General features: G+C 71.2%; 49 protein-coding genes (2 of these 49 running past the window's edge). 28 read left to right on the top strand and 21 right to left on the bottom strand.

Features of this window, described 5'->3' with window-relative positions; all coding sequences use genetic code 11:
- Positions 1–395, bottom strand: the beginning of a protein-coding gene (locus tag ACLLJJ_RS15005) for an AMP-binding protein (RefSeq protein WP_434591067.1). 1,168 nt of this gene lie to the left of the window's left edge; only the first 395 of its 1,563 coding nucleotides appear in the window; it begins with the start codon at positions 393–395; the stop codon falls past the left edge of the window.
- Positions 396–539: 144 nt separating this feature from the next.
- On the opposite strand from ACLLJJ_RS15005, the gene ACLLJJ_RS15000 reads away from it, so the two are divergent.
- From ACLLJJ_RS15000 to ACLLJJ_RS14985, 4 genes are all read left to right on the top strand, one after another.
- Positions 540–1,757, top strand: coding sequence for an amidohydrolase family protein (locus ACLLJJ_RS15000; RefSeq protein ID WP_434591064.1), 1,218 nt, complete (start codon positions 540–542; stop codon positions 1,755–1,757).
- Positions 1,757–2,911: an acyl-CoA dehydrogenase gene (locus tag ACLLJJ_RS14995; protein ID WP_434591061.1), complete on the top strand. Its 1,155-nt coding sequence runs from the start codon at positions 1,757–1,759 to the stop codon at positions 2,909–2,911. The genes ACLLJJ_RS15000 and ACLLJJ_RS14995 overlap by 1 nt, the downstream gene beginning before the upstream one ends.
- Positions 2,911–3,792, top strand: coding sequence for an acyl-CoA dehydrogenase family protein (locus ACLLJJ_RS14990; RefSeq protein WP_434591058.1), 882 nt, complete (start codon positions 2,911–2,913; stop codon positions 3,790–3,792). The genes ACLLJJ_RS14995 and ACLLJJ_RS14990 overlap by 1 nt, the downstream gene beginning before the upstream one ends.
- A 489-nt stretch (positions 3,793–4,281) precedes the next feature.
- Positions 4,282–4,791: an ATP-binding protein gene (locus ACLLJJ_RS14985; RefSeq protein ID WP_434591056.1), complete on the top strand. Its 510-nt coding sequence runs from the start codon at positions 4,282–4,284 to the stop codon at positions 4,789–4,791.
- A gap of 262 nt (positions 4,792–5,053) precedes the next feature.
- Here ACLLJJ_RS14985 and ACLLJJ_RS14980 read toward each other — a convergent pair whose 3' ends face one another.
- Positions 5,054–5,983: a cyclase family protein gene (locus ACLLJJ_RS14980; protein ID WP_434591054.1), complete on the bottom strand. Its 930-nt coding sequence runs from the start codon at positions 5,981–5,983 to the stop codon at positions 5,054–5,056.
- 84 nt (positions 5,984–6,067) lie between these two features.
- Here ACLLJJ_RS14980 and ACLLJJ_RS14975 point away from each other — a divergent pair, with 84 nt between their 5' ends.
- The 3 genes from ACLLJJ_RS14975 to ACLLJJ_RS14965 all read left to right on the top strand — a co-directional run bounded on the left by ACLLJJ_RS14975 (position 6,068) and on the right by ACLLJJ_RS14965 (position 9,885).
- Entirely contained in the window at positions 6,068–6,982 is a 915-nt protein-coding gene (locus ACLLJJ_RS14975; RefSeq protein ID WP_434591052.1) for an SDR family oxidoreductase, read from the top strand.
- Positions 6,983–7,459: 477 nt separating this feature from the next.
- Complete coding sequence (locus tag ACLLJJ_RS14970; RefSeq protein WP_434591050.1) at positions 7,460–8,839, top strand: acyl-CoA dehydrogenase family protein; 1,380 nt, start codon at positions 7,460–7,462, stop codon at positions 8,837–8,839.
- The gene (locus ACLLJJ_RS14965) at positions 8,836–9,885 is read left to right on the top strand and encodes a Zn-dependent alcohol dehydrogenase (protein WP_434591047.1); all 1,050 of its coding nucleotides are present in this window, start codon (positions 8,836–8,838) and stop codon (positions 9,883–9,885) included. Before ACLLJJ_RS14970 ends, ACLLJJ_RS14965 begins: the two co-directional genes overlap by 4 nt.
- Positions 9,886–9,951: 66 nt before the next feature.
- Here the strand turns inward: ACLLJJ_RS14965 and ACLLJJ_RS14960 are convergent, their stop codons facing one another.
- A complete protein-coding gene (locus ACLLJJ_RS14960; protein WP_434591044.1) occupies positions 9,952–10,977 on the bottom strand; it encodes a GlxA family transcriptional regulator in 1,026 nt (341 codons plus the stop codon).
- A 123-nt stretch (positions 10,978–11,100) separates the two neighbouring features.
- Between ACLLJJ_RS14960 and ACLLJJ_RS14955 the strand changes: the two genes are divergently transcribed.
- Positions 11,101–12,306 (top strand): MFS transporter, encoded by a 1,206-nt coding sequence (locus ACLLJJ_RS14955; RefSeq protein ID WP_434600426.1) that lies wholly within the window; start codon positions 11,101–11,103, stop codon positions 12,304–12,306.
- Positions 12,307–12,550: 244 nt separating this feature from the next.
- Positions 12,551–13,819 (top strand): MFS transporter, encoded by a 1,269-nt coding sequence (locus ACLLJJ_RS14950; protein ID WP_434600425.1) that lies wholly within the window; start codon positions 12,551–12,553, stop codon positions 13,817–13,819.
- Positions 13,820–13,830: 11 nt separating this feature from the next.
- Here the strand turns inward: ACLLJJ_RS14950 and ACLLJJ_RS14945 are convergent, their stop codons facing one another.
- The 4 genes from ACLLJJ_RS14945 to ACLLJJ_RS14930 all read right to left on the bottom strand — a co-directional run bounded on the left by ACLLJJ_RS14945 (position 13,831) and on the right by ACLLJJ_RS14930 (position 19,612).
- Positions 13,831–14,445, bottom strand: a complete 615-nt coding sequence (locus tag ACLLJJ_RS14945) for a flavin reductase family protein (protein ID WP_434600424.1) — start codon at positions 14,443–14,445, stop codon at positions 13,831–13,833.
- A gap of 69 nt (positions 14,446–14,514) precedes the next feature.
- Entirely contained in the window at positions 14,515–15,351 is an 837-nt protein-coding gene (locus tag ACLLJJ_RS14940) for an enoyl-CoA hydratase/isomerase family protein (protein ID WP_434591041.1), read from the bottom strand.
- Positions 15,352–15,622: 271 nt separating this feature from the next.
- Positions 15,623–17,863 (bottom strand): acetate--CoA ligase family protein, encoded by a 2,241-nt coding sequence (locus ACLLJJ_RS14935; protein ID WP_434591038.1) that lies wholly within the window; start codon positions 17,861–17,863, stop codon positions 15,623–15,625.
- A gap of 570 nt (positions 17,864–18,433) precedes the next feature.
- Positions 18,434–19,612 (bottom strand): flavin-containing monooxygenase, encoded by a 1,179-nt coding sequence (locus tag ACLLJJ_RS14930; protein WP_434600423.1) that lies wholly within the window; start codon positions 19,610–19,612, stop codon positions 18,434–18,436.
- A 178-nt stretch (positions 19,613–19,790) separates the two neighbouring features.
- Here ACLLJJ_RS14930 and ACLLJJ_RS14925 point away from each other — a divergent pair, with 178 nt between their 5' ends.
- Both ACLLJJ_RS14925 and ACLLJJ_RS14920 read left to right on the top strand, forming a co-directional pair.
- Positions 19,791–20,240 carry a DoxX family protein gene (locus ACLLJJ_RS14925; RefSeq protein WP_434591035.1) on the top strand — a complete coding sequence of 150 codons (450 nt, stop codon included), beginning with the start codon at positions 19,791–19,793 and terminating at the stop codon, positions 20,238–20,240.
- On the top strand, positions 20,240–20,764 hold the full coding sequence (locus ACLLJJ_RS14920; protein WP_434591032.1) for a Zn-ribbon domain-containing OB-fold protein: 525 nt from the start codon (positions 20,240–20,242) through the stop codon (positions 20,762–20,764). Before ACLLJJ_RS14925 ends, ACLLJJ_RS14920 begins: the two co-directional genes overlap by 1 nt.
- 160 nt (positions 20,765–20,924) lie before the next feature.
- On the opposite strand, the gene ACLLJJ_RS14915 is transcribed toward ACLLJJ_RS14920, so the two are convergent.
- Both ACLLJJ_RS14915 and ACLLJJ_RS14910 read right to left on the bottom strand, forming a co-directional pair.
- Positions 20,925–21,635, bottom strand: a complete 711-nt coding sequence (locus tag ACLLJJ_RS14915) for a pyridoxine/pyridoxamine 5'-phosphate oxidase (RefSeq protein WP_434591030.1) — start codon at positions 21,633–21,635, stop codon at positions 20,925–20,927.
- Positions 21,636–21,717: 82 nt separating this feature from the next.
- Positions 21,718–22,896 (bottom strand): thiolase C-terminal domain-containing protein, encoded by a 1,179-nt coding sequence (locus ACLLJJ_RS14910; RefSeq protein WP_434591027.1) that lies wholly within the window; start codon positions 22,894–22,896, stop codon positions 21,718–21,720.
- 132 nt (positions 22,897–23,028) lie between these two features.
- Between ACLLJJ_RS14910 and ACLLJJ_RS14905 the strand changes: the two genes are divergently transcribed.
- Positions 23,029–24,216 carry an acyl-CoA dehydrogenase family protein gene (locus tag ACLLJJ_RS14905; RefSeq protein WP_434591024.1) on the top strand — a complete coding sequence of 396 codons (1,188 nt, stop codon included), beginning with the start codon at positions 23,029–23,031 and terminating at the stop codon, positions 24,214–24,216.
- Positions 24,216–24,701 carry a nitroreductase family deazaflavin-dependent oxidoreductase gene (locus tag ACLLJJ_RS14900; RefSeq protein ID WP_434591021.1) on the top strand — a complete coding sequence of 162 codons (486 nt, stop codon included), beginning with the start codon at positions 24,216–24,218 and terminating at the stop codon, positions 24,699–24,701. The genes ACLLJJ_RS14905 and ACLLJJ_RS14900 overlap by 1 nt, the downstream gene beginning before the upstream one ends.
- A gap of 405 nt (positions 24,702–25,106) precedes the next feature.
- Here ACLLJJ_RS14900 and ACLLJJ_RS14895 read toward each other — a convergent pair whose 3' ends face one another.
- The gene (locus ACLLJJ_RS14895; protein WP_434591019.1) at positions 25,107–25,754 is read right to left on the bottom strand and encodes a TetR family transcriptional regulator; all 648 of its coding nucleotides are present in this window, start codon (positions 25,752–25,754) and stop codon (positions 25,107–25,109) included.
- 380 nt (positions 25,755–26,134) lie between these two features.
- Here ACLLJJ_RS14895 and ACLLJJ_RS14890 point away from each other — a divergent pair, with 380 nt between their 5' ends.
- Both ACLLJJ_RS14890 and ACLLJJ_RS14885 read left to right on the top strand, forming a co-directional pair.
- Complete coding sequence (locus ACLLJJ_RS14890; protein WP_434591016.1) at positions 26,135–26,920, top strand: VOC family protein; 786 nt, start codon at positions 26,135–26,137, stop codon at positions 26,918–26,920.
- Between the two features lie 268 nt (positions 26,921–27,188).
- Positions 27,189–29,714, top strand: coding sequence for a PQQ-binding-like beta-propeller repeat protein (locus ACLLJJ_RS14885; RefSeq protein ID WP_434591013.1), 2,526 nt, complete (start codon positions 27,189–27,191; stop codon positions 29,712–29,714).
- Between the two features lie 12 nt (positions 29,715–29,726).
- Here ACLLJJ_RS14885 and ACLLJJ_RS14880 read toward each other — a convergent pair whose 3' ends face one another.
- The gene (locus tag ACLLJJ_RS14880) at positions 29,727–30,239 is read right to left on the bottom strand and encodes a hypothetical protein (RefSeq protein ID WP_434591010.1); all 513 of its coding nucleotides are present in this window, start codon (positions 30,237–30,239) and stop codon (positions 29,727–29,729) included.
- 187 nt (positions 30,240–30,426) lie between these two features.
- On the opposite strand from ACLLJJ_RS14880, the gene ACLLJJ_RS14875 reads away from it, so the two are divergent.
- A complete protein-coding gene (locus ACLLJJ_RS14875; protein ID WP_434591008.1) occupies positions 30,427–30,984 on the top strand; it encodes a hypothetical protein in 558 nt (185 codons plus the stop codon).
- Between the two features lie 252 nt (positions 30,985–31,236).
- Here the strand turns inward: ACLLJJ_RS14875 and ACLLJJ_RS14870 are convergent, their stop codons facing one another.
- The 4 genes from ACLLJJ_RS14870 to ACLLJJ_RS14855 all read right to left on the bottom strand — a co-directional run bounded on the left by ACLLJJ_RS14870 (position 31,237) and on the right by ACLLJJ_RS14855 (position 34,108).
- On the bottom strand, positions 31,237–31,599 hold the full coding sequence (locus ACLLJJ_RS14870) for a cupin domain-containing protein (RefSeq protein WP_434591005.1): 363 nt from the start codon (positions 31,597–31,599) through the stop codon (positions 31,237–31,239).
- 131 nt (positions 31,600–31,730) lie between these two features.
- Positions 31,731–32,501 carry an enoyl-CoA hydratase/isomerase family protein gene (locus ACLLJJ_RS14865; protein ID WP_434591003.1) on the bottom strand — a complete coding sequence of 257 codons (771 nt, stop codon included), beginning with the start codon at positions 32,499–32,501 and terminating at the stop codon, positions 31,731–31,733.
- Positions 32,498–32,953, bottom strand: coding sequence for a Zn-ribbon domain-containing OB-fold protein (locus tag ACLLJJ_RS14860; protein ID WP_434591000.1), 456 nt, complete (start codon positions 32,951–32,953; stop codon positions 32,498–32,500). The genes ACLLJJ_RS14865 and ACLLJJ_RS14860 overlap by 4 nt, the downstream gene beginning before the upstream one ends.
- A 6-nt stretch (positions 32,954–32,959) precedes the next feature.
- A complete protein-coding gene (locus ACLLJJ_RS14855) occupies positions 32,960–34,108 on the bottom strand; it encodes a lipid-transfer protein (RefSeq protein ID WP_434590997.1) in 1,149 nt (382 codons plus the stop codon).
- Between the two features lie 90 nt (positions 34,109–34,198).
- Here ACLLJJ_RS14855 and ACLLJJ_RS14850 point away from each other — a divergent pair, with 90 nt between their 5' ends.
- A complete protein-coding gene (locus ACLLJJ_RS14850) occupies positions 34,199–35,785 on the top strand; it encodes a FadD3 family acyl-CoA ligase (RefSeq protein ID WP_434590995.1) in 1,587 nt (528 codons plus the stop codon).
- A 210-nt stretch (positions 35,786–35,995) separates the two neighbouring features.
- On the opposite strand, the gene ACLLJJ_RS14845 is transcribed toward ACLLJJ_RS14850, so the two are convergent.
- Complete coding sequence (locus ACLLJJ_RS14845) at positions 35,996–36,160, bottom strand: sigma-like protein (protein WP_434590992.1); 165 nt, start codon at positions 36,158–36,160, stop codon at positions 35,996–35,998.
- A 202-nt stretch (positions 36,161–36,362) separates the two neighbouring features.
- Positions 36,363–39,332: a BTAD domain-containing putative transcriptional regulator gene (locus tag ACLLJJ_RS14840; protein WP_434590989.1), complete on the bottom strand. Its 2,970-nt coding sequence runs from the start codon at positions 39,330–39,332 to the stop codon at positions 36,363–36,365.
- Between the two features lie 135 nt (positions 39,333–39,467).
- Here ACLLJJ_RS14840 and ACLLJJ_RS14835 point away from each other — a divergent pair, with 135 nt between their 5' ends.
- From ACLLJJ_RS14835 to ACLLJJ_RS14805, 7 genes are all read left to right on the top strand, one after another.
- The gene (locus ACLLJJ_RS14835) at positions 39,468–40,694 is read left to right on the top strand and encodes an amidohydrolase family protein (RefSeq protein WP_434590987.1); all 1,227 of its coding nucleotides are present in this window, start codon (positions 39,468–39,470) and stop codon (positions 40,692–40,694) included.
- Positions 40,695–40,859: 165 nt separating this feature from the next.
- Positions 40,860–41,768, top strand: a complete 909-nt coding sequence (locus ACLLJJ_RS14830; RefSeq protein WP_434600422.1) for a TIGR03619 family F420-dependent LLM class oxidoreductase — start codon at positions 40,860–40,862, stop codon at positions 41,766–41,768.
- A 10-nt stretch (positions 41,769–41,778) separates the two neighbouring features.
- Complete coding sequence (locus tag ACLLJJ_RS14825; protein WP_434590985.1) at positions 41,779–42,564, top strand: SDR family NAD(P)-dependent oxidoreductase; 786 nt, start codon at positions 41,779–41,781, stop codon at positions 42,562–42,564.
- Positions 42,565–42,698: 134 nt separating this feature from the next.
- Entirely contained in the window at positions 42,699–43,826 is a 1,128-nt protein-coding gene (locus ACLLJJ_RS14820; protein WP_434590982.1) for an LLM class flavin-dependent oxidoreductase, read from the top strand.
- A gap of 323 nt (positions 43,827–44,149) precedes the next feature.
- Positions 44,150–45,889 (top strand): N-acyl-D-amino-acid deacylase family protein, encoded by a 1,740-nt coding sequence (locus tag ACLLJJ_RS14815; protein WP_434590981.1) that lies wholly within the window; start codon positions 44,150–44,152, stop codon positions 45,887–45,889.
- 23 nt (positions 45,890–45,912) lie between these two features.
- Positions 45,913–47,370, top strand: a complete 1,458-nt coding sequence (locus ACLLJJ_RS14810; RefSeq protein WP_434590979.1) for an aldehyde dehydrogenase family protein — start codon at positions 45,913–45,915, stop codon at positions 47,368–47,370.
- Between the two features lie 224 nt (positions 47,371–47,594).
- Entirely contained in the window at positions 47,595–49,169 is a 1,575-nt protein-coding gene (locus tag ACLLJJ_RS14805; protein ID WP_434590976.1) for an APC family permease, read from the top strand.
- A 22-nt stretch (positions 49,170–49,191) separates the two neighbouring features.
- On the opposite strand, the gene ACLLJJ_RS14800 is transcribed toward ACLLJJ_RS14805, so the two are convergent.
- Positions 49,192–49,605 (bottom strand): ATP-binding protein, encoded by a 414-nt coding sequence (locus ACLLJJ_RS14800; protein ID WP_434590973.1) that lies wholly within the window; start codon positions 49,603–49,605, stop codon positions 49,192–49,194.
- Between the two features lie 737 nt (positions 49,606–50,342).
- Here ACLLJJ_RS14800 and ACLLJJ_RS14795 point away from each other — a divergent pair.
- Entirely contained in the window at positions 50,343–50,753 is a 411-nt protein-coding gene (locus tag ACLLJJ_RS14795) for a MerR family transcriptional regulator (RefSeq protein WP_434590969.1), read from the top strand.
- Between the two features lie 15 nt (positions 50,754–50,768).
- On the opposite strand, the gene ACLLJJ_RS14790 is transcribed toward ACLLJJ_RS14795, so the two are convergent.
- The 3 genes from ACLLJJ_RS14790 to ACLLJJ_RS14780 form a co-directional block, all read right to left on the bottom strand.
- Complete coding sequence (locus ACLLJJ_RS14790; RefSeq protein WP_434600421.1) at positions 50,769–51,104, bottom strand: putative quinol monooxygenase; 336 nt, start codon at positions 51,102–51,104, stop codon at positions 50,769–50,771.
- Between the two features lie 136 nt (positions 51,105–51,240).
- Complete coding sequence (locus ACLLJJ_RS14785; RefSeq protein WP_434590967.1) at positions 51,241–52,773, bottom strand: CehA/McbA family metallohydrolase; 1,533 nt, start codon at positions 52,771–52,773, stop codon at positions 51,241–51,243.
- A gap of 144 nt (positions 52,774–52,917) precedes the next feature.
- Entirely contained in the window at positions 52,918–53,244 is a 327-nt protein-coding gene (locus ACLLJJ_RS14780; RefSeq protein ID WP_434590965.1) for a hypothetical protein, read from the bottom strand.
- Positions 53,245–53,350: 106 nt separating this feature from the next.
- Here ACLLJJ_RS14780 and ACLLJJ_RS14775 point away from each other — a divergent pair, with 106 nt between their 5' ends.
- From ACLLJJ_RS14775 to ACLLJJ_RS14765, 3 genes are all read left to right on the top strand, one after another.
- Positions 53,351–54,196: an LLM class F420-dependent oxidoreductase gene (locus tag ACLLJJ_RS14775; RefSeq protein ID WP_434590964.1), complete on the top strand. Its 846-nt coding sequence runs from the start codon at positions 53,351–53,353 to the stop codon at positions 54,194–54,196.
- Positions 54,197–54,328: 132 nt separating this feature from the next.
- Positions 54,329–54,532, top strand: coding sequence for a hypothetical protein (locus ACLLJJ_RS14770; protein WP_434590962.1), 204 nt, complete (start codon positions 54,329–54,331; stop codon positions 54,530–54,532).
- A 153-nt stretch (positions 54,533–54,685) separates the two neighbouring features.
- Positions 54,686–55,956, top strand: the beginning of a protein-coding gene (locus tag ACLLJJ_RS14765) for a bifunctional FO biosynthesis protein CofGH (protein WP_434590957.1). Its footprint extends 1,345 nt past the window's final position; the window shows 1,271 of its 2,616 coding nt (coding positions 1–1,271); it begins with the start codon at positions 54,686–54,688; the stop codon falls past the right edge of the window.

Raw genomic sequence — 55,956 nt, 5'->3', positions numbered from 1 at the left:
GCGAGCCGGTGGGCCATCGCCGCGTGGTCGAAGCCGCGCCACTCGCCGGGGACTGCGAAGAACTCCGCCTTCGACGCGCGCAGCGCGAAGCCGACCTCGCGGTCGCGGTAGAACGGGATGACCGGTGACTGTACGGCGCCGAGCCTGGCCAGGGCCACCGAGAGCAGCACCGTCTCGATCCGGGTCGGCAGCTGCCAGGCGACGACGCTGCCGGGGCGCACGCCGAGTCCGTACAGCCCGGCCGCGACCCGTTCGGCGCGCTCGCGCAGTGCGCCGAAGGTGAGGGTGCGGTCGTCCTGGAGCAGCGCGGCCCTGTCCCCGCTGAGCGCCGCGCGTCGGGTGACGAGTTCCCACAGGGTGCGCGAGGCGCCCAGCTGGTACGGCGTATCGGTCATGGTCCGGGCTCCCTGGCGACTTTGGGCAACTGACGGACAGTCAGATCGTGCCGAGAGTGTAGGGCTCAGCGCCTTGTCGGTCCAGAGGCGCGGGGCTAGCCTGATATCTGACGGGTCATCAGAAACGCCGAAGGGGACACACCCATGGAACTGCCTCGGATCATCAGCGTCGACGACCATGTGATCGAACCGGCGCACCTCTTCGACACCTGGCTGCCCGCGAAGTACCGCGAACGCGGGCCGCAGCCGCTGACCGCCGGGATCGGTGAACTGGCCTACGTCGCGGGCAAGTACCGCATTACCATGGACCCGGACGGGCCGCCGACCGACTGGTGGATCTACGAGGACCTCAAGTTCCCGTACAAGCGCAATATCGCCGCCGTCGGCTTCGACCGCGACGACATGACCCTGGAGGGCATCACCCGCGCGGAGATGCGGCGCGGCTGCTGGGACCCCAAGGCCAGGCTCGCGGACATGGACATCAACCATGTCGAGGCGTCGCTCTGCTTCCCCACCTTCCCGCGCTTCTGCGGGCAGACCTTCGCCGAGGCGCGCGACAAGGAAGTCGCCCTGGCCTGTGTGCGCGCGTACAACGACTGGATGGTCGAGGAGTGGTGCGGCGACAGCGGCGGCCGGCTGATCCCGCTGTGCGTCATCCCGCTGTGGGACATCGACCTCGCCGTCGCCGAGATCAAGCACAACGCGGCGCGTGGCGTGAAGGCCGTGACCTTCAGCGAGATCCCCACCCACCTCGGTCTGCCGTCCATCCACTCCGGCTACTGGGACCCCTTCTTCGCGATCTGCGAGGAGACCGGCACCGTCGTCAACATGCACATCGGCTCGTCGTCGCAGATGCCCGCCGCCTCGCCCGACGCCCCGCCCGCCGTCCAGGCCTCGCTCAGCTTCAACAACGCGATGGCCTCGATGATGGACTTCCTCTTCAGCGGCGTCCTCGTGAAGTTCCCCCGCCTCAAACTCGCCTACAGCGAAGGCCAGATGGGCTGGATCCCGTACGCCCTGGAGCGCGCCGACGACGTGTGGGAGGAGCACCGGGCCTGGGGCGGGGTCAAGGACCTCGTCCCCGAGCCCCCGTCGACGTACTACTACCGGCAGATGTTCTGCTGCTTCTTCCGCGACAAGCACGGCGTCGCCTCGCTGGACGTCGTCGGCCGCGACAACGCGACCTTCGAGACCGACTATCCGCACGTCGACTCGACCTTCCCGCACACCAAGGAGGTCGCGCTCGACCACATGGTGGGCCTCGACGACGAGACCGTGTACAAGCTGATGCGCGGCAACGCGATCCGCATGCTCGACCTGGACGTCCGGCAGTTCGGCACGTTCGACAAGCCGGGCCGCTGATGGATCTCACCTACACGCCGGAGGAGCAGGACTTCGGGGAGCGGCTGCGGGAGTGGCTGGCCAAGACCCTGCCCGATCTCGGCCCGCGCCCCGACCCCATGGACTGGCCGGGCAGACGCGCGTACGACACGGACTGGCAGCGCAGGCTGTACGACGCCGGGTACGCGGGACTGCACTGGCCCGCCGACGCGGGCGGGCGCGGCGCGACCCCCACCCAGCACCTGATCTTCCTGGAGGAGACCGAGCGGGCCGGGGCGCCCTACGTCGGCGCGAACTTCGTGGGGCTGCTGCACGCGGGCCCCACCGTCGCCGCCGAGGGGACGGCGGAGCAGCGGGCGCGCTGGCTGCCGCCCGTCCTGCGCGGCGACGAGGTGTGGTGCCAGGGGTTCAGCGAGCCGGGCGCGGGCTCCGACCTCGCCTCGCTGCGGACCCGCGCGGTGCGCGATGGCGACCACTACGTGGTCAACGGGTCCAAGATCTGGACCTCGCACGCGGAGGTCGCCGACTGGTGCGAGCTCCTGGTCCGCACCGATCCGACGGCACCCAAGCACCGCGGGATCTCCTGGCTGGCGATGCCGATGGACGCGCCGGGCGTCACCGTCCGGCCGCTGCGCACCCTCGCCGGGTCGACGGAGTTCGCCGAGATGTTCCTCGACGACGTACGGATCCCGGTGCGCAACCGGGTCGGCGAGGAGAACGACGGCTGGCGCGTCACCATGGTCACGCTCTCCTTCGAGCGCGGCACGGCCTTCGTCGGCGAGGTCGTCGCCTGCCGCCGCACCCTGGGCGAACTCGCCGCCGCCGCGCGGGCGAACGGCCGCTGGGAGGACCAGGCCCTGCGGCGCGGACTCGGGCGGCTGAACGCCGAGTTCACCGCGCTGTGGCGGCTCACCCAGTGGAACGTGACCGAGGCCGAACGCACCGGCGGCGTGCCGGGCGCCGGAGGCTCTGTCTTCAAGCTCCGCTACTCGCAGGCCCGTCAGGAGCTGTACGACGCGGCGGCCGAGGTGCTGGGGCCCGACTCCCTCGACCTGTCGCACGACTGGACCCTGGACCGGCTCTCGTCCCTCTCGTACACGATCGCGGCCGGTACGTCCCAGATCCAGCAGAACATCGTCGCCGAGCGCATCCTCGGCCTGCCGAAGGGACGTTGATGGATTTCCGGCCGACGGACGACCAACGGGCGTTGCAGGCGGGGATGCGGGAGCTGCTGGCGGGCCGTTTCGGGCGCGAACGGCTGCGGGCGGCCGTCGACGAGGCCGACGGGGGCGCGCCCGCCGTCGACCGGGCGCTGTGGCGCGAGCTGGGCGACGCCGGGTTCTTCGCGCTGCGGCTGCCCGAGAAGGACGGTGGGGTGGGCCTGGGGCTGCCCGAGGCGGTCCTGCTCTTCGAGGAGGCGGGGCGGGCGCTGCTGCCCGGCCCGCTCGTCACGACCCACCTGACCGCGGGTTCCGTGCCGGGCGCGGCCACCGGCGAGACCGTGGTGACCCGGGTGGACCGCGGCCTGGTGGAGTGGCTGGACGCCGCCGACCAGGTCCTCGGCGACGCCTCGGGGGCCACGCCGGTGCGGTCGGTGGACCCGCTGACGCCACTGCACCGGGTGCCGGGGGACCCCGGCGCCCCCGACCGCCGGCCCGAGGCGGCGCTGCTCACCGCTGCCGAGCAGGTCGGCAGCGCCTCGCGCACCACGGAGCTGGCCGTCTCGTACGCGCGCCAACGCGAACAGTTCGGGCAGCCCATCGGCGCCTTCCAGGCGGTCAAGCATCTGTGCGCGCGGATGCTGGTACGGGCGGAGGTGTGCCGTGTCGCCGTGTACGCGGCAGCCGTGACGGGTGACCCGGTGGAGATCGCCGGCGCCGGACTGCTGGCCGAGGAGGCGGCCGTACGCAACGCGAGGGACTGTCTCCAGGTGCACGGCGGAATGGGCTTCACCTGGGAGGCGGACGTCCACCTCCACCTCAAGCGGGCCTGGGTGCGGGCCGGGCGCGGGCCGTCGGCGGGCGAGACGGCGGAGGCGCTGGCCGCCGCGTTGTGAACAGGTGTGGCCGCATGTGACTGGATGTGACCGGGCGGGTACACATGCGCGGGGATGGGGCGGGCCGTTCGTCCGTACGTTCCGTACAGAGGCGCTCTGTCACGAACTTTGAGCGATTACCGAGCGTCGATATCGGGTTGTGTCCTATGCGTGACTCGTCACGGGGTGGAGTCGGCGCTGCGCTCCGGTACGCTCCGTGGGATGCGAGCGGTGATGAATCACAGCTGTCCCGGTGTTGCCAGTGCGGCGACTCCGGGTGCCGGTGTGTGCGCCGTTCGCGCCGTGCGGTGGCGCCGTGTGCGCCCCTGTTCGACTCTCCGCAGCGTGCGTCGCACAGTATGCAGCACGCGTACTCCTTCGCGCTGGAATATGCCCGAAGCGCTTGTTGCGGTGACTGTACGTCAACCATGCTGTCCCATAAGGGAGTCACGTTCCGTGACCCTGTGGAGACGCGAGGCGATGTGTCCGCCGGTTCGGATGGTGTGAGCGGTGCAGGTGCTTCAGGTGCAATTGGAGGTTGGGCCCGATCCCGCGGAGGTGGGGCGGGCTCGGAGGTGGGCGCGCTCGCGACTCGTCGGGTCGGGGATAAAGGCCGATGAGCCGCTTGCCGAGACGCTGATCCTGCTCATCTCGGAACTCGTCACCAACGCTGTGGTGCACACGGGCTGTCCCGCCGTGCTACGCATGCTCTTCGGCACAGCCGACGACGGCACGGTGCGGGTCGAGGTCGCGGACTCCAGCGCACGGCCGCCGCAGCAGCGGCACGCCGAGGGCGGCGACTGCAACGGGCGCGGCCTTGAGCTCGTCGACGGGCTCGCGGACCGCTGGGGCTGGCAGTCCGAGGGTGCGGGCAAACGGATCTGGTGCGAGGTCGACCGGTGCGAGGCGACTGCTGCCGAGGCGGCGGACGCGGGCAACCGGGGAGCGCCCGAGGGAGCGCCGGTGACGTACGGAACGGGGGCGTACGAGCCGTCGTGCGCCGTCATTAATCGGGTCTGACGCGCAAATCGCCGCCCCGGTGTTGACGGGTCGTGGTGGCCTGATCACCCTGGGGTGTGGCGATTCGTCGTGAGGGGACGCCGAGGGGCTGAGGCGCCTCGGCGAGCGCGGATCGCGGTTCGGCGCCGGCAGGGCCCGTGCGCCGGAACCGGGTGGCGGCCGCCGTGCAGAGTTTCGGGGCGTGCAAGGGCGCGCCGCCACCCAAAGACCCGGTCGGCCGCCGGGAGTGGCTCCTCCGGGGGCCTGGGTGGCCGGTGCGGCTTCAGAGGATGGCCACCGGGGCGACGGGGCTGCCCGTGCCGCCGACGAACGGCTCCGGCGTCGCGGAGAGCAGGAACGCGTACCGCTTCTCTTCCGCACAGGCTGTGGACAACTCTTCGAGATTCCAGTTCTGCCCCTGGAGCATGCCCAGCTCGACCAGGTCGAGCGCGTGCACCGGCAGCCACAGGTTCTCGACCTCCGGCGGGAAGATCTCGAAGGTCAGGGTGTCGTTCGCGACCGCCGCGACGTCGCGGGCGTGGAACCACTCGGGCGTACGCAGGGACAGACCGGGCGACGGGTACGCGTAGCCGTGCTTGTCGCCCGCGAGGTAGATCTGGATCTGCCCGGTCCGTACGAGCACGATGTCGCCGCCCCCGACCCGGGTGCCCGCCAGCTCCTCCGCGGCTTCGAGATCCTCGGGCGTCACCGCGTGATCGCCCGCCAGCCGGTCGACGCCCTTCGCGCGGGCCACGTCGAGCAGCACCCCGCGCGAGACGATGTGGCGGGCCTTCTCGATGCCGCTGAACCGGGCGCGGGTCTGCGCGGTGACGGTGTCGGCCGGGCGGCCGTTGTAGATCTTTCCCGAGTGCGAGGCGTGGGTGAGGGCGTCCCAGTGGGTGGCCGTCTGCAGGCCCAACGTCACGACGTCGTCGCTGGTGGCGACCGTTCCCGGGCCGAAGAGCTCCTGGTTGATCTGGACCATGGCGTGGAGCGGGTTGACCCGGCCGGGGATCATGCCCGTCTGTACGCCGTCCTGTTGCAGGGGCAGCGCGAGAGGGATGCGGCGGCCGGTACGGACAGCGGTGGCCGCGGCGGTGCGTACGACCTCGTCGGTGATGAGGTTGAGGGTGCCGATCTCGTCGTCCGCGCCCCAACGCCCCCAGTTGTTCACGCGCTTGGCGATGTCGTGGAACTCGGCGGGCAATGACATGGGGCTCCCTCGGGTCTTGTGTTCGGGCCGCTGCGTACCCATAAAATCTAACGGTCCGTCAGAAACCGTGGGAAGGGGCCGGACATGGGGAACTTCTTGGCAGGCAAGGTCATCGCCGTCACAGGTGCCGGGCGAGGCATCGGCCGCGCGATCGCCCTGGCCTGCGCGGCCGAGGGCGCGCGGGTGGTCGTCAACGACTACGGCGTGTCCATGGAAGGCGCCGAGCCGACCAGCGAGGTCGCCGAGGCGGTGGTGAAGGAGATCATGGCGGCGGGCGGTGAGGCCGTCGCGGTCGCGGACGACATCTCGACGATGGCGGGCGGGCAGCGGATCGTCGACGTCGCGCTGGCGCGGTTCGGCCGGGTGGACGGGGTGGTGTGCGTCGCGGGCATCCTCCGCGAGCGGATGCTGTTCAACATGACCGAGGAGGAGTGGGACCCGGTCGTCGCCACACACCTCAAGGGCACGTTCACCGTCTTCCGGGCGGCGTCCGCGGTGATGCGGCGCCAGGGCACGGGGACGCTGATCGGGTTCACCAGCGGCAACCATCAGGGCAGCGTGGCGCAGGCCAACTACAGCGCGGCCAAGGGCGGAATCATCTCGCTGGTGCGGAGCGCGGCGCTCGGGCTCCACAAGTACGGCGTGACGGCGAACGCGGTGGCGCCGGTGGCGCGGACGCGGATGTCGGCGAACGTACCCATGGAGCTGAAGGAGATCGGCGAGCCCGAGGACGTGGCGGCGCTCGTCGTCTATCTGCTCAGCGAGCGCGCCCGGGACGAGCGGATCACCGGGCAGGTCTATACGATCGCCGGCCCGAAGATCGCGGTCTGGGCCCAGCCGAGGGAACTGCGCGCGGGCTACGCGGAGGGCGGCGCGTGGACGCCGGAGCGGATCGCGGACTTCCTGCCGGGGACGGTGGGAGTGGATCCGATGCCGTTGCTGGCACAGGTGGAGGAAATGGCGGCGGCGGCTGCGGTGAAGGGGCGGCCCAATGCGTGAGGGGGGGGGTGGTGCGGGTGCGTGGGCCGGTGCGGGAGTGGGTGCGGGTGCGTGGGCCGGTGCGGGTTGCCTGCGGCGCTGTTCCCCTACCCGCCCCTTCCCGAAGCTGGGGCTCCGCCCCAGACCCCGGTCCTCAAACGTCGGACGGCTGAGGTGGATGGGGTGGGAGTGAGAGGGAGTGGCTCTGCGTTCCGGTCCTGGTCCTCAAGCGCCGGACGGGCTGAGGTGGGTGGGGTGGAAGCGTGCCGCGAGTCTGACGGTCTGGTGCTCGCTGCAAGCAGAGCCGCAGAAAATCCAGCCCGTCCGGCGTTTGAGGACACGCCCGTAGGGCGTCCGGGGGCCGGGGGCTCGCCCCCGGTTCTGGGAAGGGGCGGGTAGGGGACAAGCCCCGCGCAGCGGCCCACCCACCCGCACCCGCAAACCCACCCCGCACCGGGACCCCCCACCCCACACCCGCAGCAACACAGGAGGCGCACGGTGGACTTCGGCTTCGGCGCAGACGACGACGCGTTCCGGGCAGAGGCCCGCGCCTGGCTCCAGGCGCACCTGGTCGGGGACTTCGCCGCAGCCGCCGGCCAGGGCGGGCCGGGCAGCGAGCACGAGGGGAACGCCGTTCGGCGCCGATGGGAGCGCGAGCTCGGCCGCGGCGGCTGGATCGGGCTCGGCTGGGCCGGGCCGTCGGACGCCCCGGGGCCTGTACCGGGCTGCGGGCGGCTCGGCTCGGGTGACGGACCGCACGCCCCGCCGGGCGACCCGGGGCCAGCGCCGGGCAGCGGACCGCACGCCCCGCCGGACCACGCCCGGCCCGTGCCCGGAGCCGGGATCGCCCGAGCCTCGGGCAACGCCCCTGGCCCGTACGGGAATCGGCGTGCGTCCCTGACCCAGCAGGTCGTCTGGGCCGAGGAGTACGCCCGTGTCCAGGCACCCGCCCGGGTCGGGCACATCGGCGAGAACCTCCTCGCCCCGACCCTCCTCGCCTACGGCACCGACGCGCAGCGGGCCCGTTTCCTGGCCCCCGTCGCCGCCGGTGAGGAGCTCTGGTGTCAGGGGTACAGCGAGCCCGGTGCCGGGTCCGATCTGGCCGCCGTGCGTACCGTCGCCGTGCGGGAAGGGGGCGTGGGGCCGTACCGCGTCAGTGGGCAGAAGGTGTGGACCTCCCTCGCCCAGGAGGCCGACTGGTGCTTCGTGCTGGCGCGCACCGAAGCGGGGTCGGCCCGGCATCGCGGGCTGTCGTTCCTGCTGGTGCCGATGGATCAGCCGGGGCGTATCGACGTACGCCCCATTCAGCAGTTGTCGGGGACGAGCGAGTTCAACGAGGTCTTCTTCGACGGGGCCGAAGCCGCGGCCGAGCATGTCGTCGGGGGCGAGGGCAACGGGTGGCGCGTCGCGATGGGGCTGCTCGCACTGGAGCGCGGGGTGTCGACCCTGGTCCAACAGATCGGTTTCGAGGACGAGTTGGCGAGAGTGGTCGCAGTCGCCCGGGAATCGGGCGCCCTCGGCGACCCCGTGCTGCGCGACCGCCTCGTACGGCAGTGGGCCGAGCTGCGCACCATGCGGTGGAACGCCCTGCGGACCCTGGGCCGCACCGACGACCCCGGCGCCCCGAGCGTGGCCAAACTGTTGTGGGGCGGCTGGCACCAGCGGCTCGGTGAGCTGGCGATGCAGGTGCGGGGCGCGTCCGCCGCGGTCGGACCGAAGCCGTGGGACGAGGAGCGACCGTACGAACTGGACTTCCTGCAACGGCTGTTCCTCTTCAGCCGCGCCGACACCATCTACGGCGGCTCCGACGAAATCCAGCGCAACATCATCGCCGAGCGCGTACTCGGCCTCCCGAAGGACCGGAAGGAGTCGTTGTGAGAGGTGTCATTTTCGACGGCAAGCAGGCCCGGGTGGTCGACGACCTGGAGATACGGGACCCCGGTCCGGGCGAGGTCCTGGTGGACGTGGCCGCGGCCGGGCTGTGTCACAGCGACCTGTCGGTCATCGACGGGACGATCCCGTTTCCGCTGCCGGCCGTCCTGGGGCATGAGGGCGCGGGCGTCGTCGCGGACGTCGGTCCCGGTGTCACCCATGTGGTGCCCGGTGACCATGTGGCACTGTCCACCCTCGCCAACTGCGGTACCTGCGACCAGTGCGACCGGGGTCGGCCGACCATGTGCCGCAAGGCGATCGGCATGCCGGGGCAGCCCTTCTCCCGCGCGGGGGAACCCCTCTACCAGTTCGCCTCCAACTCCTCCTTCGCCGAGCGCACGGTCGTCAAGGCCGTGCAGGCCGTGAAGATCCCGTCCGACATCCCGCTGACCTCGGCCGCGTTGATCGGCTGCGGTGTGCTGACGGGCATCGGGGCGGTGCTCAACCGTGCGAAGGTCGACCGCGGGGAGAGCGTCGTTGTCATCGGCGCGGGCGGAATCGGGCTCAATGTCGTCCAGGGCGCGCGGATCGCGGGCGCGCTCACCATCGTGGCCGTCGACGCGAACCCGGCCAAGGAGGCGCCGGCCCGGCAGTTCGGCGCGACGCACTTCGTCGAGTCCGCCGCCGCGGTCCGCGAGATCCTGCCGACCGGTGCCGACCACGCCTTCGAGTGCGTCGGAAACACGAGCCTCATCCGGCAGGCCGTCGACCTCCTCGACCGGCGCGGCCAGGCGATCCTGCTCGGGGTGCCCGCGGCGAGCGCCGAGGCGTCGTTCCTGGTCTCGTCGATGTACCTGGACAAGTCGATTCTGGGATGCAGGTACGGGTCGTCACGGCCGCAGCGCGACATCGTGCTGTACGCCGATCTGTACCGCCAAGGGCGGTTGCTGCTCGATGAGTTGGTAACCGAGACCTATCCGGTCGAGGATTTTGCCAAGGCGGCGGACGACGCGCTGCACGGGCGGGTGGCGCGGGGGGTGCTGACGTTCTGACCGAGGGGCGGAAGGCGGCCTGACCGATGGGTCGTCCGTCCGTCCGTCCGACCGCCCGACCGTCGCTCAGGCTCGCGCACCCGCACCCGTGCGGAACGTGCGCCGGTAGACGGTCGGCGGCACGCCCAGCGCGGACTGCAGGTGCTGGCGCATCGACTGGGCCGTGCCGAAGCCCGAGTCCCGCGCCACCTGGTCGACGGACAGGTCCGAGGACTCCAGCAGATGCCGGGCTCGCTCCACGCGCTGCTGTGTCAGCCACTGGCCCGGACTGATGCCGACCTCCTCGCGGAATCGGCGGGTGAAGGTCCGTACGGACATGGATTCCTGCTCGGCCATGTCCCGCAGCTGGATCGGGTCGTGCAGACGGCCGATCGCCCAGGCGCGGGCCGCCGTCGTGGTGGCCAACTGGGGCTCCGGCAACGGGCGTTGGATGTACTGGGCCTGCCCGCCGTCCCGGTGCGGCGGTACGACCGTACGGCGCGCCACATCATTGGCGATCGCCGTGCCGTGGTCGCGCCGCACCATGTGCAGGCACAGGTCGAGCCCGGCGGCGACCCCCGCCGACGTCAGTACGTCGCCGTCGTCGATGAAGAGGACCTCCGCGTCGACCTTGATCAGCGGAAAGAGGGCCTGGAAGTGTTCGGCGGACGACCAGTGCGTGGTGGCGGGGCGGCCGTCGAGGAAGCCGGCGGCGGCCAGGACGTAGCCGCCGGTGCAGATGGCCACCAGCCGGGTGCCCGGCCTGATGTGAGTGAAGGCGGCGGCGAGTTCGTCACTGAGCCGGCCCTCGGTGTAGACGCTGCCCAGTTCGTACGAGGCGGGGACGATGATCGTGTCGGCGGTGGCCAGAAGCTCGGCGCCGTGCTCGACCTGGATGGCGAAGTCCGCGTCGGTGTGGACGGGGCCCGCCTCGATACCGCAGGTCACGACCTCGTACAGCGGCCGTCCCGCGCTGTCCTTGGCGCGGCCGAAGATCCGGTGGGGGATGCCCAGCTCGAAGGGGAGGATTCCGGCCAGGGCGAGCACGACGATGCGGTGCGGGGCGGCGCGTCCGTCGGCGTGGCCCTCCTGCTCGTCGTCGCCCGTGGTCATGGCGTGCTCCCGGATCCGTGATCGGCGGCGTTAATCATTGGTGGTCCAGACCAATTCCTGGTATCTCTCCCCACTGTGACTGATAAGCGTGCGCCGAGCCGGACCATTCCCCCGCCCGTGAAGATGCCGGTGAGCGGCCTGTGGAGTCGCGACTTCCAGCTGTTCTTCGCCGCCCGGACCGTCGCCCGCTTCGGTGACGGCATGGTGCCGGTCGCGCTCGCCGCCGGGTTGCTCGCCACGGGGCGCGGCGCTTCGGCCGTCAGCTTCGCGCTCGGCGCGTGGATGGTGTGCTTCGCCGGGTTCGTGCTGTTCGGCGGCGTACTCGCGGACCGGTTCACGCCGCGTCGCATGATGGTGCTCGCCGACGCGATGCGGCTGGCCGCGGCAGGGGTGCTCGCCCTGGTCTTCGCCCTGGGCGCGCCCGATCTGTGGCTCGTGTACGGACTGAGCGCCCTCAGCGGGCTCGGCGCGGCCCTCTTCCAGCCGGGCGTGGCCAGCATGATCCCGCAGCTGTCGTCCGATGTGCACCGGGCCAACGCGGTGCTCAGGATCGCCGAGTCGCTGGCCGCGATGGCGGGCCCGGCGGTCGCGGGCGTGCTCGCGGGACTCGGCGGCTCCGGCGGCTCCGGGCTGATCTTCGCGGCCAACGCGGCCACCTTCGGGATCAGCGGAGTGTGCCTCTTCCTGATCCGGATCACGCCGATGCCGGGCGCGGGCGGCGGCGGCTCGATGCTGGCCGAACTCATCGGTGGCTGGAACGAGTTCAGGGCGCGGAGCTGGCTGTGGGGCGTCATAGCGATCTGGACCGTGTACGGCGTGACCGTGCTCGGCCCGCTCATCCCCCTGGAGGCGGTTGTCGTCACCGAGCGGCACGGCTCGACGGTGTTCGGGATCATGATGGCCGTCAACGGCGCGGGCAACGCGGTGGGCGGACTGCTCGCGATGCGGCTGAAGCCGCGAAGGCCCCTGTTCGCGGGGGCCTTCGCGCTGTTCGGCGTGACGGCGAACCTGCTGGTGCTCGGTTTCGACGTACCCATGGGGCTGCTCGCGGCGGGGTTCTTCGCGGGGGGTGTCGCCTTCGCGTTCTGGCTGGTCATGTGGTCCACGACCGTGCAGACGCACGTGCCGCCCGAGGCGCTCAACCGCCTGCACGCATACGACGTGGCGGGCTCGCTGATCATGCTCTCGGTGGGGCGCGCACTGGCCGGGCCGGTCGCCGAACGGGTGGGGGCGCGGGAGGTCGTGTTCGCGGGGGTGGTGATGAATGTGCTGGTGTGCGGGGCGCTGCTCTCGGTGCGGGCGATCCGGGGGCTGAAGCGGATCGGATGATCACCGGGCCAGTGCGTCATGGCCCGATCGTATCGAACACTGACCTTTGGGCCACTCGTTGGCGGCGATCGCAGACCGGATGCTGGGCCACGTGACGCAGACAACCGACGACTCAGCTGCCAGTACGACGCCGGACACAGCACCCGCGGCTACGAGTCCGACCGACGCGGCGGGTCGGACCGACCCGGCCGCTCCGCTCGACCCCACCGGCCCCCTCGGCCCGACCGGTCCGCTCGACGCGGGTGTGCGCCCGGGCCGGCGACCGCGCAAGATCCACCGGGCCTGGTTCGTCGCGGCGGTCACCTTTGTGACGATCATCGGCGGGGCCGCCTTCAACTCGCTGCCCGGCCTGCTCATCAACCCGCTCCACCAGGAGTTCGGCTGGTCACGCGGCGAGATCGGTGTCGCCGTCTCCATCGACATGGCGCTGTACGGTCTCACCGCGCCGTTCGCCGCGGCCCTCATGGACCGCTTCGGCATCCGCCGGGTCGTGGTCGTGGCGCTGAGCATGGTCGCCGGGGGCGCGCTCCTCAGCGTCTGGATGACGGCCAGCTGGCAGCTGATGCTCTACTGGGGCCTGCTCGTCGGCCTCGGCACCGGCTCGATGGCGATGGCCTTCTCGGCGACGGTCACCAATCGCTGGTTCGTGGCGCACCGCGGCCTCGTCACCGGCGTCCTCACCGCGGCCGGCGCCTCCGGCCAGCTGGTGTTCCTCCCGCTCTGCGCCTGGATCGTGGAGAACCACGGCTGGCGCCCCGCCTCCATCACCGTCGCCCTCGCCGCGCTGGCCGTCGTACCATTCGTCTGGCTGCTGATGCGGGACCACCCCGCGGACGTCGGACTCGCCCCCTACGGCGGGGAGTTCGTCCCCAAGCCCGCACCGCAGCGTGGCGCGGCGACCCGCGCGGTGAAGGTGCTCTTCAAGGCCGCGCGGACAGGCCCGTTCTGGCTGCTGGCCGGCACCTTCGCGATCTGCGGCGCCTCGACGAACGGCCTGATCCGCACCCACTTCGTGCCCGCGGCGCACGACCACGGCATGCAGATCACGGCGGCGGCGGGACTGCTCGCGATGATCGGCGTCTTCGACATCATCGGCACGATCGCGTCCGGCTGGTTCACCGACCGCTTCGACTCCCGCCGCCTGCTTGCCATTTACTACGCCTTGCGCGGGATCTCATTGCTCTTCCTGCCGATGCTGCTCGCCCCGTCCGTACATCCGCCGATGATTTTCTTCATCGTCTTCTACGGCCTGGACTGGGTCGCCACTGTCCCGCCGACCATCGCCCTGTGCCGCGAGCAGTTCGGTGAGGACAGCGCGATCGTCTTCGGCTGGGTCCTCGCGTCGCACCAGGTGGGGGCCGCGCTGGTCGCTTTCGCGGGCGGTGTGGCGCGCGATGTCTTCGGCAACTACGACATGGTCTGGTACGCCTCGGGCGCGCTGTGCGCGATGGCGGCGCTGATGGCCCTGGTGATCCGGCGCCGGCCGGTGAAGCCGGCCGCGGTGCCGGCGTAGACGCTGGATGCTCAGGATTCGAAGCGGCCGAACTTCCCTCGGTGGAAGAGGAGCGGCTCACCGCTGATGCCGTCGTCGTCGGTCGCGTCGCCCAGCGCGTCGACCCGGCCGACGACGATCAGGTGGTCGCCGCCGGTGTGCACGGTCTGGATCGTGCAGTCGATCCAGGCGGGTACGCCGTCGAGGAGCGGCGACCCGCTCTCCGGGGCCCCCTCGTAGGCCACCCCGGCGAACTTGTCCGCCCCGCTCTTCGCGAATCCGAGGCACAGTGCGCCCTGGTCGGCGCCCAGGATGTTGACGCAGAAGACCCCGGCGCGGGCGATGCGCGGCCAGGTCGTCGACGTACGGGCGACCATGAAGGCCACCAGGGGCGGGTCGAGCGAGAGCGAGGCGAAGGACTGGCAGGCGAAACCGGCCGGGCCGGGCTCGCCGTCCACGGCGGGCGCGGTCACCACGGTGACGCCACTCGCGAACTGGCCCAGTACGCGCCGGAATTGGGCCGGATCGACCGGCAGTCGCTCGTCCTCGCCGACGGCCCGCAGGTCGGGGCGCGGTAGCGCGTCGAAGGGCTCGGTGGCGGTGGCCGCCCCGACGGACCTGAGGTATCGGACGGCGGTGGCCGCCATCCCTGCGTGTCCCATCACACTCGCCATTGAAGCTGACGGGCCGTCAGAAGTGAAGGGAGAATGGGGCGTTCAGAGCCCCCGGTATTTCGGTGTGCGCCGCTCGACGAAGCTCGCCACCCCCTCGTTCGCGTCCGCCGTCGTCATGTTGACCTCCTGCGCGGCGGCCTCCGCGGCGAAGGCGCCGGCGCGGTCGGAGTCGAGGGAGGCGTTCACCAGCTGTTTGGTGAGGGCGAGGGCCCGTGTGGGACCACCGGCGAGCCGCTCGGCCCAGGCGCGGGCGGTGTCCGCGAGCTCCTCGGCGGGGACGACCCGGTTGACCAGCCCCATCCGGTGCGCCTCCGCGGCCGGGAGCGAGTCGCCGAAGAACATCAGCTCCTTCGCCCGCTGCGGACCGACCAACCGGGGGAGGAGATAGGCCCCGCCGCCGTCGGGGACGAGTCCACGGCGTACGAAGACTTCGATGAACTTGGCCGATTCGGCGGCCAGTACGAGATCGCAGGCGAGCGCGAGATGCGCGCCGAGCCCCGCTGCGGTGCCGTTGACGGCGGCGATCACCGGCTTCTCGCAGTCCAGGACCGCGCCGATGAGCCGCTGCGCGCCGAGCCGGATCGTACGGGCCACATCCCCGGCGACCCGCTCGGTGGACCCGACGGCACCGCTGCGCAGGTCCGCCCCGGCGCAGAATCCCTTGCCGGTCGCGGTGATGACGACGGCGCGGACGGCGGGGTCGGCGGAGGCGTCGCCGAGCAGCGAGATCACCCGCTCGCGCTGGTCCCGGGTGACGGCGTTCATGGCTTCGGGGCGGTTGAGGGTGATCCATGAGACGCCGTTGTCAGTGGCGTGCAGTACCAATGAATCAAGAGTTTCCACTGATTCTTCGACGACTTCACGGGGGGAGTCGGTCATGATCTTGCTCCTGTCCAGGAAAGTTCAGCGGTTCCGGTGCTTCCTGCCCGCCCTGGGGGTCCGGCGTATTCAGCCCGTCCGGCGCAGCCGGCTCGTCCGGCGTCTGATGGCAAGGGTGGTCCGGGGGCGTGTCCCCGGTTTCGGGAAGGGGCGGGTGGGCGACGGCGCGGCAAGCACTCCGCGCCGCGCCCCGGGCACTCCGCGCATCGCCACAGGCACCCCGCACCACGGGCGCGCCCGCACCCGCCCCGGAGCGACGGCCGCCGTCACCTCACCGGCACACCGCGAGCGCGTCCAACGCCACCGCCCCCTGCCCCCGAGGCAGCACCATCAGCGGATTGATGTCGAGCTCGGACAGGTCGTCGCCCAGCTCCAGCGCCATCCGCTGGACCCGCAGCACGACCTCGACCAGCGCGTCCACATCCGCCGGGGGCGCGCCCCTGATGCCTTCGAGGAGTGCGTGGCCGCGCAGTTCGCCGAGCATGGCCCGTGCCTGGTCCTCGCCGAACGGCGGCACCCGCACGCTCGCGTCGCCGAGCACCTCGACCAGGACACCGCCGAGCCCCACGGTCACCGTCGGGCCGAACAGCGCGTCCTGGGTCACGCCCACGACCATCTCGACCCCGCGCTCGATCATCTGGCAGACCAGCACGCCGTCCAGCTCGACCCCCTCATACCGGGCGATGTCCGTCAGCTCGCGATAGGCGTCGCGGATCTGGCTGGCGGAGGTCAGCGCGACCTTCACCAGGCCCAGTTCGGTCTTGTGGGCGAGCTGGGGCCCGGACGCCTTCATGACGACCGGGTATCCGACGAGCCCCGCCGCCCGTACGGCCGCCGCCGCGCTGGTCACCAACTGCTCACGCGGTACGCGGATTCCGTACGCCCGCAGGAGCTGCTTCGCCGCGTGCTCGCTCAGCTGCCGGCCCGGCCGCATCAGAGCCTGCGCCTTGCGGAAGGAGGGGGAGTGGGTGCGCGGCGCCTCGTCGAACGGGGAGCGGTACCCGGTGGTGAAGCGGTGATGGCCGAGATAGGCGTGTACGGCGGTGATGCAGTTGCCGAAGGTGCGGAAGGTGGCGGCGCGCGAAGAGCCGAGGAGCGTCGTGCGGTAGGCGTCCTCGGTGCCCACGGGGGAGCCCCAGACGACGCACACCAGCTTGTCCGTGGCTTCCGCCGCGTCCACCAGGTCCTGTGCCAGCTTGTCGCTCATCGGTGGGAACGGGCCGGTGATCGGGCAGATCAGCACGCCCACCGACGGGTCCGCCAGGATCGCCTCGATGATCTTTGGCCCGCGCCAGTCGCCGACCGGGTGGCCGCCGTTGTCGACGGGGTTGGCGACGCTCAGAAAGTCGGGTATCCAGGTGTGCAGCTCGGCCTGTTTGGCTGCCGAGAGCTCCGGCAGTCGCAGTCCCGCCGCCGTGGCCAGGTCCGAGAAGTGCGCGCCCGTGCCGCCCGAGATCGAATAGACGACGACCCCGTCGGCCACCGGCTTCCTGGCGCGCGCCAGTAGGGCCGCGGTGTCCTGGAGTTCGTCGAGCCCATCCACCCGGATCACCCCGAACTGCCGCATCGCCGCGTCCACGACCTGGTCGGCGCCGGTCAGCTTGCCGGTGTGCGACGCGGCCATCCGGGCGCCCGTCTCCGTGCGGCCCACCTTGACCGCGACCACCGGCACACCCGCCCGTGCGGCCCGGTCGGCGGCGAGCAGGAAGGAGCGACCGTCCTTCAGGCCCTCGACGTAACAGGCGATGGCCCCGACCTCGGGCTGTTGGGCGAAGTACGAGATGAAGTCGGCGGTTTCCAGGTCGGCCTCGTTGCCGGTCGGCGCCCAGTGGGAGAGCCGGATGCCCAGCTCCTGAAGCGCGTAGACCGGACGGCCCTGGTGGCCGGACTGGGTGATCAGTGCGATGGCGGGCCCTTCGAGGTCCTCGCGGAATTCCTCGAAGGCGTTGAGGTTGGTGTTGGGTCCGAGCAGCCGCAGCCCGGACCGTTCCACCGCGGCGGCCAGCCGTGCCTGAGCGGCGGCGCCCTCCTCGCCGGCCTCCGCGAAGCCGGACGCGAAGGCCACCGCGAACTTGACCTTGGCCTCGGCCAGTTCCCCGATGACCGGGAGGGGGTCAGCTACGAGCAGTGCGGCCAGATCGACCTGCTCGGGCAGGTCCCCGACGGAGGGAAGACAACGCAGACCGAACACGGACGTACGGGTGGGGTGGACCGGATACAGCCGGGCACCGACCCGCTCGGCCCAGGCGATGAGCTGGCGGGTGATGCCGGTGTTGGGCCTGCCTTCGGTGTCGGAGGCGCCGATGACAGCCACCGATTCGGGTCGGAAGAAGCGGTCGAGGTCGGGGACTGGGGCGTGCAGCGGTCGGCTGCTGACATCCAGGTCGCCCGCCGCAGCGCCGGTTCCTGCGGAGGTGCTGCCGTGGACGGCATCGGGTCGGGGCTGCTCTCCGCAGGCCACAACGCGGGCGCGGAGATCTGTGGTGAGGGTGCCGTGGGTAGATCCAAGCATCGTTTCAGCCCGCTCCTGCTCGTCGGCCAACAGAACTGACGCATAGTCAGGTTACTGAACTGACGGCTCGTCAGGAATAGTTGGGCAGGCAAAGCCTGACGGGAGACTTCGGGAGAGTCCCCGGGCGGCCCCGAGGAAGGCCCCGGTGCGCACGCTGTTCTGCGCCGGAGTGCGTTGTCTCCAGCGGGCCGGACGCGGCATCCGCACCATGCGCGCTCCGGCCCCGCACGCTCTCACGCGCCCGGCCGCCGGACCAGAAGGCCCGGCGGCTTCCGGCCACGGACGCGAGGGGCGGCACGGGCGGCCTGGGCGGCACGGGCGGGCGGCGCCCGGTCGACAGACCTCATGGTCGATGTCGATGCCGATGCCGATGCCGATGTCGATGCCGACGCGGGGGCGGGGCGTCCGGGCGTCTGTGATGCCCCGACGCCTCGGCGGCTCGCGGCCGGCGGCGGGACTTGGCCCGCGGGGCCGCCTGCCCGCCTGTCGGCGGTGGCGCCTGCCCGCGAGGCCGCCTGTCGGCGGTGGCGCGGGGTCGGGTGGGGCGGCGCTCCCGGTCGAGGCGCCCGGTCAGTGGGACTTCGTACGTGCCGCCACCGCTCGGGCGACCTTCCGCGCGTCCCTCGCCATCTCGCGGAGCATTCCGCTGATCGGGTTCGTGTACCCGATGAAGTAGAGCCCCGCGGCCTTCGCGGGCGTGCGGGCGCCATGGGCGTGCGGGCGCCCGCGGTCGTCGAGGACGCCCAGGTGGCCGACCAGGTCTTCCAGGGCACGGCGGTAGCCCGTCGCGGCGATCACCGTGTCGGGCGTGATCCGGGAGCCGTCCGCGAGGATCACCTTGCCGTCCTCGAAGGACTCGACGGCCGCGACCGGTTCGACCTTCCCGCGTCGTACGGCGTCGATCAGGCCCACGTCCTGGACGGGGATCGCTCCTTGGCGGACCCGGGAGTACAGGCCGCCCGCCGGGCGCCGCAGGCCGTGCGCCGACAGGTCGGGGACGGAGATGCGGCCCAGTACGTCACCCGCCCGGTCCACCAGGCCGACCGGCAGCCGTCGCACCAGGATGCCGGTGCGCTGGGCGGGCCAGCCCGCGGTCGAACGGCGCAGGATGTACGGAGGCGTACGCACCGCGAGCCGCACCCGCGAGGCCCCGCCCTCCACCAGGTCGACGGCAATCTCCGCGCCCGTGTTGCCGGTTCCGACGACGAGGACGTCCTGGCCCGCGTAGGGCGCGGCGTTGCGGTAGGTGCCCGCGTGCAGCAGTTCGCCGCGGTAGGTGTTCCGGCCGGGCCAGTCGGGGACGCGCGGGGTGTGGTTGTAACCGGTGGCGACGACCACGGCCGAGCCGGTCAGCTCCCTGCCGCCGGTGGCGTGCAGCACCCAGCCGGCGCCGTCGGGCGCGGCGGTGACGCGCGAGACCTCGACGCCCGTGACGACCTCCAACTGGTGGAATTCGACGTACTTGTCCAAGTAGCGGACGACGTTGTCGCGGGAGACCCAGCGCCCGAACGAGCGCGGTATCGGCAACCCCGGCAGGGCGGACAGCCGACGCGTGGTGTGCAGGCGCAGCCGGTCGTAGTGGCCGCGCCAAGACGCGCCCACGGTGTCGGACTTTTCCAGCACGACGGCTCGTACGCCCTGTCGGCGCAGTGCCGCGGCGGCGGCGAGTCCGCCCGGCCCGCCGCCGATGACGTAAACGGGTCGGTCGTTCGTGGTGTCGGCCATGAGTTGTGAGCGTAATGGCGGCATTTCTTGATAGGTCTCGGTCAAGACCGAAATCGGTTGCGAATCGATCACGGTCCGTCGCCAGTTGGCACCTCACTGTCCCGGCCGACCGTCCCCGGCGGTCCTGCCTCTTGCGCGCGACGCCCCGATCGGTTGAACTGACGTACCGTCAGGTTTGTGCGGGGCAGAGAGGTGGACCGGGATGCAGACCGTCTGGCTCGGCGGCGCCGAGTGGCTTGCCGTGCTGCGCATAGGGCTGGGCCTGTGGTGGCTGGAGAGCTGGCGCCACAAGGACAAGAAGGGGTGGTTCGAGCGCGGTACGGGCATCGCCTGGGCGGCGGACGTCGCCGGCGAACACAAGTGGCCCGCGGTGAACACCGGCTTCCGGACGGTGGTCGCGCCCCGCCCCAAGGTCATGGCGTACGTCGTCGTCTACGCCGAACTCGCCATCGGCCTCGGCCTGGTGGTCGGCTTCCTGACCCCGATCGCTCTCGTCGGCGCCCTGCTGCTCAATCTGCTCTATCTGATCCTCATGATTCACGACTGGGCCGAGCAGGGGCAGAACGCCGTCATGGCGCTGGCCACCCTCGTCGCGCTCTTCGCCATGTCCTGGCAGAGCTGGTCCCTCGACAGCGCGATCGGACTGTTCTGATGCCCGCGACTCCGACTCCGACTCCGACCGCGATTGCGACTTTCGCGACCGCGACTCCCGCGACCGCGAGTCCGACGAGTCGAACGACCGCTGCCGCGCCCGACGTCGATGCCTTCACCCGCCCGTACTGGGAGGCGGCGGCGCGGGGGAGCCTATTGCTGCGCCGCTGCCTGGCGTGCGCGAAGGCGCATCACTACCCGCGGGAGTTCTGCCCGTACTGCTGGAGCGAGGACGTCGGCTGGGAGCCGGCGAGCGGTCGCGCCACGCTCTATACCTGGTCCGTCGTGCACCGCAACGACCTGCCGCCCTTCGGTGAGCGCGTCCCGTACGTCGCCGCGGTGGTCGATCTCGCGGAGGGGCCGCGGATGATGACCGAGGTCGTCGACTGCGAGGAGGCGGAGCTGCGGATCGGGATGGCGCTGGAGGTCACGTTCCGGGACGGGGAGGCGGAGGGGTACGCGGTTCCCGTCTTCCGGGAGGCCCAGGAGGCCCGGGCCTCCTGGGGCGCTCGGGTCGGCGGATAGCAGCGCGTCTGGATCCGCGTCTGGATCCGCGTCTGGATCCGCGTCTGGATCCGCGTCCGGATCCGCGTCCGGGCCCGCGTCCGGATCCGCGTCCGGGCCCGCGTCCACGTCCGCGTCGGGTCCGGGTCCGCGTCCGAGGCCCGGTGGGGCAGTGCTTCGGTCACGGCCAGAGCAGTTCCCTGGTCCAGTCGCCGGCGCCGGCGCCACTGGCTCCCCGGCGGTAGCGGAGCCGTACGTGGCGGCGGCGCTCGTCCCCCTGGAAGAACTCCACCTCGGCCGGCTCGACGACGTACAGCGTCCAGGACGGTACGTCGGCCCCGGGATCGGCCTGCGCCTGGCCCCACGCGGCCTGTGAGGCCCGCAGCAAGTGCCCGTACTGCGGCAGGACTTCACTCTGGTGACCGACGAGCGCGGAGGCGAGTGCGCCCGTCGACCGCGCGTGCAGATCGGCCCGGCTCTCCTCGGGTGTTCCGACGGTCACCGGCCCCCTGACCCGTACTTGGCGCCCCTGCGCCGCCCAGTAGAAGCCGAGCGCGGCCTGCGGTGCGGCGGCCAGCTGGCGGCCCTTGGCGCTGGTGGCGTGCGAAGCGAAGTGCCAGCCGCGCTCGTCGGCGTCGTGCAGCATCAACGTCCGTACGTCGGGGAGCCCCTCCCGGTCCACGGTCGCCAGGCTCATCGTGTGCGGCTCGCTCTGACCGGCCTCCACCGCCTCGGCGAACCACCGGTGGAAGAGCGCGAGCGGCTCGCGGGGCGCTGCGGACGTGTCGAACGCCGGCAGCTTCGTGTCCCATACGCGCTGGGAGCGGAGCAGGTCGTGGAAGCCGTCGGCTTCCGGCTGGTGCGGACGCTGCTGCGGATGCGGATTACTCATCCCGTCATCTCACACCATGGGCGTTACGGGACGAATACGCGGCCCGGTTGAAATGGCCGGTCCCGGCGGGGGCGGCCCCGGGTCAGCCGCGCCCCAGCACCACCGTCCCCGACGAGCAGAACCAGCCGCCGGTCCCCGAGGCCACCGCCAGCTCGGGCAACCGTCCGCCCGCTTTGCGCACCTGCCCGTCGCCCGCCTCGCCGCGGAGCTGGCGCACGGCTTCGACCAGGAGGAACAGGCCACGCATGCCCGGATGGCAGGCGGACAGGCCACCGCCGTCGGTGTTGACCGGCAGCCCGCCGTCCCGCAGCAGGCGGCCCTTCTCGACGAACGCGCCGCCCTCGCCCTTCGCGCAGAAGCCGAGGTCCTCCAGCGTCACCAGCGTCATATAGGTGAAGGCGTCGTAGATCTCGGCGAAGTCCATGTCGGCGGGGCCCACCCCGGCCCGCTCGAAGGCCAGGCGCCCGGAGACCGCGGCGGGGGAGACGGTGAAGTCCTCCCACTGGGACATGGCGGTGTGCGAGACGGCCGTCCCGGACCCCAGTACCCACACCGGGGCCTTCGCCATGTCCGGTACGTAGTCCTCCGCGACCAGCAGTACCGCGCAACCGCCGTCGCTGCGGATGCAGCAGTGCAGCTTGGTGAACGGGTCGGCGATCATCGGCCCCGCGAGTACGTCGTCCACCGTCACCGGGTCGCGGAACATCGCGTCCGGGTTGGTCGCGGCGTTCGCCCTTGCCTGGACGGCGACTTCGGCGAGCTGCTCCAAGGTCGTGCCGTACTCGTGCATGTGGCGGCGGGCGGCCATCGCGTACTTGGCGACCAGGGTGTGCCCGTACGGCACCTCGAACTGGAGCGGGCCACGGGCTCCGAAGGAGAGATTCGACGTCCTGCGGCCCGACTTGATGTCGGCGCGGGCTGTCGATCCGTACACCAGGAGTACGGCGTTGGCGTGCCCGGCGGCGATGGCGTCCGCGGCATGCGCGGCCATGACCTCCCAGGTGGAGCCGCCGACGCCGGTGGAGTCGACCCAGGTGGGGCGCAGTCCGAGGTACTCGGCGACCTCGACGGGGGCGAGGGTGCCGAGGCCGGCCGACGCGAAGCCGTCGATGACGGACCGGTCGAGGCCGGAGTCGGCGAGTGCGCGGCGGGCGGCCTGGGCGTGCAGGGCGTAGGGGGTGGCCTCGTCGACGCGTCCGCAGTCCGAGAGGGCTGTGCCGGCTACGGCGACCTTGCGGGGGAGGCGGGATGGAGAAGGCATGAATCTGACGGTACATCAGATGTGGAGTGGGTGCGGGTGGGTGGAAAGGCCTGCACGCCACCCGCCCGCACCCCTGTCCATCTCCCCCGCCCGGCTCTAACATGACGGCCCGTCGGAAATGGAGGGGAGCCCATGGACGCCGCCTTCACCGCGGAACAGGACGAGATCCGCCGCACCCTGCGCGAACTACTGGCCAAGCGATGCGGGCCCGACGAGGTGAAAGCCGCCGTCAGGACCGCCGCCGGGTACGACAGGGAGCTCTGGAAGCAGCTCGCCGAACGGCTCGGCCTGCCGGGCCTCTCCCTTCCCGCCGCGTACGGGGGAGTCGGCTGCGGCTCCGCCGAACTCGCCCTCGCCTGCGAGGAGACGGGCCGCACCCTGCTGCCCTCCCCGCTGCTCGCCACCGCCGCACTCGTCGCACCGCTGATCACCGCCCTGGGGACGGAAGCCCAGCGCACCGCCCTGCTGCCGGCCGTCGCCGGAGGCACCCTGACCGCCACCCTCGCCGTACCCGGCGGCAGCCTCAGCGCCGCGCTCGCCCTGACCGGGGACAACACGGGCGGTGAGTGGGCCGGGGGCGGCCGGGCCGGCGGGGTGCAGGCGCGACGTACCGATGACGGCTGGCGGCTCTACGGGGAGGCCGGGCAGGTTCTCGACGGGCACAGCGCCGGACTGCTCCTGGTCGCGGCGCACACCGGCGGGTTCGCCCGCAGCCGCGTCCTGCTGTTCCTCGTCACCGCGGGCGCCCCGGGGCTCTCGTGCGTCCGTGAGGTGGCGCTGGACGAGACCCGGCCGCAGGCCCGCGTCGAACTGCGCGAGGTCGCCGCCGAGTTGCTCGGCTCCGAGGAGAGCGCCGAAACGGCGGACGTGCCGGGCACCCTGGCCGCCGTGGGGCGTACCGTCGCCGCGGTTCTCGCGGCCGAGGCGGTCGGCGCTGCCTCGCATTCGCTGGAGCGGACCGTCGAATACGTCGGCGCACGCGAGCAGTTCGGGAGGCCGATCGGTTCGTTCCAGGCGGTCAAGCACCGGCTGGCCGATCTGTACGTACAGGTCCAGGCGGCCCGCTCGGCGGCGTACTACGCCGCCTGGGACCCCGCGGCAGGCGCCCTCGCCCTCGCCCAGGCGCTCGAAGCGCTTCGCACCACCGCGGGCGAGGCTGTCCAACTGCACGGCGGGATCGGTTTCACCTGGGAACACGATGCGCATCTCTACTTCAAGCGGGCCGCGTCGGACGAGCTGCTCTTCGGCCCGGTCCACCGGCTCCGCGCCCGCGCCGCCGAGGTCGCGGACCTCTTCGAACCGAAGGAGCCGGCCGTCTGATGCCGCCCGGAGTCCGGCTGATCCAGAAGGTGTCGTCGACCCGCGCCTTCGCCAGGATCGCCCCCCACTGCATCCCGGCCATGGACCGCGCGGTCCACCGGCTGACCCGCGGCAAGGTGCTGCTGAGCGCCCAGATGCTGCCGGGCGTCATCCTCACCGCCAAGGGGGCCAAGAGCGGCCTGCCGCGCATCACACCCCTCGCGTGCATGCCGGAGGAGGGCGGCGGCTGGGTCTTGATCGGCAGCAACTTCGGCAGGCCGGGACACCCCGCCTGGACGGCCAACCTGCTGGCCCACCCGGATGTGCTGATCAACTGGCGCGGCCGGGACGTCCCGGTCACGGCGCGGCTGCTGGAGGGCGCCGAGCGGGACGAGGTGTGGCAGGCGGCGGTGAAGTTCTGGCCGCCGTACACGACGTATCAGGCGAGGGTGGAGCGGCAGATCCGACTGTTCCGGCTGGCGGAGCGGTCGGCGGAAGCGGCCTGAGCCGTACGTCGTCGTCTGGCGTCGCACGGCGTCGTGCATCGTCGTCCGGCGCCGTCCGGTCTTCGCACGACGGTGTACTGCGGCGGCGTACGCCGTGCGGACAAAACGTGCCTGTACATGCCTGCGGCGGACCACCCGGGTGAGGGGGGTCCGCCGCCGACGTGACAGGACCGGGGCCGGCGGTGAAGCCGCCGGTGCACCTCGTTCGCTACTCGCTGTCCGATATCTGCTATCCGCTACCCACTAATCGCCGTCTGCTCGCTGATCGCGCATCGCTGCTTGCTCGTCGGTCGTCCGTCGTGGACCGGGTCCGCCCGGTCCAGCCGGTCGATCGGCTGCCTTCGGCCACTTCGGCAGCTACTTCGCCGACTACTTCGCCGACTACTTCGCCGACTACTTCGCCGACTACTTCGTCGGCTTCTTGCCGGTGATGCCGAGATGGACCAACAGCGCGAGATTGGGCTTGAGTTCGGACTGCTTCACACCCCAGGTCGTGAAACCCTTCTGGTGCGAGGCGACCGCGGCCAGCATCGCGACCAGTGAGCCGGCGATCGCCGCGGGGCTGACGTCCTTGTCGACCTTGCCCTTGGACTGGAGGTCCTTCATCGAGTCCGTAAGGGAATTGGTCACCGAGTTCAGAATCTTCATGCGGATCTTGTAGAACCGCTTGTCGCCCTCGGCCGCGCCCAGGTCGACCACGCGCAGAATCGCGTCGTTCCTGCGCCAGAATTCGAGGAAGCCCTCGACGAGTTCCTCCGCGGTGGCCCAGCCCGCTTTGCCCACCCAGGAACGGGCGGAGACGAGCTCGGTCAACCCGGCTCCCTCCTTGGCCATTTCTTCCGCGATTTCGAGGACAGCGCCCTCTACGTCCGGAAAGTACTGGTAGAACGTCGCGGGTGAAGTCCCCGCCTTGCGGGCCACGTCGATGACTTTGACGTCCCGGTAGGGCGAAGAGCTGAGCATTTCGCTGAGGCAGTCGAGCAGCTTCTGCCGCGTCGCCTGGCCGCGTCGTCCGGCTACGCGGCCGTCGACGGTGCGTACTTGTCCTGTCATGCCGTCAGCTTACCGAGGGGTGATCGGAGCGCGATTCGGCCGACTGCAAATGGGGAAGAGGGCGTGCGCCGGGCGGGGACCGGGCGTCACCCGTACGTACCGCCGGTCCGGCCCCGGACACCCGGTGGCCGGATTCTCGAAGCCCCCCGTGGCCGGATCCCGAGGGTCGCGGCGAGCCCGTCCCGGTCGCCTCTCGGCGGCCCTTTCTCGCGGACCCCTGACATGGATGTCCGGCCACTCCGCCACGAATAGTCTTATCAACAGCCTGTGGACAACTTCGGTGGACAACCCATGGGAGGCATGGGTAATGGCCCGATATTGAATCAATTGTTCGATTCCTTTCGGCTGCGCGGGGCGGGTGCGCTGGCTACTTTGGCCCCATGGCCGTATTCGCAGAAGGCACGCCCTGCTGGGTGGACGTGACGCTCGACGACCTCGAAGCGGGCAAGCGCTTCTACGGTTCACTCTTCGGGTGGACGTTCGCCGATGGGGGCGGCGCCGCGCGGAGCCCGTTCGTGAACGCGCTCAGTGACGGCAGGAAGGTCGCCGCCCTGGCGCCCAAGAGTGACGGCCGCATGCCCACCGCCTGGGGTGTCTACTTCGCCGCCGACGACGTCGTCGCCCTCGCCGCGAAGGTCCGGGCGGCGGGCGGCCAGCTGCTGACCGACCCGGTCGCCGTCCCGCCGCTCGGCACGATGGCGGTGGCCGCCGACCCCAACGGTGGTGTCTTCGGGCTCTGGCAGGCGGGCACGCACAGTGGCTTCGAGAAGCGGGACGAGCCGGGCTCCTTCTGCTGGACCGAGGTCTACACGCACGACAAGGAGCTGATCGACCCGTTCTACGAGACGGTCTTCGGCTTCGAAGGACACGACCAGGGCGACGCGGGCGTCGATTTCCGCGCCTGGTCCCCGGCCGGCACCGAGCCGGGGCCCGAGACCGCGATCACGGGCCGCAGCGTCATGAGCGAGGCCTTCCCCGTCGAGATGCCCGACCACTTCCTGGTCTACTTCGTCGTCGAGTCCTGCGACGGAACCGTGGCGGCGGCCCAGCGCCTCGGCGGGCGCGTCCAGCTGCCGCCGGTCGACACCCCGTTCGGGCGGATCGCGGTGCTCGTCGACAATCAGGGCGCGACTTTCGCCATTCTGGCGGAGCCGGAGACGATCTGAGAACGGATTCGGCACGTCCGATCGGGCCCGGTCGGCGTGTCCGCGCGGCCTGAACCGCCAGGCATTACGCGTAAATACGGGCAAAGTGCGCAAACTGCACCTGTGTGATGTGTCCGAATCGAGGTGAGACACCCCGGTCCGGCCCTGGGTTCGCCTCCACCGGCTCCGACAGGAAGAATCAGGGTGCGCACCGCTGGGTGGTGCCCAGTGGTGAGACGCTGCATGGGGCTGTGTTCGCGGCCTTGTAGGGGGAGGTGGCAGGCAAGTGATGGAGCAGCTGACGCAGCACGACCCGCGGCGGATCGGCCCGTTCGAGGTGCTGAGCCGGCTCGGGGCCGGCGGCATGGGGCTGGTCTATCTCGCGCGCTCGGCGTCGGGCCGACGAGTGGCGATCAAGACGGTAAGGACCGAGCTCGCCGAGGACCAGCTGTTCCGCGTCCGCTTCACGCGTGAGGTGGAGGCGGCACGGGCCGTCAGTGGGTTCTACACGGCGGCCGTCGTGGACGCCGATCCGCGGGCGGCGGTGCCGTGGCTCGCCACGGCGTACGTCCCCGCTCCCTCCCTCGAGGAAATAGTGAATGAGTGCGGGCCGATGCCCGCCCAGGCGGTGCGCTGGCTGGCCGCCGGTATCGCCGAGGCCCTGCAGTCGATCCACGGCGCGGGCCTGGTCCACCGCGACCTCAAGCCGTCGAACGTCCTGGTGGTGGAGGACGGTCCGCGCGTCATCGACTTCGGTATCGCGTCGGGGGTCTCCAACACCCGGCTGACCATGACCAACGTGGCCGTGGGCACGCCCGCGTACATGTCGCCCGAGCAGGCGCGGGACTCGCGCAGCGTGACGGGTGCCAGTGACGTCTTCTCGCTCGGGTCGACGCTGGTCTTCGCGGCGACCGGGCATGCGCCCTTCCACGGTGCCAACCCGGTCGAGACCGTCTTCATGCTGCTGCGGGAGGGCCCCAACTTGGAGGGCCTGCCCGACGAACTGCGACCGCTGATCAAGTCATGCATGGGGTTGGAAGCGCCACTGCGGCCCAGCCCGGCCGACCTCCAGTCGCAGCTCGCGCCGCACCTCTTCGCCTCGGGCCAGGACGACAGCGGTACGGCGTCCGCCTGGCTGCCGCCGCGCGCCACCGCGATGATCGAGCAGCGCCGGGGCGGGCGCACGTCCGTGCCGAGCGCGCCCCCGGTCCGGGCTCAGGCCACGACACCACCGCGCCCGCCGGGCCCGCCGACGGCCCCGCCGCCCTCGTACGCGCAGCCACCGGGCCAGGGTCAGGGTGTTCAGCTGCGATCCGCGCACGCCGCCCAGGGCGCACCGGCCGCGCAGGGGGCCCGCGGCGCGGGCGCCCACGCGGCGCAGGCCCCGCAGCACGCCGTGCGGCTGCCCGGGGTGAAGGTGCCGATCGGACCGGGCCCACGGGTCGCCGAGGCGCACGCCGGGGCCGCGCCGGCCCAGGCGGGTCAGGCCACCGGCTGGATCAGGCCGCCCGCCGGGATGACGGTGGCCCCGGTTAACGGTGCGGACGCGCCGACCGGTGTCGTGCCGCGGCACGCGTCGGCCCTCTCGTCGTCCCCGTACGCACCCTCCCAGCACTTGCGGCCCCCGTCCGTACCGGCGCCCGCACCTCCGGCCGACGGCGCGGGGCCGTCCGGGGCATGGCGGCCCTGGCGGTTCCGGATGTCCAACGATGTGTGGGGCACCCCGGCGGTCGCGGGCGGCCTCGTCTACGTCACCTCCTTCGAGGTGCACGCCCTCGACGTGGCCAGCGGCCGGCGGCAGTTCAAGACGAGTGACGTCGCCTGGGCGATGGCGGTCGCGGGCGGTCGTATACACGCCTCCGACGGCCCCACCCTGTACGCGCTCGACGCCGCCGACGGCGCGGAGCGGTGGCGGCTGCAGACCGACGCCTGGGTGTACTCGCTCAAGGCGGGCCGCGGCACGGTGGTCACCGGTACCCGCGGCGGCGGGGTCCAGGCCTGGGAGGCCGCGAACGGCCAGAAGCTGTGGGAACTCAGCGGCGCGCAGACCGACTTCGAGACCCCGGAGGCGGGCCCCGCGCTGCACGACGACGCGGTGTACGTGTGGCAGGACGCGCGGCTGCGCTCCCTCGACGCCCGTACGGGCAGCGAGCGTTGGTCGTACCCGATCGGCGACGCGGCCTCCTGCGGCGGGGTCCCGGTGCGGGTGACGCCGGCGCCCGACGGCTATGTGTATGTCTCCGCCGGTACGCGCGTGCTCGCCATCGACACCGTCAGCGGCCGGGTGCGCTGGCACTTCGAGGCCCCGGCGGTCTTCCTCAGCGCGCCCGCCTTCGCGCCGGGGCCGGCCGTCACCGGCGGCGGTGTCTACCTCGCCGACTACCTCGGCACGGTGTACGCCCTCGACGCGTCCACCGGCAAGGACCGCTGGCGGATCGCGACCGAGTCCCGCCAGTCCATCGAACCGGTCCTGGTCGCCGCGGGCAACGTCCATGTGGGCAGCGGCAGTGCGCTCTACACCCTGGACGCGGTCACCGGCACGCCCAAGTGGCGCTTCGCGGCGGGCGGCGAGGTCGTCGGCGCGCCGGTGGTCGCCGACGGCCGGGTCCACTTCGGCTCCGCGGACCACTGCCTCTACACACTGGACGCGAGCGGCGGCCAGTTGCGCTGGAAGCTGGCGACCGGCGGCGAGATCACCGGGTCCCTGGTGGCGCAGGACGGCGTCATCTACGCGTGCAGCAAGGACCGTTGTGTGTACGCGCTGGACGCGGTGAAGGGTACGGCGACGGGCCGTTCCGGGGCCGCGAACGCCTGACGGGCGTGGCCGCTATGCCCTCGGGTACGGCGGCTGCGACTCGTCCGGCGCCGGATACCAGGGGCGGGGCTCCTCCTCCGCCGGGTCCGCCGGGGCGGCCCCTGCGCCGCCCCCGCGACGGCCGCGCAGGACGCCGGCGGCCAGCAGCAGGAGCAGGCCGCCGCCGAGCGCGTACGCGACGCCGAGCTTCAGGCCCGTACCGTCGGAGTTCACCGCGAGGCCGCCCTCGGCCATGCCCGTGCGGACCATCCACAGGATGGTGAACCCGAGCACGACCGTCCCGGCGAGCGCGACCAGCGGCCTGGACCGCAGCAACAGGCCGATCAGGGTCACCACGGCCGCGAACGCGAACGGCAGAATGATCGAGCCGACCAGCTGCGCATGGGTGCCGGTGATGCCGTTGAACAGATCCTCGATGCGGTAGTCACGACCGCGCCGATCGCCCAACCAGGCGTGGCAGGTGCTCAGTACGGCTGCCGTCGCTCCCACGAGAGCGAGGATCCAGCCGAGGAAGCTGCGGACCATCACCCACCTCTTTCGGGCGGCTCTCGGGCGCTCGATCACGACGCCACGCCCGTCGTGCGGAGGCGATCGGCCACGGGCCGGCCGCTGCTTGAAGACGTGCGTTTGCCAGTGCGTCCGACCGCGCTCTACTGTGACGCGCGCCCGTCAACCGGGCGCCAAACATAACGATTTCAACGGGGGTTGAAGCGTGCAGCTTCGTCATGTCCGCGCGGTCGCCATCTGCGGTATCGCTGTCGTCGCACTGACCGGGGCCCGTGGCTCCCACGGTGGCAGCTGCGGCAGCAACAGCAGTGGCAGTAGCGGCAGTTCGAGCAGTAGCAGCAGCGGCGGGTCGAGCTACGACGACGACTCGACATCGGGCGGCTCCTCCTCCTCCTCCTCCTCCTCCTCCTCCACCACCGGCGGCACGACCTCCTCGGGCACCACGGGTTCGGTCTCCGGCAGCAGTGGCAACAAGGGCGCCAACGACGTCCGGATCGACACCTGCGAGTACGACTCCGCCCGGGGCATCGTCGCCTCGGTCAGGGCGACGAACAGCAGCGCGTCGGAGACGTACACGTACTCCTTCACGGTGTCCTTCACCGACCCGAGCGGCGCGACCGTTGGCGAGCGCGACCCCAGCATCCCGATGGTCCTCGCGGGTCAGACGGACACGCTCGATGTCGCCACGCCGTACGTGCCCAAGGAGGGCGCGACCTCGGGTGGCAGGTGCACGCTGAAGAACGTGCAGCGGACGGCTTCCTGACGCCAGAACTCGGCGTATTCGCGCAGGTCGCGACCGGGACCCGGCAGAGCGCGTCCCGGTCGGCCGCGCCACTCCTTGAGGAACCGGGAGAAGGAACCACCTGCCCGCCCCTCCAACTCCCCACGTCACGTGATCGGGTGCCGAGGCGTCCGGAGGCCGGAGGGGCGCGGTACGGCCGACGCGGCCACCGCGGGCCGCCCCGGCGAGGGTTCCGTGGCCGACCCGGGGCCCGAGAGCGGGGCCGGGTTTCGGCTACCGCTTGGCGTAGTCGCTGAACCCCGACCAGTCGACGACGACACACGCCTCATCGCCGAGGGTCCAGGCATCGTGACCCGGCGGGCAGATCATGACGTCGCCCGGGCCGAACTCATCGGCTCCGCCGTCATCCATGACGATCTTCATGCGGCCCGAGATCACATAGCCCGAGTGGGCGGCTTGGCAGCTCTCGGTCTTGGCGATCGGCTTGACGTGCTTGGACCACTGCCAACCGGCTTCGAAGGTCGCCCGTCCCACCGGGCCCGCTTCGCAGTTGACGAGTTCGAGTTTCCCCTTTTTCTCTTCGAAGGGGCGGGTTTCGTCGGGTGAACCGAGGCTCTTGCGGACGAGGCCGGACATGACGTCCTCCAGGGGCGGAGTAGCAGTCGCCTAGGAGCGCCTCGGGAAGGCGACGCTGAGGCGATTTGTGGCAATTGTACCTCCACGATGTCGTGGTCGCCGTGCGGCGGACCCGCGACGCAACCGCCCACCTAGCGCACCCGAAAGCCGCCACCTCGGCTGCCGAACAACTCCGCCTGTCGCTCCGGCGGCAGATTCCCGAGCGCGATCAGCTGGGGCGCCTGGGCCAACGCCGCGCTCCGGGCGCCCTCCTTCGCCGCCCAGACCGCACGCACCGTCCCCTGCACCGCCCCGGTCGGGTACGAAGCGATCACCTCGGCCGAGCGCACCGCTGCCGCCACTTCCTCGCCGGGCGGGGTCAGCTCGGACACCAGGCCGATCTCGTGGGCCCGGCGCGCCGAGAGCCGTTCCGCCGTCCCCATCAGGGACATCCGGGCGACCTCCCCGAACGGCATCCGCTGCGCCATGTAGATCGCCTCGTACGCGCTGACCATCCCGTACGTCGTATGCGGATCGAAGAACGTCGCGTCGTCCGCGGCGACCACGAACTCCGCCTCGCCCAGCAGATAGAACGCCCCGCCGCACGCCATCCCCCGGACCGCCGCGACGACCGGCTTCCAGAGGTCGTTCGCCTTGGGCCCGATGGAGATCAGCGGATCGTCGATCGAGTACGGCGAGGGCGGCTGCGGGACGTCGACCCCCCGGTCGATCCCCGTGCAGAAGGCCTTCGAGCCCGCACCTGTCACGACGACCGCCCGGACGCTCTCGTCGAAGCGGAACTCCCGCCAGACTGCGGCCAGTTCGGCCGCCGTCGCCAAGTCGATCGCGTTGTGCTTCGCCTCGCGGTCCAGGGTGACGACCGCGACCCCGCTCACCTTGTCCCGCTCGACCCGGATGCTCATGGCCGCTCCAGCAGCCAGCGCGGCACCGCCATGCCGTCACCGGTGTCCGTGAAGGCCACCTGCACCCGGGCCCCGATGCGCAGGCGCGCCGGATCGACCGAGTCGAGCGCGGCGCCGGGTGCGGTGACCACGTTGCCGACGAGCCGGATGTGCGGGGCGTCCGTCAGCTCGACGATCACCGCGTTGTACGGGGCCTGCGCCGCGTACGCGGGCAGCAGCGGGGGGTGCGGCAGCACGTACGACCAGATCCGGCCCTTGCCGCTCATCAGGCGCCACTCACTGTCGAAGGACCGGCAGTGCGGGCAGCAGGGTCGCGGCGGGAAGCGCAGCTCTTCGCACGAGGCACAGGCCTGGACGCGCAGCTCGCCCCGGGCGGCGTACTCCCAGAAGGGCGCGCCGTCCTCGTCGATCACGGGGGTCAGCAGGGCCGGGGGCGCCGGGCTCTCGCTCATCGCATCTCAACTCCTCAACAGGATCGCGGAGGTGGGCACGCCCTCGCCCGCTGTAACCAGGCAGGTGGCGGCGCCGGGGACCTGCGCGGTGCTGGTGCCGCGCAGTTGCCTGACGCCCTCGGTGATGAGGTTGAAGCCGTGGACGTACGCCTCGGACAGCCCCCCGCCGCCGGTGTTGATCGGCAGCCGTCCGCCGCTCTCCAGCGCGCCGCCTTCGGTGAACGCGGCGCCCTCGCCCCGCCCGCAGAAGCCGTAGCCCTCAAGGGAGAGCGGGATCAGCGGCGTGAAGGCGTCGTAGATCTGCGCGACATCGACGTCGTCGGGGCCGAAGTCGGCCTGCTTCCACAGATGTCGGGCGGCAGCCCAGGAGGGGCCGGTCAGCGGGTCGTCGTTCCAGTAGTTGACCATCCCGTGGTGCTGGGTGGGCAGGCCCTGCGCGGCGGAGTGCACGTACACCGGCTTCTGCCGGCAGTCGCGGGCCCGCTCGGCGGAGACGATGACGCAGGCCAGCGCGCCGTCGGTCTCCAGGCAGTTGTCGAAGAGGCACAGCGGGTCGCTGATCCAGCGGGACGTCATGTACATCTCGCGGGTCAGCGGGCGCTCGTACATCATCGCGGCCGGGTTCTGATTGGCCCGGTTCCGGCAGGCCAGGGCGACATTGAAGAGGTGGTCGCGCGTGGCGCCGTACTCGTGCATGTATCTGCGCGCCAGCATCCCGATCTCGTCGGCGGGCCGCAGTAGGCCGAAGGGGCGGGTCCACTGGGCGGGGGTGGGCAGTTGGACGGCGGTGTTCTTCCACGGGCGCGGGCCCGATCCGCGTTTGCGTGAGCGCCAGGCCACGCCCACGCTCGCCTGGCCGGTGGTGATGGCCGCGGCGAGGTGGGCGACGGTGGCGCAGGAACCGCCGCCGCCGTAACCGGCCTTGGAGAAGAAGGTGATGTCCCCGGCGCCGATGGACTTCGCCACCTCGACCTCGTCGGTCTCCTCCATCGTGTACGAGGCCATGCCGTCCACCTCGGAGGGGTCGATCCCGGCGTCGGCGAGCGCGGAGAGGATGGCCTGACAGGCCAGGGTCTTCTCGGAATAGGGGAGTTGCTTGGCGAAGGGCGTCTGGCCCGTGCCGACTATCGCTGTCGCATCCTTGAGCGTCGCCATGGGCCCTCCGCGATGGTCGCGACTACTGACAGCGCGTCAGGCTACCGCTAATCTGACGGATAGTCAGCTACTGCTGTGGGAGGGCTTGTTATGGGCGCGGACGTCGAATGGGACAGCATCCCGGAGCTGGTGCGCAGCGCCGCCGAACGGTACGGCGAGCGCGAGGCCGTGGTCGACGGCCGCACCCGTGTCTCGTACGCCGAGCTGGGCGAGCGCGTCGAACGGGCCGCCGCGGCCTGCATGGCGCGCGGCGTCGAGCCAGGCGACCGGGTCGCCGTCTGGGCGCCCAACACCCTGGACTGGATCGTCTGCGCGCTCGGGGCGGTGACGGCGGGGGCGGTCCTGGTCCCGCTCAACACCCGCTTCAAGGGCGCGGAAGCGGCGTATGTCCTGGCCGGCAGCCGCGCCAAACTGCTCTTCGTGACCGGCGCCTTCCTCGGCACGTCGTACGTCGCCTCGCTGCGCAGGGCGACGACGGAGGGCTCCGGCACGGGCCCGCTCCCGTCCCTCCCGCACCTTCAGGAGGTGGTGGTCCTCGCCGACGACGCACCGGAGAACTTCCGTACCTGGAAGGATTTCCTGGCCTCCGGCGAGGTGGTGTCGTCCGCCGAGGTCCGCGCCCGCGCCGACACGATCGACGCCGCGTCCCCGTCCGACATCATCTTCACCTCGGGCACGACGGGCCGCCCCCGGGGCGCGGTGATCACCCATGAGCAGACCCTGCGCGGCTACGACATCTGGTGCGATCTGGCAGGCCTGCGCGAGGGCGACCGCTACCTGATCGTCAACCCGTTCTTCCACACCTTCGGCTACAAGGCCGGCATCATCGCCTGTCTGATGCGCGGCGCGACGATGATCCCGCAGCCGGTCTTCAACGTCGACACGGTGCTGGCGAACATCGCCGCCGAACGCATCTCGGTCCTGCCGGGCCCGCCCACGCTCCACCAGTCGCTCCTGGACCACCCGGCCCGCGACGACCACGACCTGTCGGCCCTGCGCCTGGTGGTGACGGGCGCCGCGGTCGTCCCGCTGCAGCTCGTCGAACGCCTCCGCACCGAGCTGCACATCACGACGGTCCTCACGGCGTACGGCCTCTCGGAGGCGTCCGGCATCGTGACCATGTGCCGGCGCGGCGACCCGCCGGAGACCATCGCGGCCACCTCGGGCCGGGCCATCCCGGGCACGGAGGTCAAGGTCGCGGGGAAACCGGGTGCACCCGGCGAGGTCCTGGTGCGGGGCTTCAACGTCATGCGGGGCTACTTCGAGGACCCGGCCGGCACGGCGGACGCGTTCACCCCGGACGGTTGGCTGCGCACCGGCGACGTCGGCGTGCTGGACGCGGCGGGCAATCTGCGGATCACCGACCGGATCAAGGACATGTTCATCGTCGGCGGCTTCAACGCGTATCCGGCGGAGATCGAGCAACTCCTCGGCCTGCACCCGGACATCGCCGAAGTCGCGGTGGTCGGCATCCCCGACCCGCGGCTGGGCGAGACGGGCAAGGCGTACGCGGTCCGCCGCCCGGGGGCGACGCTCACGGCGCACGACCTGATCGCCTGGTCACGCCGCGAGATGGCGAACTACAAGGTGCCCAGGGAGATCGAGTTCGTGACGGAGCTGCCGCGCAACGCGAGCGGCAAGGTGCTGAAGATGGAGCTGCGGTCACCGGCCGGGTGACGCACCCCGCGCAGCGGTGACACGGTGACGCGGGCACGGGGGAGCGCCGGGCTCCGGCGCTCCGGCCTCGCGCATACGGTGCCCGCGCCCCCGGCCTCCGGCGCCCGCCCGCCCGGACACGCGGGCCCGTGTGTCCGGACGTGCGGCGACCGCGGTGGCATCCCCTCCGCGCCACCGCGGTCGTTCCCGCCCCCCGTTCGGTCCGAAGCCTCAGGCTCCTTCGGACCCCGCGTGGTTGTCCTGTGTGGTGATCGTGCCCGCACCCTCGGACCCGGCGTGGTTGTCCAGGGTGGTGATCTTGGGCTTGCCCGCGCCCGGCGTCCCGGCGTGGTTGTCCTCGGTGGTGATCTCTTCGCTCTTCTTGGCGTCGCTCATGCTCGTCTCCCGTTGTGTGGCAGTTCTCGCGTCGGCGGACGCCCGTTCGACAACTCCCCCGGGGTCGTCGAACGGGCGTTCTGGGGTCGTTCACCTTACGGTGAAACCCTCGGCGAACCGTCTGCCCCCCGGCGTGACAGCTCGTTAACCTGGAGAATGCCGGGCCCCGATAAACAATCGATGAACGACCCGGTGAACGGCCTCAGGCAGCCGACAGGGGCGTCAGGAGGGCCTGTACTTCGTCGGCCTCCGCGGCGCCGGTCACCTCGTAGATGCTCAGCGCCTCCCGCCAGCAGGCCCGTGCCCGGTCCACCTGGCCGAGCCGGTCGAGGGCCCGCCCCAGAGTGGTCAGGACATTGCCGCGCATCCAGTCGCCGCCGATGCAGTGCAGGGCGAGAGCCTGCTCCGCGTGCTGCGCCGCCTGTGCGGGGCGCTGTGCGGTGAGGTGGGCCTGGGCGATGCGGAAGTGGGTGGTGCCCTCCCACAGACGCTGGCGGTTGTCCCGGAAGACGAGCAGCGACTCGCCGAGCTCGTCGAGTGCCTCGTCGGGGCGGCCCGCCGCGGTCAGGGCGATGCCCAAGGCGAACCGGCCGTTGGCGAGGCGCAGGGTCAGGCCGAGTTCGTCGTAGATCGCGATGCCCTGTTCGGCGAGTTCGACCGCGCTGGACGTCCGGTTCATGGAGACGTGGATACGGGAGAGATTGCACAGGGCGCTGGCCTCGCCGGGGCGGCTGCCGCAGGCGCGGAAGTTGTCGATGGCGTCGCGCAGGTAGTGCTCGCCGTCCGCGTGCCGGTTCTGGTAGAGCGCGATGATGCCGCGGTCGTTGGACGCCCACGCGACGGGCACGGGGTCCCCGGCCGCGCGAGCCTGCACGGTCGCGAGCCTGGCTTCCTCGTCCGCCGCGTCGAAGCGGCCCGACACGAGGAGCGCGTTGGTCAGCGTCGTGCGGGCGCGGCCCTCCGCCCGGGTGTCTCCGGCGGCGTGCGCGGCGTCGCGGGCGGCCACCGCGGTCGTCTCGTACTCGTGGGAGTTGGCGCCCGATTCGGCGAGGTCCTTCGCGGCCCAGAGCAGATCGACGGCGCGCCTGAGGGTGTGGCCCGAGCTGCTCTGCCGGACGCAGGCCAGCAGGCAGTTGGCCTCGATGTACAGCCAGTCGACGGCCGCGTGCCCGTCGGTGAAGTGCAGGCCCGGGTAGTGGGCGGGCTCCAGGTGGTCCACCAGCCGGTCTCCCGGCCGCTCCAGCGCGTACACCGTCGCCGCCGTCGCCAGGTAGAAGTCGAGCAGCCGGGACATCGCCGCGTCCCGCCCGCCCGGCGTCGGCTCGTCGCGTTCCGCGCAGGAACGCGCGTAGAGCCGTACGAGGTCGTGGTAGCGGTAGCGCCCGGGTGCCGCCGACTCCAGCAGGGACGTGTCGACGAGGGATTCGAGGAGGTCCTCGGTGTCCTGGAAGGACCGGTCGAGTACGGCCGCTGCCGCCGCCAGTGACATGTCCGGGCCGTCCGCCAGGCCGAGTAGGCGGAACGCGCGCGCCTGCTGCGGCTCCAGCTGGCCGTAGCCCAGCTCGAAGGTGGCCTTGACGGCCAGGTCGCCCGCCTGGAGCTCGTCGAGGCGACGGCGCTCGTCCGCGAGCTTCGCCGCCAGCACCGAGACCGTCCAGGTGCGGCGGGCCGCCAGCCGGGAGGCGGCGATGCGGATGGCCAGCGGGAGGAAGCCGCAGGCGCCCACGACGTCGAGGGCGGCCTCGCGCTCGGACCGGACGCGCTCCGCGCCGACGATCTTCGTGAAGAGCTGGAGGGCTTCGTCGGGGGACATCACATCGAGGTCGATGAGGTGCGCCCCGGCCAGGTCGACCATCCGGGTCCGGCTCGTCACCAGGGCCGCCGAGCCGGTCGTGCCGGGCAGCAGCGGGCGGATCTGGGCGGCGTCGCGGGCGTTGTCGAGCAGGACCAGGATCCGGCGGCCGTCCAGCGTCGAGCGGTAGAGGGCGGCGCGCTCGTCGAGGGTGTCGGGGATGGCCGGGTCGGGCGTGCCCAGCGCGCGCAGGAACGAGCCGAGGACGGTGGCGGGCTCGGCCGAGCGCGAGCCCGCGCCCTGCAGGTCGACGTACAGCTGGCCGTCGGGGAAGTGCGGGCGGGCCGCGTGCGCGACATGCACCGCGAGGGTCGTCTTGCCCACACCGCCGATGCCGGCCAGGGCGGAGACCGCCATGACGCTGGACTCCGCGGCGGCGAGCCGGTTGCCGAGCTCGCTGACGAACGAGGCCCGGCCGGTGAAGTCGGGGACGGTAGCGGGCAGTTGGGCGGGCCGCACGACGGTGGGGGCCGCGGATGGCGGCGGTTCCACCGGGCGGGCCAGGTCGGCGTCGGCCTCCAGGATGCGCTGCTGGAGCGCGGCCAGCTCCGGGCGGGGGTCCACGCCCAGCTCGTCGGCCAGCAGGCGGCGTGTGTCGGCGTACGCCGCCAGGGCCTCGGCCTGCCGGCCGCTGCGGTACAGCGCGAGCATCAGCAGTTCGCGCAGGCGCTCGCGCAGCGGGTGCGCGGCGGTCAGCGCGGTCAGCTCCGAGATCGCCTCCGCGTGGTGGCCGACCTCCAGGTCCAGGTCGAGGCGGGTCTCGACGAGCTGCAGGCGCCACTCGTCGAGCCGGGTGCGCTGCGTCTCGGCGTACGGCCCCGGGACCGAGGCGAGCGGCTCGCCGTCCCACAGCGCCAGGGCCTCGTTGATCAGAGTGCGGGCGCCGAACCGGTCGCCGGAGTTGCGGGCCTTCTCGGCCCCGGCGGCCAGTTCCTGCGCGACCGCCAGGTCCAGGGTCTCGGCGTCCGCCCGTATCGCGTACCCGCCGGACTCGCTGACCAGCACCCCCGGATCCAGCGCCTTGCGCAGCCGCGAGGCGTATGTCCGTACCGCGGCCAGCGCCTGCGACGGCGGGTCCTCGCCCCACAGCGCGTCGATCAGCTCGGCGGCCGTCGCGGTCCGTCCCTCGCGCAGCAGCAGGGCCGCGAGCAGCGCGCGCTGCTGCGGTGAACCGGTGTTGAGCAGTTCCTCGCCCCGCCAGGCGCGGACCGGTCCCAGTACGCCGAAGCGCAGGGCGGATCCCGTCCCGGTGCCTCCCGTGCCGGTCCGTCGGCCGGGGTCGGGACTTCGCTTCCCCGGTGTCCGAGGTATGTCGTCCATAGCGCTCCCCCTGCCGTTACCGCCCGGTCGCAAGGGTCAGTTTGCCTTGTCCGTGGCGGTTGCGTCAGCACCGGAACCGAGCTGTCCGCCATCAGGGAGCTGACGGATCGTCAGATCGGCGCTACCGTGGTTCACATGGAGACCTTCCCGAAGATAATCTCGGTGGACGACCACACGGTTGAGCCCCCCAACGTCTGGCGGGACCGGCTCCCGTCCAAGTACAAGGACATCGCCCCGAGGGTGGTTCGTGCGCCTTTGAAGGAAATGACCTTCATGGGGGGAAAGTTCGCCCCGGTGATGGGGGCGAAGGGCGACGACGGGCCGATGGGCGACTGGTGGGTGTACGAGGACCTGCACCGGCCGCTCACCCGCCTCGACACCGCGGTCGGCTACGACCGGGACGAGATCAAGCTCGAAGTCATCACCTTCGAGCAGATGCGGCGGGGATCCTTCTCGGTCCCCGAGCGCCTCGACGACATGGACGTGAACCACGTCCAGTCCGCCCTGTGCTTCCCGACCTTCCCGCGCTTCTGCGGCCAGACCTTCACCGAGGCCAAGGACCGCGAACTGGGCCTGCTCGGGGTGCGGGCGTACAACGACTGGATGGTCGACGAGTGGTGCGGCCCCGACGCGCACGGCCGGCTGATCCCGCTCACCCTGGTCCCGCTGTGGGACGCGGAGCTCGCGGCGGCCGAGGTGCGCAGGAACGCGGCGCGCGGGGTACGGGCGGTCGCGTTCTCCGAGATCCCCCCGCACCTGGGGCTGCCCTCCATCCACACCGACGAGTGGGACCCGTTCCTGCGGGCGTGCGACGAGACCGGCACGGTGATCGCCATGCACATCGGGTCCTCGTCGAAGATGCCGTCGACCTCGGCCGACGCGCCGCCCGCGGTGGGCTCCACGATCACCTTCGCCAACTGCTGCTTCTCGATGGTCGACTGGCTGATGAGCGGCAAGTTCGAGCGCTTCCCCCGTCTGCGGATCATGTACGCGGAGGGGCAGATCGGCTGGATCCCGTACATCCTGGAGCGCGCGGACGTGGTGTGGGAGGAGAACCGCGGCTGGGGCGGGGTGGCGGACAAGGTGCTGCGACCGCCGTCGGAGCTGTTCGCGGGGCATGTGTACGGCTGCTTCTTCGACGACGCGTTCGGCCTGAAGAACCTCGACTCGATCGGCGTCGGCAACGTCCTGTACGAGACGGACTACCCGCACTCCGACTCCACCTGGCCCAAGTCCAAGGAGGTCGGCGAGGAGCAGATGGGACACCTGGACGCGGACGTGGTGGACCGGATCGTGCGCGGCAACGCGATCGACCTGCTCGGGCTCACGAGCGACGGACTCTGGGCGGGCCCCGGCGCCTAGGGGGTGTCCGCCGGCCGCGCGCACCTCCCTACCCCTTGTCTGATGAATCGTCAGGTATGACGATGAGCCCGTCCATCACGGTCGAGCCGTCACGGTCGGCCCATCGGTCGAGGGGAAGGAGGCGGCCCGGTGCGGATACTTCCCACAGGACGTCTGTCGTACGGGATGCAGCTCCCGATCCAGTCGCAGAGCACCATGTACGCCGAGGCCTGGGAGGGGGAGGCGGGCCCCGAGGACCTCGTGGAGATCGCCCGCACCGCCGACCGCGCGGGCTTCGCCTACATCGCGAGCTGCGAGCACGTCGCGATCCCGCGCCGCCTCGCCGACGCGATGAGCACGGTCTGGTACGACCCCGTCGCCACCCTCTCCTACCTCGCCGCGGCCACCGAGCGGGTCCTGCTGCTCAGCCATGTCGCCGTGGTCGGGCTGCGCCACCCGCTCGCCTCCGCCAAGCAGTACGCCACGCTCGACCACCTCTCCGGCGGCCGGCTGGTCCTCGGGGTCGGGGCCGGGCATGTCCAGGAGGAATTCGCGGCGCTCGGGGCAGACTTCCCCGGCCGCGGTGGCGTACTGGACGAGACGATCGACGCGCTCCGGGTCGCACTGGGACCCGACGAGTACCCGGAGTTCGCCGGGGAGCGGTTCTCCTTCAGCGGGCTCGGGCAGAAGCCCAGGCCCGCGCAGGCGCGTATCCCGGTGTGGGTCGGCGGCTCCTCGCCGGCCGCCGTGCGCCGGGCCGCAGTGCGGGGTGACGGCTGGCTCCCGCAGGGCGACTCGCGGGCCAAGCTGCCCGACCAGATCGCCAGGCTCAAGCGGCTGCGCTCCGAGGCCGGGGTGGAGGACCCGATCACCGTCGGCGCGATCACCGAGCCGCTGTACGTCGGCGAGGCGTCCTGGCCGATCGGGCGCCGCACGCTGACCGGGAAGCCCGACGCCGTGGCGGAATCGCTGCGCGCGTACGGCGCGATGGGCGTGGACCAGATCCAGGTGCGGTTCCGCAGCCGCGACCGCGCCGAACTGACCGACCAGATAGCCGCGTTCGGCGCCGAAGTGGCTCCGCACCTCAATACCTAAGGAGTACGGCATGGGGAAGCTGGAAGGGCGCGTCGTCGTCATCTCGGGCGCCGCGCGCGGGCAGGGCGAGCACGAGGCCAGGCTGTTCGCCGCCGAGGGTGCGAAGGTGCTGCTCGGTGATGTGCTCGACGACCAGGGCGAGGCCCTCGCCAAGGAGCTCGGCCCCGAGACCGCGAAATACGTCCACCTGGATGTGAGCCAGGAGGCGGACTGGGCGGCGGCCGTCGAGGCCGGGAAGAGCGCCTTCGGGAAGATCGACGGCCTGATCAACAACGCGGGGATCCTGCGCTTCAACGAGCTGCTCTCTACACCGCTGGCGGAGTTCATGCAGATCGTCCAGGTCAACCAGGTCGGCACATTCCTCGGCATCAAGACCGTGGCCCCCGAGATCGCGGCGGCCGGCGGCGGCACGATCGTCAACACCGCCTCGTACACGGCGCTCACCGGCATGGCCTTCGTCGGCGCGTACGCCGCGACCAAGCACGCCATCCTGGGGCTGACCCGGGTGGCGGCGGTGGAGCTGGCGGGCAGCGGGATCCGGGTCAACGCCGTGTGCCCCGGGGCGGTGGACACCGCGATGAGCAATCCGGCCCTGCTCGACCCCACGGCCGACCCCGCAGAATCGGCCGCCGGGCTCGAGAAGCTGTACAAGAAGCTGGTGCCGCTGGGGCGGGTCGGGCAGCCGCAGGAGGTCGCGGCGCTGGCGCTGTTCCTGACCAGTGACGACTCCTCGTACATCACGGGCCAGCCCTTCGTCATCGACGGCGGCTGGCTGGCCGGAGTGAGTGCTTTCTGACCGCTCCTGACGAAGCGTCAGCTATTGACGGTCCGCACGGGCAGTGGAACAGTCGACCCCATCGTAATCTGACGATCCGTCAGGCCAGCGCGGCGCCGACGGTCGTCGGACCAACTGAGGGATGGTGAATCTCCTTGGAATTCGGGCTCTTTGTGCAGGGGTACGTGCCCGCCGCACGTGCCAAGGTCGACCCCGAGGCGGAGCACAAGGCTCTGATCGAGGAGACCGAGTACGTCATCGAGGCGGACAAGTCCGGCTTCAAGTACGCCTGGGCGTCCGAGCACCACTTCCTGGAGGAGTACTCCCACCTCTCGGCGAACGACGTGTTCCTCGGATACCTCGCGCACGCCACCGACCGCATCCACCTGGGCTCCGGCATCTTCAACCCGCTCGCCCCCGTCAACCACCCCGTGAAGGTGGCCGAGAAGGTCGCCATGCTCGACCATCTCTCCGAGGGACGCTTCGAGTTCGGCTCGGGCCGCGGTGCGGGCAGCCACGAGATCCTTGGCTTCATGCCGGGCATGACCGACATGAACGGCACCAAGGAGATCTGGGAAGAGACGATCGCCGAGTTCCCCAAGATGTGGCTCCAGGACGAGTACGTCGGCTTCCAGGGCAAGCACTGGTCGCTGCCGCCGCGCAAGGTCCTGCCCAAGCCGTACGGGAAGTCGCACCCGGGCATGTGGTACGCCGCCGGGTCGCCCTCCTCGTACGCGATGGCCGGGAAGAAGGGCCTGGGGGTCCTCGGCTTCAGCGTGCAGAAGGTCTCCGACATGGAGTGGGTCGTCGAGTCGTACAAGAACGCGGTCAAGGACGCGGAGCCGATCGGTGACTTCGTCAACGACAACGTGATGGTGACGTCCACGGCGATCTGCGCGGAGACGCACAAGAAGGCGGTCGAGATCGCGGTCGGCGGCGGCCTCAACTACCTCCAGTCGCTGCTCTTCCGCTACCACGACACCTTCCCGCGGCCCGAGGGCGTTCCGCAGTGGCCCGAACTGCTGCCGGAGTACAGCGAGGAGATCATCGAGCTGCTCATCGCCGAGGAGCTGATGATCTGCGGAGACCCCGACGAGGTGCACCAGCAGTGCAAGCGCTGGGAGCAGGCGGGCGCGGATCAGCTGTCGTTCGGGCTGCCGATCGGGGTGTCGCCCGAGGACACGAAGAATACGATCCGGCTGATCGGGGAGCACGTCATCCCGAGGATCGACACGGACCCGGTGCACCGCACGACGCGGTTCCGGCAGGCGGCGGGCAGCTGAGCCGGGGGCGCGGGGGCGCCTGCGGCGGGCTTGTTTCCGACCCGCCCCTTCCCGCTGTGACATTTTGCGGCTGCCGCCGCGTGGGGGCTCCGCCCCGGGCCCCGGTCCTCAAGCGCCGGACGGGCTGAATTCCAGCCCGTCCGGCGCTTGAGGACACGCCCGTAGGGCGTCCCGGGGGACCGGGGTCTCCCCGGTTTCGGGAAGGGGCGGGTAGGGGGACCAGCGCCGCAGGCAAACCCGCACCGCCCCACGCACCCGCACCACACCGGCACCGGCACCCGCACCGGCACCCGCACCCGCGTATCGCAGAAGGGACCCACCCCATGCTCGACCACCTCATACGCTCGGCGACCGTCGTCGACGGCACCGGTGGCCCCCGGTACGTCGCGGACCTCGGCATACGCGACGGCCGCATCGCCGTCATCGCCCCCGAAGGCACCCTCACCGAACCCGCCCGCACCACCGAGGACGCCACCGGGCTGATCCTCGCCCCCGGCTTCGTGGACCCGCACACGCACTACGACGCCCAGCTCTTCTGGGACCCGTACGCCACCCCGTCCCTCAACCACGGCGTCACCACCGTCGTCGGCGGCAACTGCGGCTTCACCCTCGCGCCGCTCAACCCGGACCGGCCCGAGGACGCCGACTACACGCGCCGCATGATGAGCAAGGTCGAGGGCATGTCCCTCGTCGCGCTCGAAGAGGGCGCGCCCTGGAACTGGCACACCTTCGGCGAATACCTCGACGCCCTCGACGGCCGCATCGCCGTCAACGCGGGCTTCATGGTCGGCCACTGCGCCCTGCGCCGTCATGTCATGGGCGCCGACGCCGTCGGCGGACAGCCCACCGAGCAGCAAATGGCGTACATGCTGCGGCTGTTCCACGACGCGATGGCCGCGGGGGCCTGGGGGCTGTCCACCACGCAGTCCTCCACCCACTCCGACGGCGACGGGCAGCCCGTCGCCTCCCGGCACGCCAAGCCCGAGGAACTGCTCGCCCTGTCCCGCGCCGTCGCCGAACACGAGGGCACCCAGCTCGAAGCGATCGTCGCGGGCTGCCTCGACCAGTTCGACGACGAGGAGATCGACCTCTTCGTGGAGATGAGCGCCGCGGCCGGCCGTCCCCTCAACTGGAACGTCCTGACCATCGACGCGTCCGTGCCCGAGCGGGTGCCGCGCCAGCTCATTCCGAGCGAACGGGCCCGTAAGGCCGGCGGGCGCATCGTCGCCCTCACCATGCCCATCCTCACCCCCATGAACATGTCCCTCGGCACCTTCTGCGCCCTCAACCTGATCCCCGGCTGGGGCGACATCCTGAGCCTGCCCGTGCCGCAGCGGATCGAGAAGCTGCGGGACGCCGACACCCGCGCCGAGATGCTGCGCCGAGCCAACAGCAAGGAAGCCGGCGTCTTCAGGCGGCTGGCCAACTTCGGGCGGTACGTCGTCGGGGACACGTACTCCAAGGAGAACGAGGGCCTCAGCGGCCGGGTGGTCAACGACATCGCCGCCGAACGCGGCCAGGACCCCTTCTACTGCCTCATCGAGATCTGCGCCAACGACGAGTTGCGTACGGTCCTGTGGCCGATGCCCACGGACAACGACCCCGCGTCCTGGGAACTGCGCCGCGAGACCTGGGGACACGAGGACGTGCTGCTCGGCGGCTCCGACGCGGGCGCGCATCTGGACCGGATGTGCGGGGCGCCCTACACCACCCGATTCCTCGGCGACTGTCTGCGCGGGCGAAAGCTGGTGACGCTGGAGCAGGCCGTGAAGATGCTGACCGACGACCCGGCGCAGCTCTTCGGGCTGCGGGAGCGCGGCCGGATCGTGGAGGGCTTCCACGCCGACCTCGTCCTCTTCGACCCTGAGCGGATCGAAGCGGGCCCGGCCACACTCGTGCACGACCTGCCGGGCGACAGCCCCCGGCTGGACGCGAAGGCGATCGGCGTGGTGTCGGTACGCGTCAACGGCGTGGAGACGATCCGCGACGACCAGGTGACGGGCGCGGTGCCCGGCACGGTCCTGCGCTCGGGCCGCGACACCCGGACGGTGAGCACCAAGTGAGCGCGGGGGGAGCGGGAGGCCAAGTGGGCTCAGATCAGCGGCTGTTCATCGGTGGTGAGTGGGTGGAGCCGGGCGGCGGCCACTACGAGGTGATCGACCCGGCCACCGAGGAGACCGTCGGCCCGGCCCCCGAGGCGAGCCGCGAGCAGGTGTACGCGGCCACGGCCTGCGCCCGGGACGCCTTCGCCGGCTGGTCGCGTACGACACCGGAGGAGCGGGCCGCGATCCTCGACCGGGCCGCCGATCTGATGCGGCGGGAGTTCGAGCCGTACGCGCGCCTGGCCCAGCGGGAGAGCGGCGCACCGACCGGTATCGCCCGCGGCATGCAGGTCGGGGTGGGCATCGCCCGCTTCCGGCGGTACGCGCGCGGAGCCCTTGAGCCCGTCGAGACACCGCTGGGGCCGCAGATCAACGAGGCGGGCCCGATGGGCAGGGCGGGTGTGCTGGGGGCCGTGGCGGTGCGCCGCCCGGTGGGCGTGGTCACCTGCATCACCTCCTACAACAACCCTTGGGCCAACCCGGCGGGCAAGGTCGCGCCCGCGCTGGCCATGGGCAACACCGTGGTGGTGAAGCCCGCCCCGCAGGACCCGCTGTCGGTCTACCGGATGGCGGAGGCGCTGGCGGAGGCCGGGGTGCCGGCGGGTGTGGTGAATGTGGTGTCGGGCTCCGCGCCGGCCGTCGGCGAGGCCGCCGTCGACTCCCCGGACGTGGACATGGTCAGCTTCACCGGCTCCACGGCGGTCGGCCGGCGCATCGCGGAGGTCTGCGGGCGCGGCATGAAGCGGCAGCTGATGGAGCTGGGCGGCAAGGGCGCCGCGGTCGTCTTCGACGACGCGGACCTGGACTCGGCGGTCCTGGGCATCGGTACGACGTTCTCCTTCTACAGCGGCCAGATCTGCACCGCCCCGACGCGGGTGATCGCACAGCGCGGCATCTACGACCGGCTGGTCGAGAAGCTCACCGCATACCTCGGCCACCTCACGGTCGGCGACCCGACGGAGCGGGGCACGGTGGTCGGCCCGGTCATCTCGGCGGCCCACCGCGACCGCATCGAGTCGTACGTCGAGCTGGGGAAGAAGGAGGGCGCCAGACTGGTCGCGGGCGGCGAGCGCCCCGCACTCGACCGGGGCTTCTATGTCGCCCCGACCCTGTTCGCGGACTGTACGAACGACATGCGCGTCGTCCGCGAGGAGATCTTCGGCCCGGTCGTGGTCCTCGTCCCCTTCGACGACGAGGAGGAGGGCATCGCCCTGGCCGAGGACAGCGAGTACGGGCTGCTCGACTATGTCTGGTCGGGGGATGTGGCGAGAGCGTTCCGGGTGGCGGGGCGGCTGCGCGCGGGCGGGGTCGGGATCAACACCATCGGGCGCAACATGGAGGCGCCGTTCGGCGGCTTCAAGCAGAGTGGTGTGGGGCGCGACGTCGGCTCGTACGCACTGCACGCGTACAGCGAGATCCAGTCTCTCGTCTGGCCCGGCTGACCCGCCGCAGATCGGTACGGGAAACTTTTAAAACGGGCATAACGGACAGTGTTGCGATTTCCGCACTTCGGAAGTTTCCTTCATGGCCTGGTAATGCTCGCCTCCAATTCGATCTAGGCCTTCAATCCAAGCAGAACAGGCGATGAATTACCGGCCAATGCAAGGATCTTCCGGTGGAGCGTCGGCCTCCGGATGTGGAAAACGCACCCGTTAACGTCGCGTTCATGACTCAGCTGGAAGCCCGGCCCCAGGCCGGGGACAAGGTAAGGGGCGTCGACGTCACGGGCGACGCCGGCGGCGTACGCGACAAGGGCCTCGGCGGCGACAGTGTCGGCCTGATGGGCAGCGCGGTCATCGGTATCTCCACCGTGGCCCCCGTCTACTGCCTGACCTCGACCCTCGGCTCCACGGCCGGCGAGGTCGGCGTGCAGATGCCCGCGGTCTTCCTGGCCGGCTTCCTGCCGATGCTGCTGGTCGCCTTCGCCTACCGCGAGCTCAACCGCGCCATGCCGGACTGCGGCACCTCCTTCACCTGGACGGTGAAGGCGTTCGGCCCGCGGCTCGGCTGGATGTGCGGGTGGGGTCTGGTCATCGCGACGATCATCGTCCTGTCGAACCTCGCGGGTGTGGCCACTTCGTACTTCTGGCTGCTGGCGGGTGAGGTCAGCGGCAACGCCTCGATCACCGCCCTGGACGACAACAAGGCCGTCCATATCATCACCTGCCTCGCCCTGATCGCCGCTGCCACCGCGATCAGCTACCGCGGCATGACCGCGACGAAGGGCGTGCAATACGCGCTGGTGGGACTCCAGTTGGTGGTCCTGGCCGTCTTCGTGACGATGGCTTTCCAGCAGGTCGGCAGCGGCGACTTCGCCGCGACCTCGCTCGACTTCTCCTGGTCCTGGCTGAACCCGTTCGCGGTCCAGTCCTTCTCGGCCTTCACCGCCGGACTCTCGCTGGCGATCTTCGTCTACTGGGGCTGGGACGCCTGCCTGACGGCCAACGAGGAGACCACGGGCAGCGCCAAGACGCCCGGCCGCGCCGCGCTCGTCACCATGGCCGTGCTCGTCGGCACCTACCTGGCCACCGCCATCGCGGCCCAGATGGTCGTCGGCTCCGGCGACAGCGGTCTCGGCCTCGCCAACCCGGAGACCTCGGACAATGTGTTCGCCGCGCTGGCCGGCCCGGTGATGGGCCCCGGGCTCGGCATCCTGCTCTTCGTCGCGGTCCTCGCCTCGGCCGTGGCCAGCCTCCAGACGACGTTCATCCCGGTGGCCCGCACGGTCCTGGCGATGTCGGCGTACGAGGCCCTGCCGAGCTCCTTCTCACGGGTGCACCCGCGCTTCAAGACCCCCGGCCTCGCCACGGTCGTCGCGGGCGTCGCGACCGGCGTCTTCTACACGGTGATGACCCTGGTCAGCGAGCACGTCCTGGTCGACACGATCTACGCGCTCGGCCTCATGATCTGCTTCTACTACGCGCTGACGGCGTTCGCCTGTGTCTGGTACTTCCGGCACGAGCTGCTGCTCTCGGCCCGTGACCTCGTCTTCAAGGGCCTGTGCCCGGCCCTCGGCGGCACGCTCCTCACCGCGGTGTTCGGCAAGACGCTGTACGACATGTGGGACCCGGCCTACGGCAGCGGCTCCGCGGTCTTCGGCGTCGGCTCGGTCTTCGTCATCGCGGTGGGTCTGCTGCTGCTCGGCGTCCTGATCATGCTGGCGATGCAGCGCCGCAGCCCGGCGTTCTTCCGCGGCGAGGTCCTGACGAAGGAGACCCCGGCGCTGGTCGTCGCGGACTGAGCCGTCCGCCCGGGGGGCCCGGCTACCGTGCGAAGGCGGCGTGGACCGTCTTGCCGGGGGCCGGGCCCGCGGTGATCCACACCGTGCGGGCGATCCGGCGGACCATGTGCCAGCCGAAGCCTCCGCCGCCGCCGTCCAGGTCCGGGGTGCGCTCGCGGGGGTGAGTGGGGCTGGGGTCGCTGACCGCGACGATCACCACATGGGGGCTCGCGGACATTTCGAGGCGGTAGCGCCCGCCGCCGTGCCGCAGGGCGTTGGTGACCAGCTCGGACACCACCAGGACGAGGTTGTCCGCCATGCAGGAGTCCGGCGCCAGGCCGAGACCGTCCGCGAAGGTGTGGGCCGTGTCGCGGGCCCGGCTGATGTCGGACGCGTCGGATCCCTTGGACTTCGCCCGATGAGGGGCGAACGCGTTAGTGATCTTGGTGCCGTTCATACGTCTACACCCCACCTGTATCGGTTGTCACGGTTTGCAGAACTGGGATTCTGCCCCCTCAAGCGGCGTTCAGACACTCGACGGCACATTGCCGGTGGGCTTTCTGCTCGCACGCGTGCCGGATTCCGGCGTCTCCGGGCGTCAGACCTCCGGTGTCTGGGCGTGAAAGAAATCTGCCATGGCTGTTGTAGACATCGCCGATTCTTGGGGTTAGGGTTTTGCTCGTAGCCAAGACAGCAAGTGAGGCGCGGCGGGGACGAGCAGGTGTGAACTGCCGCGCATGCAGGTTCAAGCGAGTTGTGGCACGGCAGCGGAGCGTCAGGGCCGGAGTACGCAGGGGTCCTCACGCTGGTTGCCGGGCCGGACGGCCCACAGGGGCGGATTGTGGCACGGCAGTGGAGTGGCAGGGCCGGACGCATGCAGGGGTCCTGGCGCTGGTTGCCGGGCCGGCGGCTCACAGGGGCCGCGAGCAGTCCCGCAGTTCCAGCAGTACGACAGATTGTTGATCAGGAGCAGGAGCAAGGAGGCAGACGCCATCAGGATCGCCCGAGCGACGAGCAGTCCGCTCGGGTACCGCAGGCCCCGGATTGGAAGGTGGTCCCCGGTTACGCATTCGCGATCCCCGCATCCCCGTCCAGCTGGGCGAAGACGCGGAAACAAAGGACCGGCGCAGCATTAGCCGGTAGATGGTGTTGATTCCTCGGGACCCTGGTGCCATGCGGCGCCAGGGTCCCTCGATGCGTTCAGTCAGGCAGTTGGAGGACCAGGTTGACGAGGTGGCAGTGACCGTAGAAAAACACTCCAGTCCGCAAGCACGTTTCGACGACGACGACTACCCCGCCTACACCATGGGCCGGGCCGCCGAGATGCTCGGCACGACCCCCGCTTTTCTGCGCGCCATCGGTGAGGCACGGCTCATCACCCCGTTGCGCTCGGAGGGCGGCCACCGCCGATACTCCCGCTACCAGCTGCGTATCGCCGCCCGCGCCCGCGAGCTCGTCGACGGGGGCACCCCGGTCGATGCGGCCTGCCGCATCGTCATCCTGGAAGACCAGCTCGAAGAGGCCCTGCGCATGAACGAGCAGCTGCGCGATTCCACGAGCAGGTCACCTTCGCAGGCCCCGCCCCAGCCCAAGGCAGATGCTTGAGCCGGTCCTTGTTTCTTATGCAGGTGTGCGAGGGGTGAGTTCGGTCATGGCCGACCAGCCGTCCTGACCGGGGATCTCGACATTGATGATCTCCGGCGTACGGGCGACGGCGTCGGCCATCGACTCGATACCCGCCTTGAAATGGTCCGACTTCACGTGGCGCTCGCCCGCTGCCGCGTCGGCGAACGCCTCGATCAGCACGAACTGGTTGGGGTCGTCCACGCTGCGCGACCACGCGTAGAAGAGGTTGCCCGCCTCGGCGCGGGTGGCCCGCGTGAAGTCGTCGACCAACGTGAGCCAGTCGTCCGCGCGGTCGGGGCGGACGGTGAACTTGACGGCAATGAAGATCATCATGAGCAGCCGGGCATTTCGGCGGAGGGGGTCGGGCGCGCGCCGGCCTCGTGGCGCGGCGCCTCACCACCGTACCCAGAGGTCAGCCACGCCGCCGGGCCCGGCGGGCCGGCCCACCGTCCGCCGGATCCGTGGCTCAGTTCCCCCGGCCCGACCCCAGGAACACCGGATTCGTCATGGCCGCCAGCGCCCCAGGGAGCCCCGGGACCGTCGCCGGATGCCGGACCTCCGCCCGTACGTACGTCGCGTACGAAGGCGTCGTGCGCCACTCCACCGTGCCCGTCCCGGACGCCGGGAGCGTCGTGGTGTGGAGCGTGCCCTGGTCGGTGACGAAGTGCGTGGTGCAGCCGGGCGCCCCGGTGACCTCCAGGCGGATCGTGACCGGGGAGTCGGAGTCGGCCCGCAGGCGCTCGCCGATGCCCGCGTGCCCGCCGCGCCCGCTCGCGGCCGAGAAGCTCACGGACACCGCCGAGGACTCCGCGACGTAGCTGTGGCCGGCCCGGATGCCGTCGAGGATCGCCTCCCGCGTCAGATCGTCGGCGAGTACGACGGTCTGCGGGAGCCCGATCGCCTGCGGCGCCCGATGCGCGTCGCTGTTGCCCATCGCCGGGGTCCAGGCGTGGCCCGAACGGGCCGAGGCGACCAGGGCGTTGTCCCAGGAGGCCAGCGAGATCTCGTCCTCGGGGGTGTACGGCCCGTTCCACACCTCCACCGCGTCCGCCTCGCCGAAGCCGAACTTCCAGTGGCAGCCGATGCAGGTGGCGTGCGGGTGGGCCGGGACGACGAGGCCGCCCGCGCGGCGGATCTCCCGGGCGTAGTGGCCGAAACGGTTGTCGCGGGCCCGGTAGCGCCAGTCGATGAAGGTGCCCGGCTCCACGGAGACCGCCAGTACATGGCCGTTGCGGGTGGTGACCTCCTCGCCGGTCAGGATCAGCAGGTCGTCGCCCCACAGCCCGTCCCAGGCGCGGTGCGCCGAATGCGTGTTGTGGTCGCTGGAGTTGATGAAGTCGAGCCCCGCGGCACGGGCCGCGCCGGCGATCTCGGCGGGCGTGCGCGCACCGTCGGAGTGCACGGAGTGCAGATGGCAGTCACCCCGGTACCAGGCCCGGCCCCGCCCCTTGGCCCGCTCGGGCGGGTAGACCCCCTCGGGGGTCCGGCCGGGCGCGCCGTACCGCAGGGTGATGGTGACGACGTACGGCAGCCCCTCGGGCGCGACCGTGTACGGGCCCAGCGCGATGTTCCAGGTGCCGGCGCGCACGGGCCCCCGGATGTAGCCGGGGCTCGCGTCGTCGGCGCGGATGAAGAACTCCGTGCGGGCGCCGCCCGACCAGCCCCGGAATCCCCGGCCGCCCAGGTCGGTGCCGCGCTCGTCGAAGACGCCGATGTCCAGCGCGTTGCCCTGGGTGCCGGGCGGCACGGGCGTTCTCTCGTACGCGTACGAGACGGCTATCTCCCTTACCCCGCGCGGGACTTCGACCGGTAGATACACGAAGTCGGGGGCGCCGGGCGGCAGCGTGCCGCGCACGGTACTGGTTTCCTCGCCGCTGCTGGGCGGCGCGGCGTTCGCGAAGCTCACAGTTCCCAACGTAAGGGCGGCAGCCGCGCCCGTCACGAACAGTCCACGCCTACCGATCGATCTGCCCGCGCTCGGTCCGGAGGTTTCAGTCATGCCGACGGCTCCCAGGGAGTTGAGAGGACAGTGGTGCGCACTGAGACCCTGGTATTGAGCCGTGAACTCCCGTGCAAGGGAAGGGGGCCGGTGGATGTCGGTCCGCTTGAGAGGTCCTGTTTCCGCCTTGCCGGGACGCCCCTGCTAGCTCTTGCCCCGGCGGGACTTCGTCACCATGAACACGATGACCAGCAGCACCAGGATCACCAGGACGAGCGCGATCACCACACCCGAAGAGCCGCTCTTCTTCTTCTTCTTCTTTTTCTTCTTCTTGCGGTCCTTGGAGACCGTCGAATCGGCCGCGGTGGCCGTCTTGTTCTCGTGCACGGTCCGCACGGCGGACCCCGCGCCCTGAGCGGCGTCGGCCGACACGGTCGCGGTCGTGACGCGCGGTGACGCGATCGCTGTCGCGGATACGGCCGGTGCGCCCAGCAGGGCTCCGACAAGCAGAAGAGTGGTGGCGATACGCACGGTTCGTCCTCCCCCGGGATGGCCGAAACGCTCGGCCCAGGGCACCGTACGACATACGTTTGCCGCCGACCAGCCGCAGCGCTGGGCAAGAAAAAGGGGATTGCACATGCGGATCGCCACGACGATCTTCCTCACCGACGAGACGATCACCCCGGTACGGCTCGCACGTGAGCTGGAGCAGCGCGGGTTCGACGGCCTGTATCTGCCCGAGCACACCCACATCCCGGTCTCCCGCGACACCCCGTACCCGGCGGGCGGTGAACTGCCCCGCGAGTACGGCCGCACGCTCGACCCCTTCGTCGCCCTCGGCCAGGCCGCCGCCGTCACCGAACGCCTCGGCCTTGGCACCGGCATCACCCTCGTCGCCCAGCGCGACCCCATCGACCTCGCCAAGCAGGCGGCGACTCTGGACCATCTCTCCGGCGGGCGCTTCACGCTCGGCGTCGGCTTCGGCTGGAACGTCGAGGAGGCCGCCGACCACGGCGTGGAATGGCGTACCAGGCGTGACCTCGGCCGGGACCGGATGGCGCTGATGAGGGCCCTGTGGTCGGCCGAACCGACCGCGTACGAGGGTGAGTTCGAGTCGGTGCGCGCGAGCCACGCACACCCCAAGCCGGCCCAGAAGCCGCGCGGCCCGGTGGTCGGACCCCGCACCCTGGTCGGTGGCGCCGCCGGGCCGAAGCTGTTCGCGCACATCGCGGAGTACGCGGACGGCTGGCTGCCGATCGGCGGACGCGGCCTCACCGAGTCGGTGCCGGCGCTGCGCACGGTCTGGGAGGCGGCGGGCCGCGACCCCGAGGGGCTTCAGATCGTGCCGTACGCCGTCCTGCCGAGCGCGGGCAAGTTGGCGCACTACGCGGAGCTGGGCGTCGAGGAGGTCGTACTCCAACTGCCTCCGGCCGTCGAGCCGGAGGTGCTGCGCACTCTGGACGCGTACGCCGAATACCTCTGATCGCGACCCGAGGTTCCGTAATCCCCTGTTCGGGGCGGCCTGCCGCCGCTACCTTGTCCTCTTGTCGTAACGGCGGCGCGCCGCGCCGGCGAGGTCATCGGGGGAGAGGCAACGCACGTGCAGAAAAGCCCATTGAGTATCGTCGCGATAGTTTTCGGTGTGGTCGCGCTGTTCTTCTGCCCACCGCTCTTCGGCATCCTCGGCCTGGTGTTCGGCGGAATCGCCAAGTCCAAGGACGAGCCGCTGGCGGTCACCGGCCTGATCGTCGCGGGGGTCGGTCTGGTCCTCGGGATGCTGCTGGGAGTCATGGTCTTCAGCTCGATGTCCACGCCCTGACCCCGCATTGGTCGCTCCGGCGGGACGGAGTCCGCGCGACCCCGGACCTCGTCCGCCTGCCCGTTGTGGTGAGGGCGGACGAGGCCGGTGCAGCCGCGTCGTTCCGCGCCCGGCTGTTCGGCCGGTGAGTGCCCCCTGGCGATGTTCGCTCGTATGCTCGGACGCATGACCACGAGTGCGCCGCAGGAGTCCGGACGACCGACCGCCAATTCCATGCGGCGGGCCCTCAAACGCGCGCGGGACGGGGTGGCCCTCGATACCGCCGAGGCCGCCGTCCTTCTGCAGGCGCGGGGCGACGACCTCAAGGACCTCTCCGCCTCGGCCGCGCGGGTGCGCGACGCCGGGCTCGCGGCGGCGGGGCGGCCAGGCGTCATCACGTACTCACGCAGCGTCTTCATCCCCCTGACCAAGCTGTGCCGTGACAAGTGCCACTACTGCACCTTCGCCACCGTCCCCGGCAAGCTGCGCCGGGCCGGTCACGGGATGTTCATGTCTCCCGACGAGGTGCTGGACATCGCGCGACGCGGTGCCGAAATGGGCTGCAAGGAAGCGCTGATCACCCTCGGGGACAAGCCCGAGGACCGCTGGCCCGAGGCGCGGGAGTGGCTGGAGGCCGAGGGATACGACGACACCATCGCCTACGTACGGGCGATGGCGATCCGCATCCTGGAGGAGACCGGGCTGCTGCCGCACCTCAACCCCGGGGTGATGTCCTGGACCGATTTCCAGCGGCTCAAGCCCGTCGCGCCCTCCATGGGCATGATGCTGGAGACCACCGCCGAGCGGCTGTGGAGCGAGCCGGGCGGGCCGCACTACGGCTCCCCGGACAAGGAGCCCGCCGTCCGGCTGCGGGTGCTTGAGGACGCCGGGCGCAGTTCGGTGCCGTTCACCAGCGGGCTGTTGATCGGGATCGGGGAGAACCACGAGGAGCGCGCGGACTCGCTGTTCGCGCTGCGCCGGGTCGCCCGCTCGTACCACGGCATTCAGGAGCTGATCATCCAAAACTTCCGCGCCAAGCCGGACACGGCGATGCGCGGGATGCCGGACGCGGAGCTGGACGACCTGGTCGCCACGGTCGCCGTCGCCCGGCTGATCATGGGCCCGTCGGGCTGCCTGCAGGCCCCGCCGAACCTGGTGGACGCGGAGTACGCGCGGCTCATCGGCGCCGGCATCGACGACTGGGGCGGCGTCTCGCCGCTGACGCCGGACCACGTCAACCCCGAGCGGCCCTGGCCGCAGATCGAGGAGCTGGCCGAGCGCTCCGCCGCCGAGGGCTTCGAGCTGAAGGAACGCCTCGCGGTCTACCCCGAGTTCATCCAGCGCGGCGAGCCCTGGCTCGACCCCCGGCTCGTCCCGCACGTCCGGGCGCTCGCCGACCCGGAGACCGGGCTCGCACTTCCGGACGCGAAGCCGGTCGGGCTGCC

It is taken from the genome of Streptomyces sp. A5-4 (assembly GCF_051131715.1).
GTDB lineage: Bacteria > Actinomycetota > Actinomycetes > Streptomycetales > Streptomycetaceae > Streptomyces.
Note: the sequence above shows the minus strand (reverse complement) of the source record. Positions and strands in the feature narration are given on the sequence as shown.

Coding starts and splice junctions, on each gene's coding strand:
- ACLLJJ_RS15000 (WP_434591064.1), top strand. CDS start 540: ATGGAACTGCCTCGGATCATCAGCGTCGACGACCATGTGATCGAACCG.
- ACLLJJ_RS14995 (WP_434591061.1), top strand. CDS start 1,757: ATGGATCTCACCTACACGCCGGAGGAGCAGGACTTCGGGGAGCGGCTG.
- ACLLJJ_RS14990 (WP_434591058.1), top strand. CDS start 2,911: ATGGATTTCCGGCCGACGGACGACCAACGGGCGTTGCAGGCGGGGATG.
- ACLLJJ_RS14980 (WP_434591054.1), bottom strand. CDS start 5,983: ATGTCATTGCCCGCCGAGTTCCACGACATCGCCAAGCGCGTGAACAAC.
- ACLLJJ_RS14975 (WP_434591052.1), top strand. CDS start 6,068: ATGGGGAACTTCTTGGCAGGCAAGGTCATCGCCGTCACAGGTGCCGGG.
- ACLLJJ_RS14960 (WP_434591044.1), bottom strand. CDS start 10,977: ATGACCACGGGCGACGACGAGCAGGAGGGCCACGCCGACGGACGCGCC.
- ACLLJJ_RS14955 (WP_434600426.1), top strand. CDS start 11,101: ATGCCGGTGAGCGGCCTGTGGAGTCGCGACTTCCAGCTGTTCTTCGCC.
- ACLLJJ_RS14945 (WP_434600424.1), bottom strand. CDS start 14,445: ATGGCGGCCACCGCCGTCCGATACCTCAGGTCCGTCGGGGCGGCCACC.
- ACLLJJ_RS14940 (WP_434591041.1), bottom strand. CDS start 15,351: ATGACCGACTCCCCCCGTGAAGTCGTCGAAGAATCAGTGGAAACTCTT.
- ACLLJJ_RS14935 (WP_434591038.1), bottom strand. CDS start 17,863: ATGCTTGGATCTACCCACGGCACCCTCACCACAGATCTCCGCGCCCGC.
- ACLLJJ_RS14930 (WP_434600423.1), bottom strand. CDS start 19,612: ATGCCGCCATTACGCTCACAACTCATGGCCGACACCACGAACGACCGA.
- ACLLJJ_RS14925 (WP_434591035.1), top strand. CDS start 19,791: ATGCAGACCGTCTGGCTCGGCGGCGCCGAGTGGCTTGCCGTGCTGCGC.
- ACLLJJ_RS14920 (WP_434591032.1), top strand. CDS start 20,240: ATGCCCGCGACTCCGACTCCGACTCCGACCGCGATTGCGACTTTCGCG.
- ACLLJJ_RS14915 (WP_434591030.1), bottom strand. CDS start 21,635: ATGAGTAATCCGCATCCGCAGCAGCGTCCGCACCAGCCGGAAGCCGAC.
- ACLLJJ_RS14910 (WP_434591027.1), bottom strand. CDS start 22,896: ATGCCTTCTCCATCCCGCCTCCCCCGCAAGGTCGCCGTAGCCGGCACA.
- ACLLJJ_RS14905 (WP_434591024.1), top strand. CDS start 23,029: ATGGACGCCGCCTTCACCGCGGAACAGGACGAGATCCGCCGCACCCTG.
- ACLLJJ_RS14900 (WP_434591021.1), top strand. CDS start 24,216: ATGCCGCCCGGAGTCCGGCTGATCCAGAAGGTGTCGTCGACCCGCGCC.
- ACLLJJ_RS14895 (WP_434591019.1), bottom strand. CDS start 25,754: ATGACAGGACAAGTACGCACCGTCGACGGCCGCGTAGCCGGACGACGC.
- ACLLJJ_RS14890 (WP_434591016.1), top strand. CDS start 26,135: ATGGCCGTATTCGCAGAAGGCACGCCCTGCTGGGTGGACGTGACGCTC.
- ACLLJJ_RS14885 (WP_434591013.1), top strand. CDS start 27,189: ATGGAGCAGCTGACGCAGCACGACCCGCGGCGGATCGGCCCGTTCGAG.
- ACLLJJ_RS14880 (WP_434591010.1), bottom strand. CDS start 30,239: ATGGTCCGCAGCTTCCTCGGCTGGATCCTCGCTCTCGTGGGAGCGACG.
- ACLLJJ_RS14870 (WP_434591005.1), bottom strand. CDS start 31,599: ATGTCCGGCCTCGTCCGCAAGAGCCTCGGTTCACCCGACGAAACCCGC.
- ACLLJJ_RS14865 (WP_434591003.1), bottom strand. CDS start 32,501: ATGAGCATCCGGGTCGAGCGGGACAAGGTGAGCGGGGTCGCGGTCGTC.
- ACLLJJ_RS14860 (WP_434591000.1), bottom strand. CDS start 32,953: ATGAGCGAGAGCCCGGCGCCCCCGGCCCTGCTGACCCCCGTGATCGAC.
- ACLLJJ_RS14855 (WP_434590997.1), bottom strand. CDS start 34,108: ATGGCGACGCTCAAGGATGCGACAGCGATAGTCGGCACGGGCCAGACG.
- ACLLJJ_RS14850 (WP_434590995.1), top strand. CDS start 34,199: ATGGGCGCGGACGTCGAATGGGACAGCATCCCGGAGCTGGTGCGCAGC.
- ACLLJJ_RS14845 (WP_434590992.1), bottom strand. CDS start 36,160: ATGAGCGACGCCAAGAAGAGCGAAGAGATCACCACCGAGGACAACCAC.
- ACLLJJ_RS14840 (WP_434590989.1), bottom strand. CDS start 39,332: ATGGACGACATACCTCGGACACCGGGGAAGCGAAGTCCCGACCCCGGC.
- ACLLJJ_RS14835 (WP_434590987.1), top strand. CDS start 39,468: ATGGAGACCTTCCCGAAGATAATCTCGGTGGACGACCACACGGTTGAG.
- ACLLJJ_RS14830 (WP_434600422.1), top strand. CDS start 40,860: ATGCAGCTCCCGATCCAGTCGCAGAGCACCATGTACGCCGAGGCCTGG.
- ACLLJJ_RS14825 (WP_434590985.1), top strand. CDS start 41,779: ATGGGGAAGCTGGAAGGGCGCGTCGTCGTCATCTCGGGCGCCGCGCGC.
- ACLLJJ_RS14815 (WP_434590981.1), top strand. CDS start 44,150: ATGCTCGACCACCTCATACGCTCGGCGACCGTCGTCGACGGCACCGGT.
- ACLLJJ_RS14805 (WP_434590976.1), top strand. CDS start 47,595: ATGACTCAGCTGGAAGCCCGGCCCCAGGCCGGGGACAAGGTAAGGGGC.
- ACLLJJ_RS14800 (WP_434590973.1), bottom strand. CDS start 49,605: ATGAACGGCACCAAGATCACTAACGCGTTCGCCCCTCATCGGGCGAAG.
- ACLLJJ_RS14795 (WP_434590969.1), top strand. CDS start 50,343: ATGCGTTCAGTCAGGCAGTTGGAGGACCAGGTTGACGAGGTGGCAGTG.
- ACLLJJ_RS14790 (WP_434600421.1), bottom strand. CDS start 51,104: ATGATCTTCATTGCCGTCAAGTTCACCGTCCGCCCCGACCGCGCGGAC.
- ACLLJJ_RS14785 (WP_434590967.1), bottom strand. CDS start 52,773: ATGACTGAAACCTCCGGACCGAGCGCGGGCAGATCGATCGGTAGGCGT.
- ACLLJJ_RS14775 (WP_434590964.1), top strand. CDS start 53,351: ATGCGGATCGCCACGACGATCTTCCTCACCGACGAGACGATCACCCCG.